Source organism: Paenalcaligenes niemegkensis (assembly GCF_022230885.1).
Lineage (GTDB): Bacteria > Pseudomonadota > Gammaproteobacteria > Burkholderiales > Burkholderiaceae_B > Paenalcaligenes > Paenalcaligenes niemegkensis.
This window is the reverse complement of record NZ_JAKGCT010000004.1, coordinates 915,678-973,348: the sequence shown is the minus strand read 5'-3', so window position 1 is coordinate 973,348 and position 57,671 is coordinate 915,678. Positions and strand designations below refer to the sequence as shown.

General features: G+C 51.8%; 40 protein-coding genes and 15 pseudogenes (2 of these 55 cut by a window edge). 45 read left to right on the top strand and 10 right to left on the bottom strand.

Annotated elements, in window-relative coordinates; translation table 11 throughout:
- The 4 genes from L1889_RS08690 to L1889_RS08675 form a co-directional block, all read left to right on the top strand.
- A protein-coding gene (locus L1889_RS08690; RefSeq protein WP_238664804.1) for an electron transfer flavoprotein subunit alpha/FixB family protein crosses the window boundary here: on the top strand, window positions 1–174 show its 3' end. 756 nt of this gene lie to the left of the window's left edge; the window shows 174 of its 930 coding nt (coding positions 757–930); its start codon lies beyond the left edge, outside the window; it ends in the stop codon at window positions 172–174.
- A 121-nt stretch (window positions 175–295) separates the two neighbouring features.
- Entirely contained in the window at window positions 296–2,116 is a 1,821-nt protein-coding gene (locus tag L1889_RS08685; RefSeq protein ID WP_238664803.1) for an acyl-CoA dehydrogenase, read from the top strand.
- 123 nt (window positions 2,117–2,239) lie between these two features.
- A complete protein-coding gene (locus L1889_RS08680) occupies window positions 2,240–2,881 on the top strand; it encodes a peroxiredoxin (RefSeq protein WP_238664802.1) in 642 nt (213 codons plus the stop codon).
- A gap of 148 nt (window positions 2,882–3,029) precedes the next feature.
- On the top strand, window positions 3,030–3,248 hold the full coding sequence (locus L1889_RS08675; protein WP_238664801.1) for a hypothetical protein: 219 nt from the start codon (window positions 3,030–3,032) through the stop codon (window positions 3,246–3,248).
- 7 nt (window positions 3,249–3,255) lie between these two features.
- Here L1889_RS08675 and L1889_RS08670 read toward each other — a convergent pair whose 3' ends face one another.
- The gene (locus L1889_RS08670; RefSeq protein ID WP_238664800.1) at window positions 3,256–4,032 is read right to left on the bottom strand and encodes a lipoate--protein ligase family protein; all 777 of its coding nucleotides are present in this window, start codon (window positions 4,030–4,032) and stop codon (window positions 3,256–3,258) included.
- 608 nt (window positions 4,033–4,640) lie between these two features.
- Here L1889_RS08670 and rplS point away from each other — a divergent pair.
- Window positions 4,641–5,018: a 50S ribosomal protein L19 gene (gene rplS, locus L1889_RS08665; protein ID WP_308217616.1), complete on the top strand. Its 378-nt coding sequence runs from the start codon at window positions 4,641–4,643 to the stop codon at window positions 5,016–5,018.
- A gap of 69 nt (window positions 5,019–5,087) precedes the next feature.
- Window positions 5,088–5,825 carry an NUDIX hydrolase gene (locus L1889_RS08660; protein WP_238664799.1) on the top strand — a complete coding sequence of 246 codons (738 nt, stop codon included), beginning with the start codon at window positions 5,088–5,090 and terminating at the stop codon, window positions 5,823–5,825.
- Between the two features lie 25 nt (window positions 5,826–5,850).
- Here the strand turns inward: L1889_RS08660 and rsgA are convergent, their stop codons facing one another.
- Both rsgA and L1889_RS08650 read right to left on the bottom strand, forming a co-directional pair.
- Window positions 5,851–6,753 carry a ribosome small subunit-dependent GTPase A gene (gene rsgA, locus L1889_RS08655; RefSeq protein WP_238664798.1) on the bottom strand — a complete coding sequence of 301 codons (903 nt, stop codon included), beginning with the start codon at window positions 6,751–6,753 and terminating at the stop codon, window positions 5,851–5,853.
- Window positions 6,743–7,992: pseudogene (locus L1889_RS08650) on the bottom strand (M48 family metallopeptidase). Before L1889_RS08650 ends, rsgA begins: the two are co-directional and overlap by 11 nt.
- A 51-nt stretch (window positions 7,993–8,043) precedes the next feature.
- Here L1889_RS08650 and orn point away from each other — a divergent pair.
- The 17 genes and pseudogenes from orn (at window position 8,044) to L1889_RS08570 (ending at window position 22,100) form a co-directional block, all read left to right on the top strand.
- Window positions 8,044–8,592 carry an oligoribonuclease gene (orn, locus tag L1889_RS08645; RefSeq protein ID WP_238664797.1) on the top strand — a complete coding sequence of 183 codons (549 nt, stop codon included), beginning with the start codon at window positions 8,044–8,046 and terminating at the stop codon, window positions 8,590–8,592.
- Between the two features lie 161 nt (window positions 8,593–8,753).
- Window positions 8,754–9,752: a 1,2-phenylacetyl-CoA epoxidase subunit PaaA gene (paaA, locus tag L1889_RS08640; protein ID WP_238664796.1), complete on the top strand. Its 999-nt coding sequence runs from the start codon at window positions 8,754–8,756 to the stop codon at window positions 9,750–9,752.
- A gap of 39 nt (window positions 9,753–9,791) precedes the next feature.
- Entirely contained in the window at window positions 9,792–10,076 is a 285-nt protein-coding gene (paaB, locus tag L1889_RS08635) for a 1,2-phenylacetyl-CoA epoxidase subunit PaaB (RefSeq protein WP_238664795.1), read from the top strand.
- An 8-nt stretch (window positions 10,077–10,084) separates the two neighbouring features.
- Entirely contained in the window at window positions 10,085–10,846 is a 762-nt protein-coding gene (gene paaC, locus L1889_RS08630) for a 1,2-phenylacetyl-CoA epoxidase subunit PaaC (protein ID WP_238664794.1), read from the top strand.
- Window positions 10,846–11,352: a 1,2-phenylacetyl-CoA epoxidase subunit PaaD gene (gene paaD / locus L1889_RS08625; protein ID WP_238664793.1), complete on the top strand. Its 507-nt coding sequence runs from the start codon at window positions 10,846–10,848 to the stop codon at window positions 11,350–11,352. Before paaC ends, paaD begins: the two co-directional genes overlap by 1 nt.
- A 1-nt stretch (window position 11,353) precedes the next feature.
- Window positions 11,354–12,435, top strand: a pseudogene (gene paaE / locus L1889_RS08620) (1,2-phenylacetyl-CoA epoxidase subunit PaaE).
- Window positions 12,436–12,529: 94 nt separating this feature from the next.
- Window positions 12,530–14,194 carry a phenylacetic acid degradation protein PaaN gene (gene paaN, locus L1889_RS08615; protein ID WP_238664792.1) on the top strand — a complete coding sequence of 555 codons (1,665 nt, stop codon included), beginning with the start codon at window positions 12,530–12,532 and terminating at the stop codon, window positions 14,192–14,194.
- Between the two features lie 14 nt (window positions 14,195–14,208).
- Complete coding sequence (paaG, locus tag L1889_RS08610; RefSeq protein ID WP_238664791.1) at window positions 14,209–14,997, top strand: 2-(1,2-epoxy-1,2-dihydrophenyl)acetyl-CoA isomerase PaaG; 789 nt, start codon at window positions 14,209–14,211, stop codon at window positions 14,995–14,997.
- Window positions 14,997–15,484 (top strand): annotated as a pseudogene (gene paaI, locus L1889_RS08605) (hydroxyphenylacetyl-CoA thioesterase PaaI). The gene paaG and the pseudogene paaI overlap by 1 nt, the downstream one beginning before the upstream one ends.
- 71 nt (window positions 15,485–15,555) lie before the next feature.
- Window positions 15,556–16,869 carry a phenylacetate--CoA ligase PaaK gene (gene paaK / locus L1889_RS08600; protein WP_238664790.1) on the top strand — a complete coding sequence of 438 codons (1,314 nt, stop codon included), beginning with the start codon at window positions 15,556–15,558 and terminating at the stop codon, window positions 16,867–16,869.
- Between the two features lie 61 nt (window positions 16,870–16,930).
- Window positions 16,931–17,398, top strand: a complete 468-nt coding sequence (acpS, locus tag L1889_RS08595) for a holo-ACP synthase (protein WP_238665891.1) — start codon at window positions 16,931–16,933, stop codon at window positions 17,396–17,398.
- A pseudogene (nagZ, locus tag L1889_RS08585) lies at window positions 17,385–18,439 on the top strand (beta-N-acetylhexosaminidase). Before acpS ends, nagZ begins: the two are co-directional and overlap by 14 nt.
- Window positions 18,402–18,671 (top strand): annotated as a pseudogene (locus L1889_RS19420) (GIY-YIG nuclease family protein); the annotation flags it as partial. The pseudogenes nagZ and L1889_RS19420, both read left to right, overlap by 38 nt.
- 161 nt (window positions 18,672–18,832) lie before the next feature.
- Window positions 18,833–20,006 (top strand): annotated as a pseudogene (uvrC, locus tag L1889_RS19195) (excinuclease ABC subunit UvrC); the annotation flags it as partial.
- An 18-nt stretch (window positions 20,007–20,024) separates the two neighbouring features.
- Complete coding sequence (locus L1889_RS19190) at window positions 20,025–20,222, top strand: helix-hairpin-helix domain-containing protein (protein WP_372871738.1); 198 nt, start codon at window positions 20,025–20,027, stop codon at window positions 20,220–20,222.
- Window positions 20,223–20,251: 29 nt separating this feature from the next.
- Window positions 20,252–20,821, top strand: coding sequence for a CDP-diacylglycerol--glycerol-3-phosphate 3-phosphatidyltransferase (pgsA, locus tag L1889_RS08575; RefSeq protein WP_238664787.1), 570 nt, complete (start codon window positions 20,252–20,254; stop codon window positions 20,819–20,821).
- Window position 20,822: 1 nt separating this feature from the next.
- The gene (locus L1889_RS08570; protein WP_238664786.1) at window positions 20,823–22,100 is read left to right on the top strand and encodes an MFS transporter; all 1,278 of its coding nucleotides are present in this window, start codon (window positions 20,823–20,825) and stop codon (window positions 22,098–22,100) included.
- A gap of 7 nt (window positions 22,101–22,107) precedes the next feature.
- Here L1889_RS08570 and queF read toward each other — a convergent pair.
- Window positions 22,108–22,931: pseudogene (queF, locus tag L1889_RS08565) on the bottom strand (NADPH-dependent 7-cyano-7-deazaguanine reductase QueF).
- A 280-nt stretch (window positions 22,932–23,211) separates the two neighbouring features.
- Here queF and aceA point away from each other — a divergent pair.
- The 10 genes from aceA (at window position 23,212) to L1889_RS08515 (ending at window position 31,377) form a co-directional block, all read left to right on the top strand.
- Window positions 23,212–24,519 carry an isocitrate lyase gene (aceA, locus tag L1889_RS08560; RefSeq protein WP_238664785.1) on the top strand — a complete coding sequence of 436 codons (1,308 nt, stop codon included), beginning with the start codon at window positions 23,212–23,214 and terminating at the stop codon, window positions 24,517–24,519.
- A 178-nt stretch (window positions 24,520–24,697) separates the two neighbouring features.
- The gene (locus L1889_RS08555) at window positions 24,698–25,657 is read left to right on the top strand and encodes a P-type ATPase actuator domain-containing protein (protein ID WP_238664784.1); all 960 of its coding nucleotides are present in this window, start codon (window positions 24,698–24,700) and stop codon (window positions 25,655–25,657) included.
- Between the two features lie 8 nt (window positions 25,658–25,665).
- Entirely contained in the window at window positions 25,666–25,845 is a 180-nt protein-coding gene (gene ccoS / locus L1889_RS08550; protein WP_238664783.1) for a cbb3-type cytochrome oxidase assembly protein CcoS, read from the top strand.
- Between the two features lie 171 nt (window positions 25,846–26,016).
- Entirely contained in the window at window positions 26,017–27,501 is a 1,485-nt protein-coding gene (gene ccoN / locus L1889_RS08545) for a cytochrome-c oxidase, cbb3-type subunit I (RefSeq protein ID WP_238664782.1), read from the top strand.
- 10 nt (window positions 27,502–27,511) lie between these two features.
- Complete coding sequence (gene ccoO / locus L1889_RS08540) at window positions 27,512–28,168, top strand: cytochrome-c oxidase, cbb3-type subunit II (protein ID WP_238664781.1); 657 nt, start codon at window positions 27,512–27,514, stop codon at window positions 28,166–28,168.
- A complete protein-coding gene (locus L1889_RS08535) occupies window positions 28,169–28,348 on the top strand; it encodes a cbb3-type cytochrome oxidase subunit 3 (protein WP_238664780.1) in 180 nt (59 codons plus the stop codon).
- Window positions 28,341–29,249 carry a cytochrome-c oxidase, cbb3-type subunit III gene (gene ccoP / locus L1889_RS08530; protein ID WP_238664779.1) on the top strand — a complete coding sequence of 303 codons (909 nt, stop codon included), beginning with the start codon at window positions 28,341–28,343 and terminating at the stop codon, window positions 29,247–29,249. The genes L1889_RS08535 and ccoP overlap by 8 nt, the downstream gene beginning before the upstream one ends.
- Window positions 29,250–29,285: 36 nt before the next feature.
- A complete protein-coding gene (ccoG, locus tag L1889_RS08525) occupies window positions 29,286–30,797 on the top strand; it encodes a cytochrome c oxidase accessory protein CcoG (protein ID WP_238664778.1) in 1,512 nt (503 codons plus the stop codon).
- Window positions 30,798–30,835: 38 nt separating this feature from the next.
- Window positions 30,836–31,072, top strand: a complete 237-nt coding sequence (locus L1889_RS08520; protein ID WP_238664777.1) for a FixH family protein — start codon at window positions 30,836–30,838, stop codon at window positions 31,070–31,072.
- A gap of 56 nt (window positions 31,073–31,128) precedes the next feature.
- Window positions 31,129–31,377, top strand: a complete 249-nt coding sequence (locus tag L1889_RS08515; protein ID WP_238664776.1) for a hypothetical protein — start codon at window positions 31,129–31,131, stop codon at window positions 31,375–31,377.
- A gap of 114 nt (window positions 31,378–31,491) precedes the next feature.
- Here the strand turns inward: L1889_RS08515 and L1889_RS08510 are convergent.
- Window positions 31,492–32,219, bottom strand: a pseudogene (locus L1889_RS08510) (helix-turn-helix domain-containing protein).
- Window positions 32,220–32,713: 494 nt separating this feature from the next.
- Here L1889_RS08510 and clpB point away from each other — a divergent pair.
- A pseudogene (gene clpB / locus L1889_RS08505) lies at window positions 32,714–35,312 on the top strand (ATP-dependent chaperone ClpB).
- Window positions 35,313–35,482: 170 nt separating this feature from the next.
- Here the strand turns inward: clpB and L1889_RS08500 are convergent.
- Together L1889_RS08500 and glnE are read right to left on the bottom strand one after the other, a co-directional pair.
- Complete coding sequence (locus L1889_RS08500) at window positions 35,483–36,076, bottom strand: epoxyqueuosine reductase QueH (protein WP_372871371.1); 594 nt, start codon at window positions 36,074–36,076, stop codon at window positions 35,483–35,485.
- A gap of 257 nt (window positions 36,077–36,333) precedes the next feature.
- Window positions 36,334–39,085, bottom strand: a pseudogene (gene glnE, locus L1889_RS08495) (bifunctional [glutamate--ammonia ligase]-adenylyl-L-tyrosine phosphorylase/[glutamate--ammonia-ligase] adenylyltransferase).
- 116 nt (window positions 39,086–39,201) lie between these two features.
- On the opposite strand from glnE, the gene L1889_RS08490 reads away from it, so the two are divergent.
- Window positions 39,202–42,087, top strand: a complete 2,886-nt coding sequence (locus tag L1889_RS08490) for a YhdP family phospholipid transporter (RefSeq protein ID WP_444329670.1) — start codon at window positions 39,202–39,204, stop codon at window positions 42,085–42,087.
- Window positions 42,021–42,773, top strand: a complete 753-nt coding sequence (locus L1889_RS08485; RefSeq protein ID WP_238664774.1) for a YhdP family protein — start codon at window positions 42,021–42,023, stop codon at window positions 42,771–42,773. The genes L1889_RS08490 and L1889_RS08485 overlap by 67 nt, the downstream gene beginning before the upstream one ends.
- 45 nt (window positions 42,774–42,818) lie before the next feature.
- Here the strand turns inward: L1889_RS08485 and gdhA are convergent.
- The 3 genes and pseudogenes from gdhA to trxA all read right to left on the bottom strand — a co-directional run bounded on the left by gdhA (window position 42,819) and on the right by trxA (window position 46,103).
- Window positions 42,819–44,158: pseudogene (gene gdhA, locus L1889_RS08480) on the bottom strand (NADP-specific glutamate dehydrogenase).
- A 292-nt stretch (window positions 44,159–44,450) separates the two neighbouring features.
- Window positions 44,451–45,706: pseudogene (rho, locus tag L1889_RS08475) on the bottom strand (transcription termination factor Rho).
- A 70-nt stretch (window positions 45,707–45,776) separates the two neighbouring features.
- Window positions 45,777–46,103 carry a thioredoxin TrxA gene (trxA, locus tag L1889_RS08470; protein WP_238664773.1) on the bottom strand — a complete coding sequence of 109 codons (327 nt, stop codon included), beginning with the start codon at window positions 46,101–46,103 and terminating at the stop codon, window positions 45,777–45,779.
- A gap of 234 nt (window positions 46,104–46,337) precedes the next feature.
- Here trxA and L1889_RS08465 point away from each other — a divergent pair, with 234 nt between their 5' ends.
- The 9 genes and pseudogenes from L1889_RS08465 to L1889_RS08425 all read left to right on the top strand — a co-directional run.
- Window positions 46,338–48,299, top strand: a complete 1,962-nt coding sequence (locus L1889_RS08465) for a DNA topoisomerase IV subunit B (protein ID WP_238664772.1) — start codon at window positions 46,338–46,340, stop codon at window positions 48,297–48,299.
- 36 nt (window positions 48,300–48,335) lie between these two features.
- A pseudogene (gene parC / locus L1889_RS08460) lies at window positions 48,336–50,641 on the top strand (DNA topoisomerase IV subunit A).
- A 74-nt stretch (window positions 50,642–50,715) separates the two neighbouring features.
- Window positions 50,716–51,749: pseudogene (locus tag L1889_RS08455) on the top strand (CDP-6-deoxy-delta-3,4-glucoseen reductase).
- A gap of 66 nt (window positions 51,750–51,815) precedes the next feature.
- Window positions 51,816–53,060: pseudogene (locus L1889_RS08450) on the top strand (D-amino acid dehydrogenase); the annotation flags it as partial.
- A gap of 15 nt (window positions 53,061–53,075) precedes the next feature.
- A complete protein-coding gene (locus L1889_RS08445; RefSeq protein ID WP_238665889.1) occupies window positions 53,076–54,374 on the top strand; it encodes an extracellular solute-binding protein in 1,299 nt (432 codons plus the stop codon).
- An 80-nt stretch (window positions 54,375–54,454) separates the two neighbouring features.
- Window positions 54,455–55,399 (top strand): TcpQ domain-containing protein, encoded by a 945-nt coding sequence (locus L1889_RS08440; RefSeq protein ID WP_238664771.1) that lies wholly within the window; start codon window positions 54,455–54,457, stop codon window positions 55,397–55,399.
- Window positions 55,399–57,003, top strand: coding sequence for a type II secretion system protein GspD (locus L1889_RS08435; RefSeq protein WP_238664770.1), 1,605 nt, complete (start codon window positions 55,399–55,401; stop codon window positions 57,001–57,003). The genes L1889_RS08440 and L1889_RS08435 overlap by 1 nt, the downstream gene beginning before the upstream one ends.
- Window positions 56,987–57,478, top strand: a complete 492-nt coding sequence (locus L1889_RS08430; protein ID WP_238664769.1) for a type 4b pilus protein PilO2 — start codon at window positions 56,987–56,989, stop codon at window positions 57,476–57,478. The genes L1889_RS08435 and L1889_RS08430 overlap by 17 nt, the downstream gene beginning before the upstream one ends.
- A gap of 29 nt (window positions 57,479–57,507) precedes the next feature.
- Window positions 57,508–57,671, top strand: the 5' end (the start) of a protein-coding gene (locus L1889_RS08425) for a hypothetical protein (protein ID WP_238664768.1). The gene runs 517 nt beyond the window's last position; only the first 164 of its 681 coding nucleotides appear in the window; it begins with the start codon at window positions 57,508–57,510; the stop codon falls past the right edge of the window.

The window sequence follows — 57,671 nt, the reverse complement described above, 5'->3', positions numbered from 1 at the left end:
TTGTACCTGGCTTTTGGAGTATCCGGAGCCATTCAGCATTTGGCAGGCATGAAAGACTCCAAAGTGATTGTGGCAATTAACAAAGACCCAGAGGCTCCCATATTTGGGGTTGCCGATTATGGCCTAGTGGCAGATCTGTTCGATGTATTACCCGAACTGACCAACGCTTTATAAGCCAAGAACCTGCGTCGCATCCAGCCACGCAGGTTTTTTAACTCTTGTGAGCAGATCGTTATTGCGCCAAAGCTGCTCTGTGAGGTTGTAGACATTCTTTTTTGCTTTTCTCGGAGGCTGTATGACTTATCGCGTCCCGCGTGAAGATATTGATTTCATCTTACGCAATTTAGCTGACTTGAATTCAGTACTGCAGTTGCCGGCCAATACCGAACTTTCGCAAGATCTGATTGATGCCGTGCTTGATGAGAACGCCCGGTTTGTACAAGAGGTTGTAGCGCCGCTCAATGGCAAAGCCGATGTACAGGGCGCGCATTGGAAAAATGGAGAGGTCGTCACGACCCACGGCTATAAAGAGGCCTTCTCGGCATTTGCCGAAGGGGGGTGGCAGGGCCTGCTGCACGAGCCGGAGCATGGTGGCCAGGGCTTGCCTAAAGTGCTGGGTGCGGTAGTCAGCGAAAACATCAATGCTGCGAGCCTGGCGTTTTCCTTGTGTCCATTACTAACCGATGGCGTAATCGAGGCTTTAGCCACCGTGGGTTCATCCGAGCAACAGAAAAAATATATTCCTCGACTGATAGAAGGGCGCTGGACAGGAACGATGAATCTCACCGAACCCCAGGCCGGATCTGATCTGGCTTTGGTAAGTGCTCGTGCTACACCTCAGGACGATGGCAGTTACCGAATTAAAGGCCAGAAAATATTCATCACCTTTGGCGAACACGATCTGGCCGAAAACATCATTCATTTGGTGCTGGCGCGCACCCCTGACGCTCCCAAGGGGGTAAAAGGTATTTCGCTGTTTTTAGTGCCCAAGTATTTAGCGGATGACGACGGGACGATAGGCAAGCGCAACGATGTGTGGTGCGCCTCTATCGAGCACAAGCTGGGCATACATGGAAGCCCCACAGCTGTCTTGCTTTATGGGGCTGGAAAAGGCGAGGTGGGCGAAGGTGCAGTTGCCTACCTGGTGGGCGAAGAGAATCTTGGCTTGCAGTATATGTTTATCATGATGAATGCTGCGCGCTATGCAGTCGGTATTCAAGGTATTGCGGTGGCTGAACGTGCGTTTCAGCTTGCGAACCACTATGCCCATGATCGATTGCAAGGCCAGGATATCGAAGGTTCTGATGGGCCCGTTGCCATTGCCAGGCATCCCGATGTGGATCGAATGCTGCAAACCATGAAAGGTCTTACCGAAGGGTCACGAGCTGTGGCTTATTGGGCAGCAGTAGCCAACGACATGTCCCGTGGGCATCCTGAGGTCGAGCTGCGTACACAGGCCAAGGCACTTTACGAGTTTCTGGTCCCCGTAGTTAAGGCCTTTTCCACTGAAATGTCTATTGAAGTTACCTCATTAGGTATACAGGTACATGGCGGAATGGGCTACATTGAAGAAACTGGTGCGGCTCAACATTATCGCGACGCTCGTATCCTGACTATTTATGAAGGTACTACCGCGATTCAGGCCAATGACTTTGTCGGCAGGAAGGTATTGCGTGATGGCGGGAAAGTAGCCTACAGCCTTGCCCAAAGCATGCGCGACACTCTTGCTGAACTCAGAAAGCAAGCAGCGGGCGGCTCAGAAGATGCAGCCGGCCTTAAGTTGATCGCAATGCGTCTGGAAGACGCAATCCAGGCCTATGAGCGGGGTATTGCATTTACTCTGACCCATGCAAAACAGCAGCTGCGGGCAATTTTTTATGGCAGTGCTCCTCTGCTGATGCTGACCGGTACGGTACTGGCAGGATGGCAGTTAGCACGAGCAGCATTGGTGTGTACCGGGCCAGATAGTGGGCAATCAGCGCGCTTTGAGAAGCAAAAAGTAGCGACTGCGGTGTTTTATGCAGCGGGAGTACTTCCTCGTGCTGCAGCTTATGCAGATACGATTGAATCTGGCATCAGCCTGGAGCATTATGCTGCACAGCTCCACGTGCAATAAGTAAATAACGACAAGCTATTTGCGTTGGCATCTTCATGCTGGGAGAATATTTACATATTGTTCGGCGTATGGCATGGGTCATACGTTGAACCCCATTAAGGCTAATCATCGTACGGAGCAATCATGGCAACATTACGTTTAGGCGATATCGCCCCCGATTTTGAACAAGAATCTTCAAAGGGAAAAATCAAATTCCACGAATTCCTGGGTGATAGCTGGGGTGTGCTGTTTTCGCATCCTGCCGATTTCACACCGGTATGTACAACTGAACTTGGCTACACCGCAAAGCTGAGCGACGAATTTGCCAGACGTGGCGTCAAAGTTATTGCGGTTTCTGTTGATGATAACGAGTCACATCAGAAATGGATCGAAGACATTAACGATACCCAGGGCACTGCTGTCGACTTTCCAATATTGGCGGATAAAGATCGTAAGGTTGCTGACCTCTACGATATGATTCACCCGAATGCCAGTACAACGGTAACGGTGAGATCTGTTTTTATTATCGATCCGGCCAAAAAAATACGCTTGATTATTACCTATCCCGCCAGCACAGGCCGTAACTTTAACGAGATCCTGCGGGTTATCGATTCCTTGCAGCTGACTGACAGCCACAGTGTGGCAACACCAGTCAACTGGGAAGATGGTCAAGACGTTATTATTGTGCCTTCGCTGACCGACCCTGAGGTTTTAAAGCAGAAGTTTCCTAAAGGCTATACCGAGATACGCTCTTACCTGAGAATTACGCCGCAACCCAATAAATAAGTTGCTCCGGAGTACAAAAAAGCCCCTGAAATCAGTAGATATCAGGGGCTTTTTTGTGGTTTTAATCTGACCTCACTGACACGCATTCTTGTGTAAAAAGCTGTTTTCTTATACAGTGCTGTATAAATAAACAGCATTGGAGAAAGCCATGTCCTTCACTACCTACCGCGAGCAGCAACGTTCACATGTTTCGACGCATTGTCGTTCCGATGCCTTGCTGGCGATGCAGGCAAGCGGAAAAAAACAAACATCAAAAAAGTCGATCCACGCCGTCCAACCGCGAAAAGTTATTGGACATCGTGGTGGTCGTGGTATGGGGGCTTCAATACCAACTGTTATGTGGTTGGGCGCGTTGGGGGGCTTATAAGTCGGTGTTAGGGTACCAAGCCCGTCCATGCTTCAGTATGAAAACGTTCCTTCACTAAGGCATGGGCTTTCTCAAGCGTTTCATCGCCTATTGCTGCTGGCGTTAGCATTGTCAGCTGGGCGAATTCGCTAACCAGTGCATTGATGATATGGTCGCGGCTTAAGCCCGTTTGGCTGCGTAATGGGTCCACTCGTTTTTTCGCGCTGCTTGTTCCTTTGTCTGACAGCTTTTCTTTACTGATACGCAACACCTCCAGCATTTTGTCAGCGTCCATGTCGTAAGCCAGCATGGTGTGATGTAAAACGGCCTTGCCGCGTCTGGCCTGAGCAGCGCCACCAATTTTTCCAGCTTGGCTGCTAATGTCATTTAAGGGCTGGTACCAGGCGTTAATTCCCAGTTTTATCAGTGAGGTTACCACCCAGCTGTCTAGCAGCTTGTACGACTCCTGAAAGCTCATGCCTCTGATTAGCGACAGTGGTGCTGAAATCGAGTAGGTAATGCCGTTACCAGGCTCCAGGAACATCGCTCCGCCGCCACTGATTCGACGCACAACCTGAATGCCATGTGTTGCGGCCCCTATGGGGTCGACTTCGTTTTTTAAAGATTGGAAACGTCCAATGATAACTGCCGATTTCGACCACTCCCACATGCGCAGAGTAGGTGGCCGTATGCCAGCACTGACCTCATCAGTAATGACCTGGTCCAGAGCCATATGCAGGGCAGGGTCTTGGGGGGACTCATGTATGTATTGCCAGTTGTAGTCGTGCCATTGGGTACGCGTCATGCCAATGCTCTCCGTATTACCACGGCAATAGCCTGGGCGTCGAAGCCAAACAGCTCAGCGTCTGCTGGTAAGGCTGCCTGAACCTCAGCGGCAATGGTTTGCTCGCTGCTTTCTGTTGATAATCCGGTTAATGCCTGATTAATAAGATCAATGGTTTGAGGCGGCTCTAAAAGAAGTCGCCGCTCAGCTGTACATCGTCAAGGGTGTGATTGACAATATTGAAGTCTATAACCACTAGTTTCCCACCAGGAACTTTATACTCGCCGTGCATGTTTGCCTTCCTTTTTGTGATCATCGGAGAACGAGTCGATTCTGTATGCCGATAAAACCGTGCAGGCCTGCTGTGTAAATCGACTGTAAATGCCAAATACGGAATTAAGTGTGAAAAAGTTTGGAATGCGTCTTTTTAGCTGCGTTTTTATGGTTTATTGCTGCGATACAGCCAGACTTAGTGTTAGAATGCTTGGTTCATCCTCTGATGGGTAAATACGAACTTTTGCGCTACTGGTATTTTTAGGCCTCAGGCCTTTATCGGTAGCGTCAGGAAGCCAGTGTAGGCATTTGGCCATTTTTAATAAATACCCAGTCAAGATGCTTTGGAGCCAGTTGTGAATTTAATAGATATTTTAGAGCAGGAAGAAATCCAGCGTCTAACTAACGGTCAGCCTCATCCAGACTTCGGTCCAGGTGATACTGTCGTGGTTAATGTAAACGTTGTTGAAGGTGCACGTAAGCGTGTTCAGGCATACGAAGGCGTTGTAATTGGCCGTCGTAACCGTGGTTTGAACTCGTCGTTCATCGTTCGCAAAATTTCTTCAGGCGAAGCAGTTGAGCGTACTTTCCAACTGTATTCTCCCCAGATTGCCACGATTGAAGTAAAACGCCGTGGTGCAGTTCGTCGTGCCAAACTTTACTACTTGCGTGAGCGTTCGGGTAAATCTGCACGTATTAAAGAAAAGTTGGTGCGTAAAAACGTAGCTAAATAATCTTTTAGTAAAATACGTAGTAGTATTAAAGGCACTCTATCAGAGTGCCTTTTTATTTAGTTCACTACTATGTCGTCGCCAATTTTGCCTGCGTCAAAGCGTCAGATCGCATCACAGGGCTTTAATCCCGAAAGTCAGCCTGTCATGGCCCTGGAGTCATTGCCTGCGCTTGAGCATTACGCAATCCAAACTGATTTTATTCGCCAGGCATTCAGTGCCCTCATTGACTGGCAAGTTGAACCTGTTTTTGAGAGCTCCTTTGTGCATAGCTTCGAGCAGTCGCCACAATCAGTGCCCTCGGCTGTATTCATGGGCTTATTGCAGCGCAGTTCAGGGCTTTCAATGCTTTTTACCAAACGGGCACAACATCTTGTTGATCATGCCGGGCAAGTGAGCTTTCCCGGAGGGCGCATCGACGCTGCAGACGCCAACCCTACTGATGCCGCCGTGCGAGAGACCTACGAAGAGGTAGGTATTGCCGCCCAATATATAGAACCTTTGGGGCAGCAACCCATTTTTCTAAGTTCCACCTTATTCGCTATGTGCCCAATTGTGGGGCTGATTCATGAGGGCTACGAAATTCACCCATCGCCCGACGAGGTTGAAGCGGTGTTCGAGGTGCCCCTGACCGTGTTGATGAATCCCCGAAACTTCCACCTGCATAAAGTTTCTTTAGCCGGCGGAAACAGCCGACTATATTTCTCAGTACGCTGGCAAGACCATTTTATCTGGGGAGCAACCGCTGTTATCGTACGAAACTTATACCGGTATTTGGCGGCTGCTCAACAACAGATCTGTACCAAGTAAAGGGTAACGTCCCTGTAACCTTAATCTAGTAACGGCTTTTAGATTCAAACTCGGACAGCAGGCGCTGATACAGGGCGTAGCGTTCCGGATGGATGCTGCCATCCTGCAGGGCAGCCACGACGCCGCAGCCCGGTTCGTGGCGGTGGCTGCAGTTGTAGAAACGGCAGTGCTCAATGGGCTCTTGGAACTCGGGAAAACCATGAACAATGTCGGGTGGCGTCAGATGAGACAGGCCAAAGGCCTGGAAACCCGGGGAATCGATCAGTCGGCCGGTAGAATTGGGGACATGGTACAGACGAGTGCTTGTGGTGGTATGACGGCCTGCGCCCAGGGCTTGCGAGTGTGCTTGTGTATGAGCATTGGCGTCGGGTACCAAGGCATTTAATAAGGTCGATTTTCCCATGGCACTTTGGCCCAGCAGCAATGTGATTTTGTTGTCGAGGTAGGGCAGTAGCTGATCGGTGGCAGCGCTTTTATCCAGTGCACTAAGTTCAATGATTTCCACGCCTAATTTGGCAAGGGTTGAAAGCCGTTCCCGAGCCAGGACTACGCTGGGTAGATCAGCTTTATTCAGAATAATCACCGGCGCAATATTAGCTGTCCAGGCGGCGACAAGGGCTCGTCCGGTAAGATCTTCAGAAAAAGGCGGCTCTGCAGCGACCACAATCATCAACTGATCGATATTGGCTGCGAACTGCTTGGTACGCATTTCGTCAGAGCGGTAAAGCAGGTTGCGCCGTTCGTGAACCCGTTCGATCGCACCCTGGTCAATTCCTTGCATACTAATGTCAACTAAATCGCCTACGCAAATACCGCTGCGTTTGCCACGCGTATAGCATTTGATGACTTCATCTTTGTGTAACTCGACGAAGTAATGACGTCCGTGGGCCGCGACTACGGTCCCTTGCTGTAGCGAGTTAGGCTTCATGTGATTTTAAATGGTGTAAGCGTTCAAGGGCTGGGGGATGGCTATCATAGAAGGCAGAATGCAAAGGGTCGGGTGTAAGGGTAGCGGCATTATCGTTATAAAGCTTAAGCAAGGCACTGCGTAGGGCCTGAGGAGGGCATTGTTCGGCAGCGTAGGAGTCGGCTTCAAACTCATCGCGGCGAGAGAACCAGCTGGTAAGCGGCTTTAACCAGAACGTAAACACAGGTATACACAGAAAAAACAGGACCAGTGTCAAACCGTCGTTTGGCCGTCCTAATTGAGGCAGGACACCTAAATCAGTATAAAACCACGTCTTGGTGGTTAACCAGGCAAGTAGCAGGAAAAAACCAGGGCAACGGCAAAGCTCAGAATCATGCGCTTAAGAATATGCCTATGTTTAAAGTGGCCTAGCTCGTGGGCCAGGACGGCTTCAATTTCGTCGTCATTCAGGCGACTCAGCAAAGTATCAAAGAAGACGATGCGTTTATTACGCCCCAAGCCCGTGAAATAGGCGTTACCGTGAGCGGAGCGCTTTGAACCGTCCATCACAAACAGCCCCTTCAGTTCAAAGCCGCACCGTTTGGCCAGCTCATGGATACGAGTCTGAAGGCTTGGGCGGTCTAAAGGAGTGAATTTGTTAAATAAGGGGGCGACCAAGCTTGGATAGGCCCATAAAACCACAAGATTAAAGCCTACCCAGAATAACCAGGCCAGTAACGGCCACAGTGCAGGGGCAGCGCTCATCAAGCTTAATATCGTGGCAATGAAGATGGCGCCTACGATACCGGCAACCAGGGTGCTCACCACGGTGTCTCGGATGAACAATGCAGGAGTCATACGATTAAAGCCAAATTTCGCTTCCAATTTGAAACGGCGCCAGGCACTAAAGGGCAAACTGAGCGCACCAGAAATAGCAAACACACTAAGTACCAAGGCAAGTTGGCGTAGAATCTCGTGGTCGATGCGTCGCGCAAAAAATAGATCCAGCGCCTGAAGGCCGCCTAACAGGGTTAGGCTAATAAGTACTACGCTGTCAAAAATGCGCTCGAAGCTCGACAGCTGGACTCTGGCAACAGTGTAGTCTGCTGCGCGCTGATGGCTGCTCAGCCCGATGCGCTCGGCGAATTCCAGCGGTACTGCGTCACGATGCTTCAACACATGCCGTACTTGGCGTTTAGCCAGCCAGAAACGGATACAAAGATCGGAAAGCAGAAAAATCAGGAAAATAAGAGTGAACATGTAGGCGTTTAGCTTATGCGAAAGTGGGTTGATTTCAACAAAGGATTATAAATGGCAGTAAATACTCAGCAGCGTTTAGTTTGGCTCGATATGGAGATGACCGGTTTAGACCCGGAAAAAGAGCGGATTATCGAAGTGGCAGTCATCGTTACTGAAGCCGATTTAAGTTTCGTTGCGGAAGGTCCGGTAATCGTGGTCCATCAAAGTGATGCCTTATTAGATGCGATGGATAATTGGAACAAAGGAACTCATAGTCGCAGCGGCTTGATTGAAAAAGTTAAAGCTTCAACGATTACTGAGTCGCAAGCTGAAGACCAGCTTCTGGCATTCCTGAAATTGCATGTCCCCGCAGGGAAATCGCCTTTATGTGGAAATACGGTAGGGCAGGATCGTCGCTTCATGGTTAAGTATATGCCGCGGCTGGAAGAATTCTTCCATTATCGTAATCTTGATGTCAGTACGCTCAAGGAAATGGCGTCACGCTGGAAGCCGGAAGTGGTAACGAGTTTTGTTAAGCAGAGCAAACACGAGGCCCTGGCTGATATTTATGAGTCTATCGAAGAGCTTAAACACTACCGAGAGCACTTTATAAAGCTATAACAGTCATTGCCGGTTCAGGGTTAGTGATTTCCCTAACTCTGTCTCTTCTGTCTCACCCGCTAATATGATACTGTTTATTGATAGTCATCAATATTATTGTATTAGATTGATCGGGGCTAGAGTGTTAGAGGTTTTCCCTTTTTCAGGGACAGGAGATCATCATGTATGCACAACTTGTGGAAACCGGCGTCAGCCGCGTCAAGCATGCAGCAGAGTTGTCTGCGCTAGAGCGCGATTTTCAGCAGCGTATCGATCAGGGCGTGCGTATTGAAGCTAAAGACTGGATGCCGCACGCCTATCGCAAGACTTTAATACGGCAAATATCTCAACATGCGCATTCAGAAATCGTGGGAATGCTTCCAGAAGGCAACTGGATAACCCGGGCTCCAAGCTTAAAACGTAAAGCTATCTTGCTGGCTAAAGTACAGGATGAGGCCGGGCATGGATTGTATTTGTATAGTGCGGCCGAAACGCTAGGGGTTTCGCGCGACGAGGTCGTGGCAGATTTACACTCAGGAAAAGCCAAGTATTCCAGCATCTTTAATTACCCTACCTTAAGTTGGGCAGACATAGGTATGGTCGGGTGGCTGGTTGATGGTTCGGCTATTATCAACCAAATTCCTTTATGTCGTTGTTCTTACGGCCCCTATGCGCGAGCCATGGTTCGTGTCTGCAAAGAAGAGTCTTTTCATCAGCGCCAGGGCTACGACTTGCTGATCCAGATGTGCCTTCACGGTACGCCCGAGCAAAAGCAAATGTGTCAGGACGCGCTGAACCGCTGGTGGTGGCCGGCACTCATGATGTTCGGTCCTCCCGACGCAGATTCGACCAATAGTGAGCAGTCGATGAAATGGCGTATCAAACTTTTTTCCAATGATGAGCTTCGCCAGAAAATGGTGGATCAAACTGTGCCTCAGGCGGAGTTTTTGGGCTTAAGCATTCCAGATCCAGACTTGCGCTGGAACGAGGAGCGGGGCCAGTATGACTTTGGAAATATTGACTGGGATGAATTTTGGGCGGTCATCAACGGCAATGGCCCTTGTAACGAGGAACGCTTGGCGACACGAGTCGCAGCGCACGAGAATGGGGCCTGGTTTCGTGATGCTCTCACGGCGTACTCTGAGAGACAGGCTGCCCGCTCTGTCACAAAAAGCGCCTAGAGCGGGCGATGAAAAAAATGCTTTGAAAGGAGATCAGGGATGAGTCAGAAAGAATGGCCGTTATGGGAAGTGTTTATTCGCAGTCAGCATGGCCTCGCGCACAAGCACGTGGGCAGCTTGCATGCGCCCGATCCGGAAATGGCAATGAATAACGCACGAGACGTATATACGCGGCGCAACGAAGGGGTGAGCATTTGGGTCGTAAAGGCTAACGATATTATTGCCAGCAGCCCGGATGATAAAGGCCCTTTATTCGAGCCCGCCAATAATAAGGTGTACCGCCATCCTACTTTTTTCCCCATGCCAGATGAAATCAAGATGTGAGCCCGTATATGGTAGCGCTATTTAATTATTGTCTGAGGCTAGGGGACACGACACATATTTTGTCCCACAGGCTGGCGGAATGGACTGGCCATGGTCCTGCATTAGAAGAAGAGCTGGCGACGGCCAACACCGCCCTGGATTTGCTGGGGCAGGCAAGAATGTGGTTAAGCCTGGCTGCCGAACTTGAGGCAGCAGAGCGTGACGAGGATGAGCTCGCTTACCTGCGTGACAGCCATGAATATAGAAACTACTTATTGGTAGAGCGTGCCAATGGGCATTATGGTGATACGTTGCTGCGCCAATATTTTTTCGATGTATGGCACTACCATCTGTTGCAGAAGCTGGGTGAGTCAGCTCATGCCGAAGTGAAAGCCATTGCGCAGAAGTCCATTAAAGAAGTTGCCTATCATGTTCGCCGCTCAACCGATCTCGTGGTGCGCTTGGGTGATGGCACTGAAGAGAGCCATGAAAGAATGCAGGCCTGTGTCAAGGCGAACTGGCGTTACCTGGGCGAATTGTTCGTCGACGATGAAATAACCCGGACACTGGCGGCTGACGCGGTTATTCCTTTACATGCTTCGTTATGGACTGACTGCTATGACCATATCCAGGCAACCTTCCAGACAGCCACTCTTGAACTTCCGGAAGAGAGCGACGCCTTTCACCTGGCCTATCGCGGTGGCCCTCAGGGCAGACACACCGAGCTGCTGGGCTATCTTTTGGCCGAGATGCAATATCTGCAACGTAGTTACCCCGGAGCAAAATGGTAATGACCTCTTTACCCTTCCTTTCTGAAGCTGAGCTCCTGGAACTCCTGGAGCAGGTGCCTGATCCAGAGATCCCGGTGGTTTCGGTTGTCGACCTGGGCATAGTCCGGGCGATTTGCTGGGAGGAAGGTGTTTGTGTAGTTAGCATTACACCCACTTATTCCGGCTGTCCCGCCATGTATGAAATAGAACGTGATATCAAGCTGGCTCTGCAAAAAGCGGGTCTTGAGCGCGTCCGTGTTGAAACGGTGCTGTCGCCTGCCTGGACTACAGACTGGATGAGTGAAAAAGCGCGAAAGGCTCTGGGAGAGTATGGCATCGCACCTCCTCAACATCAGGCGGTTGATATTTCTGCTCTTTTACATCGTCATGATGAGCCTGCCGTACCATGCCCCCAGTGTGGCTCGTCTCTTACCCGCATGATCAGCTATTTTGGCTCTACGCCTTGCAAGGCTTTGTATAGTTGCAGTCAGTGCAGCGAACCCTTTGATTATTTCAAGGCTCATTGATATGAGTGATTTCCACTCTTTAACTGTCGCCTCTATTGAGCGCACCACACGTGATGCGGTTATTGTGGCGTTTACGGTTCCGCCCGCGCTCAAGGCTTCCTATCAATTCAGGCCCGGACAGTACTTAACGCTGCGTACACAGATAAACGGGGAATCCTTGCGCCGTTCTTATTCGATTTGTGTGGCGCCACATGACCCCTTGTTGCGTGTGGCAGTAAAGCGGTTGAACGACGGCGTATTCTCCTCATGGGCCAATGAACATCTGAAAGTAGGCGACACCATTGAAGTGATGCCTCCTGATGGCAACTTCACGACAGAGTTCAAGCCGGGGAACCAGCGACATTACGCTGCCTTTGCGGTTGGGAGCGGAATCACGCCTATTTTGTCATTGATTAAAAGCGCCTTGGACATTGAAGCCCAAAGCTCTTTTACACTCTTTTTGGAAACCGTGCCTCCAGCGCCATCATGCTGCGGGAAGAGATCGAAGATTTAAAAAATCGGTACATGAATCGTCTTTCCGTGGTGTATGTGATGAGTCGAGAACTGCAGGAAATTGAGCTGTTTAACGGCAGGCTTGACGGTGACAAGGTTGATCAGCTGCTACGTCTCTGGATGCCTGTTTCGCGTATAGACTTTGCCTTTGTATGTGGTCCTCACGATATGACAGAAGAGGTAGTCAAGACGCTGGGCAAGCATGGCTTATCGAAGGAGCAGATCAAGTTTGAGCTGTTTGGCGCTCCTAAAGGGCCGCGATCATTAACTACCGGCCACGAGGTGCGTCAGGCTGCAGGTCAGCAGCGCTGTCAGTTAACCATCATTCAGGATGGCCGCACCCGCCAGCTCAGCATCGAGAAAAACAAGTTAAGTTTGCTGGAAGCAGCGATTGGACAAGGAATTGAGCTGCCCTATTCGTGTAAGGGAGGGGTCTGCTCCACCTGCAGATGTAAAGTGACCCAGGGCGAGGTAGATATGGATGCCAACTTTGCTCTTGAAGATTATGAGGTCAACATGGGCTTTATTTTAAGTTGTCAGAGCTTTCCGGTCAGCGATGCTGTCACGATTGACTTCGACCAGGAAACCTGACGCCAGATGCTATATAAATTCATGTAGAGCAAAAATGAACAATTTAAAGACGAGTGCCCTGAGCGGCCATGGTTCTTAACGAGGAGTGATTCTGATGGCGACGGATTTTTTCAATGCAAACGAAGCGATATTAACGCAAGCATTAAGCGCGATTGCCGAGCGCGGGTTCTGGACTCCGCATCCGGAGATGCCCAGTCCCCGAGTTTATGGTGAGCAAGCGGCAGAGCAAGGCGTGGCAAGTTTTCAGTCCTATCAGTCCAGTGATTTTCCCCTTAGCCTTGATGGTGCACAGTCGAAGGTGGGGGAGGAAGTCTCGCCATTTGGTCTGAAACTGAAGATCCGTTATCCATCAGTGCCTGCAGCGGCGCTGGTTGAGCAGTCCGGCTTTGCGCTCGAAAGCTGGCGCGAGGCGGGTCCCAAGGCCTGGGTGGGTGTTTGCCTGGAAATTATCAAGCGTTTGAATCAGCGTAGCTTTGATGTGGCCAATGCGGTACAGCACACCAGCGGCCAGGCATTTATGATGGCTTTTCAGGCAGGGGGGCCACATGCACAAGACCGCGGGCTCGAGGCTGTTGCCTATGCGTGGCAAGAAATGTCGCGTGTTCCAGGCCTGACAGAATGGGTGAAGCCTCAGGGCAAGCATGATCCTGTTTCCATGCGGAAAAAATTTACGATAGTGCCTCGCGGGGTAGCGTTGGTGGTGGGGTGTTCCACCTTCCCGACCTGGAATAGCTACCCGGGCCTGTTTGCTTCGCTGGCTACAGGGAACACAGTTATCGTCAAACCGCATCCGGCTGCCATATTGCCGCTGGCCATTACCGTGAAAATAGCCCGCGAAGTGTTGGCAGAGGCCGGGTTTAATCCGAACGTTGTGTTATTGGCTGCGCACGATGCTGATGACGATACAGCGCAAACATTGGCGCTTAATCCCGAGGTCAAAATCATCGACTATACGGGCAGCTCCGAAAATGGTAATTGGCTTGAAGCGAATGCAAGGCAGGCACAGGTCTATACCGAGAAAGCGGGCGTAAATCAAGTCATTATCGATTCGGTCGAGGATATAGGGCTGGTTGCTCGCAATTTGGCGTTTTCCTTTGCGCTGTATTCGGGCCAGATGTGTACCGCACCCCAAAATATTTATATCCCTAAAGACGGAATTTCCACTGCGGAAGGCCCTCTGAGCTTTGATGAGGTCGCGCAGGCATTGGCGGATGCCGTCCAAAAGTTAATCAGCAATCACGAGCGCGCTGTCGAAATTACCGGAGCTATTCAAAATGTGGCTACCGAAGCCCGTATCGATGAAGCCAAGGCCTTAGGGTTAAAGGTTTGGGCAGATAGTGAGAGTCTGATGCATCCCCAGTTTGAGCATGCTCGTATACGTTCGCCGTTGCTGCTTGAGGCCACTGCCGATAATCCGGCAATTATGCGCGAGTGGTTTGGGCCGATTTTCTTTCTGGTGAAGACAGACTCTACCCAGCAAAGTATTGCCTTGGCAGGGAAAACTGTTAAAGAGCAGGGCGCTTTAACACTCTCGGCCTATACCACCAATGATGACATTGCAAAGCAGGTGCAGCGGATGGCCGAACGCGCTGGCGTGTCACTGTCTTTGAATTTGACGGGAGCCGTGTTTATCAATCAGACTGCGGCGTTCAGTGATTATCATGGTACTGGGGCGAATCCGGCAGCAAATGCCGCCTTGTCTGATGCAGCCTATGTTGCTAACCGCTTTCGCGTAGTGCAGACGCGTTGGCACGTATAACGGGCGGGGAAGTCATGAAAGCACCAAGTATTATATTAGAGCTCACTGCCGACGTTGCACGTATCACGTTAAACCGTCCAGATAAGCTCAATAGCTTTACGGCACAAATGCACCTTGAACTTAAGCAGGCTCTGGATAGCATTGAAGCACAAGGCGTGCGTGTATTGCTTATACAGGGGGCCGGCCGTGGGTTTTGTGCTGGTCAGGATCTCTCTGAGCGGCAAATGCGTTCGGGGGCCGAGCCCATTGACTTAGGCGCAACTATTGAAGCGTATTATGCGCCGTTGGTTCGTCGCTTACGAGCTATGCCATGGCCGGTCATTATGGGTGTCAATGGCGTGGCGGCCGGGGCAGGGGCTAACCTGGCGCTGGCTGGCGACCTTGTAATTGCTGCTGAATCAGCCAGCTTTATCCAGCCCTTTTGCCGTCTGGGGCTATTGCCCGATACGGGTGGAACCTACTTTTTGCCACGACTGGTCGGGCCGGCCAGGGCTATGGGTCTGGCGCTGCTGGGGGATAAGCTCAGTGCATCTCAAGCGGCCCAGTGGGGCCTGATTTGGGAATGCGTCGCCGATGCGGAGTTTCATGACCGGCTTGACGCACTGATGCAGCACTTTGCACAAGCGCCTACGAAGGGAATGGCCGCTGCCAAGCAGGCATTGCAGCAAAGCTGGCACCACATCCTGGATCAACAGCTGGATCTTGAGCGGGACGTCATGCGCGATCTGGGCGCGACTGAGGACTACGCTGAAGGGGTCAATGCGTTTCTTGCTAAACGCTCTCCTGTTTTTAAAGGCAGATAATGAGTCATCCCATTGAATTGGATAAGGCAAAATTGCCGGACGATCCCCATGAGCTAGCTCAGCTTGTGGCTGCACAAATGTATGCCAAAGATTCGGCTTCTCAGGGGTGGGCGCCAAGCTTCTGTCTTGCGGACCTGGTTCTGCGCGGATGGTCATGACCGTTCGCGATTTTATGCTGAACGGTCATCGAAGCTGTCACGGGGGCTATATTTTTACCCTTGCCGACAGCACTTTTGCTTTCGCCTGTAACTCACGCAACGCTCCCACGGTGGCATCTGGGTGCACCATTGACTTTCTGGCGCCCGCCTTCGAAGGGGATGTGCTTAATGCCAATGCACGCGAAGTTTCGCTGTCGGGACGTACAGGCGTCTATGACGTAGAAGTTACGAATCAAAGTGGTCAGTGCGTCGCCATTTTCAGAGGTAGATCGTATCGGTTGCGTGGACAGGTTATTGAAACGCTAGCAGGTACAAACACAATTTCTTAGTATTAGACCCTGCAAGGCCCGGTGGAAGGAGACAGTTTCACCATGCGAACAGTGGGGCAGGAGCAAAGCCAATGTCAGTACTCAAGAAAAAGCTCGGTCGGGATGCGATTGAGCACAGTAGTGTAGATGAGTTACGTCAGCTTCAGCTAGAGCGTTTACGGTGGAGCCTGAATCACGCCTACCGCAATGTGGCTCATTATAAAAAAGCATTTGATATGGCGGGGGTGCATCCCGATGAGCTGAATAGTCTCAGCGATCTTGCACGCTTTCCTTTTACGACCAAACAAGACTTGCGGGACAACTATCCCTTTGGAATGCTTGCGGTGCCACGTGAACAGGTGTCGCGTATACATGCGTCAAGCGGTACCACGGGAAAACCCACGGTCGTGGCCTACACTGCGCATGATATTTCGGTTTGGGCCGATTTAATGGCCCGCTCTATGTGGGCTGGTGGTGCCCGACCGGGCGATATCGCGCACATAGCGTATGGGTATGGCTTGTTTACCGGGGGCCTGGGTGCGCATTACGGGGCTGAGCGGCTGGGATGTACGGTGGTGCCAATGTCTGGTGGCCAAACCGAAAAGCAAGTTCAATTAATTCAGGATTTTCGTCCTGATGTGATCATGGTTACCCCTTCCTACTTCTGCAACCTTCTTGATGAGATGGATAGAGTAGGAATCAATCCTCATGACAGTTCACTGCGTATCGGTATTTTTGGAGCAGAGCCATGGACAGATCGAATGCGCAGCGAAATCGAAACCAGAGCGCACATCAATGCCGTGGATATTTATGGTTTATCAGAGCTCATGGGGCCGGGAGTGGCTATGGAATGCGTAGAGTCCAAAGATGGCCCTGTGGTATGGGAGGACCATTTCTTCCCGGAGATCATTGACCCTGTCACTGGCGATCCGGTCTCCGACGGCGAGCCGGGAGAACTTGTATTTACCTCACTTAGCAAAGAAGCTATGCCGATCATTCGCTACCGTACCCGTGATCTTACGAAGCTGCTAGCGCCAACCTCGCGCAGTATGCGTCGTATAGGCAAAATCACCGGTCGTAGCGACGATATGCTGATTATCCGTGGAGTAAATCTCTTTCCTACCCAGGTAGAGGAGCAAGTCCTGCAGATTCCGCAACTTGCTTCACATTACCAGTTGGTAGTGTCGCGTCAGGGCAACATGGACACGCTGCAGGTTCTCGCCGAGCTGCGTCCTGAGTTTGATCTGTTTAGTGATACCGAACGTCAGGCTGTCATTCAGCAGCTGGGTCATGCGATTAAAGTACATATTGGTGTCACCGCCACCATTGATTTGCGCCGTTCGGGTGAGATTGAGCGTACCTTAACAGGTAAAGCGCGCCGCGTGGTCGACCTGCGTCGTCGTTAAGGTGGTGATCCTCGCGGTATGATGGCTGATGTAGAAGTGCACTGTTTTTTGTATAGGGCTAATTTTGTCATTATCTCCATTGCCGTCAGCCGTTGCAGGTATTGGTACCGACATCACGTATGTATCGCGCGTCGCTGCTGTATTCGAACGTCATCCAGAGCGGTTCGTAAAACGTATCTTGGGTGAGCAGGAGCAACAGGTATTCAAAGGTCGCTACGAGCGCGATTCCCGGCGGGGTATGAGGTACCTCGCGACCCGTTTTGCTGCTAAAGAAGCTTTTTCCAAAGCCATTGGCCTGGGTATGCACATGCCGATGGCGTGGTCGCGCATGCAGGTTCTGAACGCAGCAAGCGGCAAACCGCAGGTTGTACTTGCCGAGCCGCTAAAAGGCTGGTTCGAGCAGCGCTTTGGGGCGGCTCATGTGAGCCTGACCGACGAGTCTGATACCGTAATGGCCTTTGTGATTGTAGAATCACCGCTTATTTCAACTTTCCTGTCGAGTTCTGATGACAACGATGCAAAACAATAGTGCCACGGCGCAGATGCCGGGTCCCGTCATGGTAGATGTGCAGGGCACCCAGCTTAGTTCCGCCGAGCGCACCAGGCTGCAACACCCCTTGGTGGGGGGCGTTATTTTATTTGCGCGAAATTTTGAATCGCGGCAGCAACTGACACAGCTTTGTGCCGATATTCATACTGTGCGTAACGAACCCTTGCTGATCGCCGTGGATCATGAGGGGGTAGGGTACAACGTTTCAGAACAGATGGTTTTACGGCATTGCCCTCAATGCGCAAGCTGGGTGTGCTGTGGGAGCGCGACGCTATTAAAGCAGGCAGTGTGGCTGCAGATACCGGCTATGTCCTGGCTGCCGAACTTCGTGCCTGCGGAATAGACCTCAGTTTTACGCCCGTACTGGATCTGGATTGGGGTGTCAGTGAGGTCATTGGTGACAGGGCATTCCATCGAAATCCCAAAGCGGTGGCCACATTGGCAGCCGGCCTGATTCGCGGGCTGCAAAAAGCAGGTATGGCCAGTTGCGGAAAGCATTTTCCTGGCCACGGGGCAGTCGAGGCCGATTCACACCATGAGATTCCTGTTGATAACCGTAGCCTGCAAGAAATACTTGACGCCGATGCGGCGCCGTATGGTTGGCTGGGCTCACTGACCCTGAATAGCGTGATGCCGGCACACGTGATCTATCCTCAGGTGGATGACAAGCCAGCGGGTTTTTCAGAGTACTGGATACAGCGTGTCCTGCGCCGCGCATTGGCCTACGACGGGGTTATCTTCTCGGACGATCTCACAATGGAAGGCGCCACGGTGGCGGGCGATATTCTGGCCCGCGCCGAGGCGGCCCTGACAGCGGGCTGCGACATGGTGCTGGTGTGTAATCGTCCAGATCTGGCTGATGATTTACTGTTGCGGCTGCAGTTCACACTAAGTGATGAATCAGTGCAGCGCATCCGTGGCCTTATGCCTTCTGACCCTGCGTTAAGCTGGGACGACCTACAAGCAGACGAGCATTACCAATATGCCCGAGACCTTCAATCTCAAATCCTTTCTAGCTGACCTTCCAAATCTTCCAGGGGTCTACCGGCATCTGGATGCTCAGGAAGAGGTTTTGTATGTGGGCAAGGCGCGCGACCTGAAAAAGCGCGTCAGTTCGTATTTTCAAAAAAATCTGAGCAGTCCGCGCATTGCCCATATGGTGGCCCGTGTTGCGCGCATTGAAGTAACGGTTACCCCTAGCGAAGCCGAAGCGCTACTGCTGGAAAACAACCTGATCAAGCGTTTACGTCCGCGTTACAACATTTTGTTTCGTGATGACAAGTCATATCCATATTTACGTATCAGTCCGCACGTTGTGCCCCGCATTGCCTATTATCGGGGCAGTACGGGAGCGGGTGGCCAGTTTTTGGACCTTATCCAAATGCGTGGGCGGTACGGGAAACCATACAGATTTTGCAGCGGGTGTTTAAATTACGCACCTGCGAAGATAGTGTGTTTGCCTATCGCTCTCGTCCCTGTTTGCTGCACCAGATCGAACGCTGTTCGGCTCCATGTGTTGAACTTATCTCACAAGAGGCCTATCAGGCCGATGTAACGCGGGCGGTGAGGTTTCTGGATGGGCATGCCAGCGATGTGCTGGACGAAATAGAAGGGCGCATGCTTGAGGCATCCAAAGCCTTGGATTTCGAACAGGCCGCCTTGCTTCGTGATCAGATGAAAGCCTTGTCCACTGTGCTGCAGCAACAGACAATGGAGCATACGGGCACTGACGATCTTGATATCATCACCGTCGTGGCGGCGGCGGGGAAAACCTGTGTCAACCTGGCGATGGTCAGAGGGGGTCGACACTTGGGAGACCGGCCTTTTTTCCGACGCAGGCCCAAGGGGATGTGGAAGAAGAGATCTTGGCGGCGTTTTTAAGCCAGCACTATATAGAGCGCCCCTTGCCCCCCTTCTGGTCTGCTCACACCGACTTAACGATGACAGCGTGCTCGAGATGCTCAAAGCACAAACCGGGGTAGACGCGCGGATAATCTTGCGTCCGCAAGGGGTACGCAAAGCATGGCTGGAGCAGGCGACCAAAAATGCCGAGCTGGCGCTTGCGCGCTTGTTGAGCGAATCCGTCACTCGCGCGGCACGAACGCTAGATCTTGCGCAGTTGCTCGAGCTGGATACCGACGAAAATGCTATTGATGCACTCACCATCGAGTGTTTTGACATTAGCCATACCGCGGGGGAGGCGACTCAAGCCTCATGTGTGGTGTATAGGCATCACGAGATGCAGACCGCTCTTTATCGCCGCTATAACATTGCTGGTATCACTCCTGGTGACGATTATGCCGCCATGAAACAGGTGTTGAATCGTCGTTTTTCTCGCGTTGCAGAAGGGCTTTCAAAGCTGCCGGACGTCGTTTTAATTGATGGTGGAAAGGGACAGATATCCACGGCAAAACAAGTGTTTAGCGAATTGGGACTGGACACACGCGTGCTCATAGGTGTGGCCAAAGGTGATGCGCGTAAAGTGGGGCTGGAAACTTTGATTTTTGCGGACGATCGGCCTAGCATGAGCTTAGGGGTAGAGTCGCCCGCGCTCATGTTAATTGCGGAAGTACGTGACGAAGCGCATCGCTTTGCCATCACCGGTATGCGAGCACGTCGCGCAAAGTCCCGGAATGTGTCACGATTAGAGGACATAGAAGGGGTTGGCGCAAAACGTCGCCAGCGCCTTCTGGCTCGTTTTGGTGGCTTTTCCGGTGTGGTCGATGCGAGTATCGATGACCTGCGTTCGGTAGAAGGCATTTCCGCTGCGCTTGCTGAGCGCATCTATTATGCTTTACGTTAAGTATAGGATTTCCAACTTAGTATCTAATTATGCCCTTTAACCTTCCTATTGCGCTTACCTGGTTGCGGATCATCATGATCCCTCTTGTTCTGGGGCTCTTTTACTTGCCTGAGAGCTGGATGAGCGTGCCTACGCGCGACGCAGTCGCCTGTTTTGCTTTCATAGCGGCTGCGCTGACTGACTGGTTTGACGGATGGCTGGCACGGCGCTGGAAGCAAACCTCTGCTTTCGGGGCTTTTCTGGATCCTGTTGCCGATAAGCTAATGGTGTCTGCCGCTCTTTTGGTGCTGGTTGACATAGGACGAGTGGATACCTTCATTGCTTTCATCATAATTGGCAGGGAAATTACGATTTCGGCACTGCGCGAATGGATGGCCCAGATTGGTGCCAGCGCAAGCGTAGCGGTAAGCTGGCTGGGCAAGTTTAAAACGGCTGCACAGATGATTGCTATCCCTTGCCTTCTATATTGGGAAAGCTATAGAGGCATACCCGTTGGTTTGCTGGGCAAGGGCCTGATTATTGTGGCTGCTATATTAACGGTGTGGTCAATGTGTTATTACCTGCAACGGGCATGGCCAGAAATACGACGAAAGAGCTGAGATGACGACTGTAACCCTTGATTCGAATTACGATACTGCTGAAATAAAAAAGCGTGATTGGCGAATTATTGCCTTGATAGGCGTGGCGCACTCATGCTCACACTTCTTCCAGTTGGTTATTCCTACCTTGTACGTGTTCTTAGCGCACGAGTTTGGGTATGACTTCGTACGTTTGGGCGGCCTGGCCACGGCTTTTTTTGTTGTGTCGGGCATAGGGCAAGCCAGCTCTGGTTTTATCGTCGACCGTATTGGCCCCACCCCAGTACTACACTTTGGCCTATCTTGCTTTGTCGCCTCTGGCATTTTGATCGGCTTAGCTGATGGTTATACTATGCTGCTGCTGGCAGCGGTTATAGGTGGTGCTGGAAACTCGGTCTTCCATCCTGTTGATTACTCAATCATCAACCATCGTATTAGCCCCTTGCGGCTGGGGCACGCCTTTAGCATACACGGACTGACGGGTAATCTAGGGTGGGCTCTAACCCCACTGTTCATCACCGGTATAGGCTTGGCCACCTCATGGCGCGTAGCGGCGTTCTCTGCGGCAGCTCTGGTAGCGGTGGTGCTGCTTCTGACTATTCTGGGGCGCAACTTGCTGTCCGGTAGCCAGGAACAGGCCGATGCTCAAGGCCCCGAGGCTGAAGAATCTTCTGCTGGCGATCTGTCTTCGCAGTCAATTGCACAAACTCTGCTTACGCTGGGCCGGCAGCCTGCCCTATGGGGGGCATTTCTTTTCTTTGCCTCCAGTTCGGTAGCCTTGTCTTCCGTACAAAACTACACTATTCCGATGCTCGGTGACGTCTATGGCATCAGCCGGGTGCTGGCAGGCTCGGCTCTGTCCGGGTATATGGTGACGGCTGCTTTGGGGATGTTAGCTGGTGGTTTTCTGGTGGGCGCCACCGCCAAAACAGAGCGCATAGTGTTCGTGGCCCTTGTTAGCGCAGGGCTGATGTTGGTGTTGCTGGCCTCGGGTGTATTGCCACCTCCGCTTGCGATGGTGATCGTTGGCCTGGCCGGTTTCTGTTCAGGGGTAGCCGCGCCTTCTCGTGACATGCTTATCCGTCGGGTTACACCAAAAGGGGCCACAGGTACGGTTTATGGCCTGGTATATTCAGGGATGGATGTAGGCGCATCGTTGGCACCGCTGGTATTCGGGATTATGCTCGATGCTGGTTATACACGTGGTCCCTGGGTAGGGGCCGCTGTGGCATTTTGCCTGTCGGCGACTTTAGCCGTGTGGGTGGCGTCGCAAGCTACCCGCACAGCTCAGGCAAAGTAGCTATTTTTTATTGGCGTGGTGTTCTCAATGAAGGAACCGTTATCTTATGGCTGCTGCGCCACGGATTAATATCCAGCCCCCTCTGCGGGTATAGCGGGCATGCACAAGCAGTGATTCAGGGGCACAGCGCTCCATGATGTCGCTATATATACGTTCTACGCAATGCTCATGAAACTCAGTGTGCAGCCTGAACGAAACTATGTACTTAAGCAGGCTTTCAGGCGCTATTTTTTTACCGGTGTAGGTAATTTGTACGGTGCCCCAGTCAGGTTGCCCGGTTTGTGGGCAGTTCGATTTCAGAAGATGAGAAACCAGCGTTTCATAAACTGTATCTGCGCTTTCTATGCACCGTAATACAGCAGGTTGTGGGGTGTAATGATCAATTTCCACATCCAGGTCATCGATGTTTTCGCCTTCTATTTGACCCATCATAGGGCCGTCGTATGGGCTTAAGCCGTAAAAGCGAAGCTCCACCGGGGCTTGGGCAGCCGCACTCAGATCAGCCTCCATCAGAAGACGTACTTCTTTTTCACTTTCAAAGCGTACTTCGTTAAACGAATTAAGGTAGAGCTTTAGCGACTTGGATTCGATGAGCATCGGGCTGTTCCAGGGAATCGCTATCTCACCAATCACGGTAACAGGCTTGCCCTTGGAGTTTAGCCAGGAAACCTCATAAGCCGTCCAGACATCTTGACCGAACCACATTTCCGGTACAGTCAATACACTACGGTTTGGAGCACGATCAATAGGAAACAATAATGAAGGATCGTAGGCAGTCGGGTATTGAACTTGGTGGCCAAGTGGCGAGTGTTCTAGGTTTTGATTCGTCATGGCAATGGGCTCATGGTAAGAGTTGAGTTGCAGAATAAGCGTTATTGTCTCACATAGTGAAATGCAGCGGCCACTATGTAAAAAGTTTGTGCTGCAGTGCCACAATTAATTTTTCATAAACAAGAATTTCGTTTCACATCCTAAAACAATATGTGTAACTAGCTGATTTATAGGTGAAAAATAAATAGTCTTATATAAGATATAAGTGTGTTTTTCAGACGCAGTTTACGTAGACTAATACTCATGAATCAAGACTTACTTTTACCCTATGGAGCTAATCATGAGCAGTCGCGAAACTGAAATCCGCAATTTACAAAAACGCTGGGCAGAAGATACCCGCTGGCAAGGAATTAAGCGTAGCTATAGCGCCGAAGAGGTAATCAGGCTACGTGGTTCTTTGGTTGAGGAACACACCCTCGCTCGACGCGGAGCAGAGAAGTTGTGGGAGCTTATCAACGATGAGCCTTTTGTGGGTGCCCTGGGTGCCTTGTCTGGTAATCAGGCGATGCAGCAGGTCAAGGCGGGGCTGAAAGCTATTTACCTTTCAGGATGGCAAGTGGCGGGCGATGCCAACGCCGCTGGTGAAATGTATCCGGATCAGTCCCTGTATCCTATCAATTCGGTTCCCCAGGTTGTACGGCGAATTAATAACGCCCTGGTTCGCTGTGATCAAATCCAATGGTCGGAAGGACTGGACCCTCAAGATGCTGGCTATGTAGATTATTTTGCCCCTATTGTTGCAGACGCCGAGGCTGGTTTTGGTGGAGTGCTCAATGCTTTTGAACTGATGAAGTCCATGATTGTCGCTGGCGCGGCGGGGGTACACTTTGAAGACCAGCTTGCGTCGGTAAAGAAGTGTGGTCACCTGGGCGGAAAAGTGCTGGTACCGACGCGAGAAGCCATCGCTAAGCTGAGTGCCGCCCGCCTGGCTGCTGACGTCCTGGATGTGCCCACTGTCCTCTTGGCTCGTACGGATGCCGACGCGGCAGACCTTATTACGAGTGATGTCGACGAAAACGATCGCGAATTTATTACTGGCGAGCGTACTGTAGAGGGTTTCTACCGCACACGTGCTGGTATAGATCAGGCTATATCTCGTGGCTTGGCCTATGCGCCGTATGCGGATTTGATCTGGTGCGAAACGTCTACTCCTGACCTGGCCTATGCAAGAAAGTTCGCCGAGGCTATTCATCGCCAGTTTCCGGGGAAGCTGCTTTCCTATAACTGCTCACCTTCGTTTAACTGGAAAAAGAACCTCGATGATCAGACCATCGCTACTTTCCAGCGAGAGCTAGGTGCCATGGGGTATAAGTTCCAGTTTATTACTTTGGCTGGTTTCCATGCATTGAATTACGGTATGTTCGACCTGGCTCACGGGTATGCCCGTAACAATATGAGTGCTTTTGTTGAGTTACAGGAAAAGGAATTTGCTGCCGCCGAAAAAGGCTTCACAGCGGTGCGTCATCAACGGGAAGTCGGTACAGGCTATTTTGATGCTGTAACCCAGGCCATCGAGAGCGGACAGTCGTCAACAACGGCGCTGGCAGGCTCGACTGAAGCTGAACAGTTCACGAGTGCAGTCGTTTAGCTGTTCAACCACAGGGTGTAATAGATCAGGCCGTCGCTTATTGCTGTGTTTCTTTCTCTGCTGCGTGCAATGGGGTAGAGCAAAAGCACAACACTTAAGCGACGGCTTCTGCTTTTTCAAACGGAGTATTGATTTAGATCAAGTCGGCATAGGATCCCGTGGCTTATAGTTTTCCCCTATGCGCGCGTATTCAATTTTTTCAATTCCTTCCGACCTTCCAGAAGCACACCGCCAGCAGCGTAAACACATGCTGGCTCGACTTGGGCTGGCGTGGCTTGCCATGATGCAGGTCATGATGTTTGCCTTTCCCGGTTACTTGAGATCCGAGTCCATGGCGCCTGAAAATCTGGTCATGCTCGATAAGGCGATCTACCTGATGAACTGGGCCGGGCTGGTTTTGACTGTGCCAGTTATGATTTATTGCGCTTATCCCATTTGGCGGGGCGCAGCCCAGAGCCTGGGCAAAGGCAAAGTCGGTATGGACATACCTGTTGCGCTGGGTATGGTCGTTGCCTTTGTGCCCAGTGTGATCACCACCTTCAGCGGCCACGGAGACGTCTATTTCGACTCCGTCACCATGTTCGTGGCATTTCTGTTGACAGCGCGCTATTTCGAACTCTGTGCCCGTCAATCAATTCACCGCGGTAAATCTTACGAGCTCATTGAAGACTTCCGTGTTTCTGTTTCCAATAAAGCCAATACTCTTGCATTCTGGTTTGTACTCATCCAGGTGCTGCTTGCATTGGTTTTGGGTGCTGTGTGGTTCTATTATCAGCCCGGGCACGCTATAGCAGTAATGGTTGCCCTTTTTGTCATGAGCTGTCCTTGCGCAATGTCAATGTCCGTACCGACGGCTGTTGCCGCGGCTCATGCCGGTCTCAGTGCTAATCCCACCAGTAGTACTCATGAAATCCTGCAGCTCACTCAGCTGACTGGAAAAATCTCCAGACAAAATCTTTACGGTTCTATTGCCTGGCACCTGTTGATGACTCCCTTGGCCGCTGTTGGTCTGGTGTCCCCATGGGTTGCTGCTGTCTCCATGCTGCTGTCGTCGTTAGTGGTGGCACTTAATTCCTGGCGTATTTACCGTCAGCGGATTGGCGGTGCTGCGCTGATTGCCGCCGGAGCTGCGGTTTAAAACACATCATGCTTGAGTCACTTTTCATCTTATTACCAATTTCTCTGGTTTTTGTATTCCTGATGGGAGTGGCTTTCTGGTGGGCGATTTTTGCCGGGCAATTTGACAATTCTAAATCTGCTGGTGAGTCCATTTTGCTCGATGATGACGACACTCGCAGCAGTTCAGAAGAAGTTAATAAACACTAATAAAAACGTTCGTTCAAGTATTCATTCCATTGCACTTGCCACTGGAGGTCTTTAGCAACGGTTTTGTTTAGGGTAGTCGCGTCTTGATTCAGATCAAGGTGAAAAGTTCAGGCATGGACGATCATGCTTGCTGTAGAAGCTTGGTATTAACGTTAGTTATAGGGGAAGCAAATGGGCACTTCCGATGCAGTCGGAAAACAGGCCGAAGTCTTCAACTACGGAGTCATCAGGCAGTTTTCTGTCATGACAGTAGTCTGGGGAGTGGTTGGCATGGGGGTCGGTGTTCTGATCGCCTTGCAATTGATATGGCCGGGACTTAATTTTGAAACAGCGTGGTTTAGTTATGGCCGGCTACGGCCTTTGCATACTAACCTTGTGATTTTTGCTTTTGGCGGTAACGCGTTATTTGCAACGTCTTACTATGTAGTGCAGCGTACCTGTCAAGTGCGGTTGTATGGCGATAAACTGGCAGCCTTTACCTTTTGGGGATGGCAGTTAACCATGCTGGGGGCGCTTATTACCTTGCCGCTAGGCTATACCAGCAGCAAAGAATACGCCGAACTCGAATGGCCGCTCGATATTCTGATTGCCCTGATATGGGTGACGTATGCAGTCGTGTTCTTTGGCACAATCTTAAAGCGTCGTGTGCGGCACATTTATGTGGCTAACTGGTTTTACGGCTCCTTCATCCTTACCATTGCCGTTCTGCATATCTTCAACAATCTCGAGGTGCCTGCCGGAGCATGGAAGTCGTACTCGCTTTACGCGGGTGTGCAAGATGCAATGGTTCAGTGGTGGTATGGCCATAATGCTGTTGGCTTCTTCCTAACCACGTCCTTTCTGGGCATGATGTATTACTTCGTGCCTAAACAGGCCAACCGTCCTGTTTATTCCTATCGTCTGTCCATTGTGCACTTCTGGGCACTGGCCTTCACATACATGTGGGCGGGTCCCCATCATCTGCTGTACACCTCATTGCCCGACTGGACCCAGTCCCTGGGCATGGCGTTTTCGCTTATTCTGCTGGCTCCTTCCTGGGGTGGCATGATCAACGGCATCATGACCTTGTCAGGCGCTTGGCACAAATTACGTACCGATCCTATCCTGAAATTCCTGGTGACCTCCCTTTCGTTCTATGGTATGTCCACCTTCGAGGGTTCGATGATGGCTATTCGCAGCGTGAATGCCTTGTCGCACTACACAGACTGGACCATCGGTCACGTGCACTCCGGAGCCTTGGGCTGGGTAGCCATGGTTACCTTTGGTTCGCTCTACTACATGATTCCTCGTCTGTACGGGCAGGTCCAAATGGCACGGCCAAAACTGGTTGAAGTGCACTTCTGGCTTGCAACATTAGGGGTAGTACTTTATATCGCAGCCATGTGGATTGCCGGCGTAATGCAAGGGCTGATGTGGCGTGCGACTTCGCCAGACGGAATGCTTAGCTACAGCTTCGTTGAAGGCGTCAAGGCAACCTATCCGTTTTATGCCATACGTGCGCTGGGCGGCTTAATGTTCCTCTCTGGTGTGATCCTGATGAGCTGGAATACTTTCCTGACGGCGTGGGGTAAACCTCGCGTGAATCCGGTTGTTCCTTTAACTAATCCTGACGCAATTGATCCAGCTAACGTTGGCCCGGCCGTCGTTACAGAGTAAGGGGCTAATTATGTCGAATCAAAAAAAGGGTTTCACACACGCAACGATCGAGCGCAACATAGGCTTGCTCATCGTGCTCAGTATCCTCGTGATCTCGGTAGCTGGCCTGGTGCAGATTGTTCCACTGTTCTTCCAGCACTCAACCACTGAGGCAACCGAGGGCGTTACTCCTTACGAGGCACTTAACCTGGTGGGGCGCGATATCTACATTCGCGAAGGCTGTGTAGGCTGCCACTCCCAGCAGGTCCGCATGCTGCAGTCCGAAGTGCAGCGCTATGGCCCTTACTCGCTGGCAGGCGAGGGGGTTTACGACCATCCCTTCCTGTGGGGGTCCAAGCGTACCGGTCCTGATCTGGCTCGCGTAGGTGGGATATACACCGATAACTGGCATCGCATTCACTTGCGTAATCCTCGCGACACTGAACCATCTTCCAACATGCCAGCTTACCCATGGCTGCAGCATGCGTCGGTCGAGAATGTAAATGTCCAGCGTCGCATGAACGCCTTGCGCTCCATCGGTGTGCCTTACACCGACGAGCAGATCGAGGCAGCACCAGAGCAGTTGGTTGGCAAGACTGAAGAAGACGCTTTAATTGCCTACTTGCAAGGTCTGGGTATTCAAGGTCGGTCAGCAGCAGAGCAAGCCGTCGCTGAGGGGAGACACTAAATGGCCTACCTCAATGCGCTTGTCACCTTATTAGGAATGCTGACCTTCATCGGTATTGCAGTCTGGGCGTGGTCTAAGGGCCGCACAGAGGCAAATCGCGATGCATCGCTTCTTCCTTTTGCCTTGCCTGACGAGGGCGAGATCAAGGCGGAAAATAAATCGGGGGGCTCAAATGAGTGATTTTTTTAATGGCGGCTGGAGCGTCTATATCTCTCTTGTTGCCATCCTTGGGGTTGTGTTTTGTTTGTGGCTGCTCTGGACTCAGCGCTCATGGCTGTCTCCCAATAAAGCCGACGAAGAGTCCGCCCATGTCTGGGACGGGAACATTACCGAGCTGAATACGACGGTCCCTCGCTGGTGGACCATCATGTACATTGCTTTGTGTGCTTTCGCAGTGGGTTATCTGATTTTGTACCCCGGGCTGGGAAGTTATAAAGGCGTATTTGGTTTTACTGCAGCCAAGCAGGTTCAAGAGCAGCAGCAGCAGATCAATGAGCGTCTGGCCCCGATCTACGATCGTTTCCGAGAGATGCCCATTGAAGACATTGCGGCTGACGACGAAGCCAGCAGCATTGGTCAGCGATTGTTTCTGAACAATTGCGCTCAATGCCATGGTTCAGATGCCCAGGGCAGCCCAAGCTTTCCCAATCTAACCGATACATCGTGGCTATGGGGCGGAGAGCCGGAGCAGATTCTGCACACTATCACTGAGGGTCGTCGTGGCATTATGCCGCCGCACAGCGCGATGATGTCGCCCGCTGACGCCTCAGACATTGCGCAATACGTCCGCTCACTAAATAACCTGGCCCACGATCCTCTTCGTATATCGGCAGGCAAGCGCGGTTATGACAATGCCTGTGTTGCTTGTCATGGCGTTGATGCCAAAGGTAATCAACTGCTGGGGGCTCCTGACCTGACCGACGGCCATTGGCTCTACGGCAGCTCTGTCGCCGTCATCGTAGAGGGAATTATGAACGGGCGTGATAACGCCATGCCTGCCCAGAAGAATCGCTTAACCGAAGAGCAAATTCGTTTGTTGGCAGCTTGGGTCTGGGGTTTGAGTAATAACTCTTACGATTAGTACGCAGTTTAATTATCAATATTCACGAGGTTCAACATGAGCAGCGACGCTCCTGACAAGCAAAACGATAGTCGCGATACCGAGCAGGTGCCCGAGTGGCGCCCGCCGGTAGCCCCTAAAGCCGCAAAAGGGGCTTCGCCTCATGTTGAACGGGCGATTTCTGAAGTGCGCAGTAAAATTTACCCCCGTGCGGTTACGGGGGTATTCGCCAGATGGCGAATAATCATGGTGTATTTCACGCAGATCATTTTTTACGGTCTGCCATGGTTGCAATGGAACGACAGGCAAGCCGTGCTCTTCGATTTGGGTGCTCGCAAGTTTTATCTGTTCGGAATGGTGATGTGGCCGCAAGATATTATCTATCTTACGGTACTGCTCATACTGTCAGCTTTTTCCCTGTTCTTATTCACGGCACTCGCGGGGCGGCTTTTTTGTGGTTATGCCTGTCCGCAAACGGTGTATACCCAAATTTTCATGTGGGTAGAACATAAGATCGAAGGCGACCGGCTGGCTCGCATCCGCCTTGATGAAGCTCCCTGGAGCCTGAAGAAACTCCGACTTAAAGTGACGAAGCATACTTTATGGGTACTCATCGCTTTTTGGACCGGTTTTAGCTTTATTGGTTACTTTGCGCCTATCCGCGACCTTGGCGTGGCGCTAATGACGCTGTCGCTGGGGCCGTGGCAATGGTTCTGGCTGCTGTTCTATTCTTTTGCTACCTGGGGAAATGCAGGGTTTTTACGCGAAGCGGTCTGTAAATACATGTGTCCGTACGCGCGCTTTCAAAGCGTCATGGTTGACGACGATACTTTCGTCGTCAGTTACGATCACATACGGGGTGAGCCGCGAGGCGGTCGCTCCAGGCGCATCGACCACAAAGAAGCGGGTATGGGTGACTGTGTCAATTGCAGCCTGTGCGTGCAGGTGTGTCCTACCGGAATTGATATTCGTGACGGGCTGCAATATATGTGCATTGGCTGCGGGGCCTGTGTCGATGTCTGTGACCAGGTCATGGATAAAATGGATTACGACAAGGGGCTCATCCGCTACACTTCGGGCCGTGCCATTACCGAACGCCTGACACAGTCAGAGGTGCGCAAGCAAGTTTTCAGACCTCGAGTCCTGGTCTACGTTGCCATTCTTGCTGTCATCACAGGTGTATTCCTGTTTTCGCTGGCGACTCGTCACACCCTCAGAATGGATGTTATTCGTGACCGCGGGGTACTCGGCAGAGAAATTCCCGGCGGTTATATCGAAAACGTGTTTCGCCTGCAGTTAATGAATACCTCTGAGCAGCCCATCCAGGTTGATCTCTCAGTAGAGGGCATTTCTGACATCACCATAAGTACTACCGGCCAGCGGGATAGTCGTGTGTCGGTGCCCGCCGCTTCGAACGAGCTGATTCCGGTGCATGTACAGGTTCCTGTCGATTCAGGTTTGGCAGAAGGCATGCACGATATCAACATTACCGCGACCACAGTGCCTGGGACGGACGAGATTAATTCCGAGTCCGTTACCGAGAGCTCACGATTCTATATACCTCGTTAGCCTTATAGCCTATACAGTACAAACACCAAAGGAAAAATATGCCAGTAGCCGTTAAAAACGAACTAGACGACAGACCTTGGTACAGGGAACCCTGGCCGTGGATACTGATGGCAGGGCCGGCAATTGTTATTGTGGCATGCATCATTACTATTTCACTGGCCCTTAAGGATTATGGCGCTCAGCCTATCAATGACGGGGGCGTCAAGCGTGGCCTGGTTGTGTCGAAGCAGGAGTCCGAAGAAAAAGCTGTGACGTCATCCGACGCGCAGCCGTGATTGTTTTAAGTATGTAGGCTGTACTCATGCTTAAGACTTCAGCTAAGGAGATTTTCATGAGCAGGCGAGTCTGGATGTGGATACTTTGGCCTTCATTCTTGATGGCGGGGGTGACAAGTGGTGTCATCTTCGCCCTTGTCGACCCCATGGATATTGTGGTCTACGGCATACAGCCTACAAGCCGGCAATTAATTTATGCGCTGGGATTTTTCTTTTTCTGGTTTATGCTGGCATTGTCCAGCGGCTTAAGTTACTGGATCGCACCCAAAGCCATAGAAACCGATGAGTTTGGCGAACCCGTTTAGTCTGTTGCCCGTATTGAACAGATGTAATCGCGGGTAGGGCATAGCACACACCTGAGTGGAAGCCAGGGCAGAACCGTGAAAGACTGGCTCTTATCTTTAAAAGCTGGTGGCGGGCTAAGCGCAGTCGGTGCCAGCTAGTGTTTTTAACGCGTTGATGTCCAGTAACAGCACATTGCGCTGCTGAATGCGCAATAGTCCCTCGCGAGCAAATCTGGAAAAAAGTCTGCTGACAGTCTCGAGTGTCAAACCGAGAAAATTACCAATTTCTTCGCGACTCATACGCAATACGAACTCATGCTGCGAGTAGCCTAAAACGCCCAGGCGCTGCGAAAGATTAAGTAAAAAAGCCGCAAGCCGCTGTTCAGAACGCAGCGAGCCAAGATTCATAATCAGTGTGTGAGAGCGATTGATCTCTTTGCTCATCAGACGACGCAATTGCTGTTGCAATACGGGTAGATGGGCCGAAATACTATCTAAGTCGTCCAGGCGCATTACACAGACTTCACTATTTTCAAGCGCTATGGCGTGGGATACATGTCTATTGTTAAGCAGCCCATCCATGCCGATGATCTCGCCTGGCAATAAGAATCCGGTAATTTGCAAGTGCCCGGATGCATCTTCCAGCTGTGTCTTGACGCAACCCGAACGCAAAGCATAAACCGCTTCTACTTTGTCTTCGTGATGAAATAGGGGGCTCCTTTAACGAAACGGATGCGTTCTTTAACAAGTTCATCAAGTTTGACGAGATCTTCGCTGGGCATACCCAAGGGTAGACAGATTTCGTTTAACAAGCACGTTGAACATCGTATGGAGTCTTCGGTAATAGTGATACGTTTTTGCATGGAGAACTGGTTCCCAACATAGTAAATTTAATCTGTTTTGAGGCAGATCAAATCTAATTGTAGCGATAGATTAAGGAAAACCCCTAAATTCACGGACTAATTCACATTTTAGCTGACTTAACAGTGAATTTTCAGGAACATAGTCTTAAATGCCCGACGCAAAAAAATGTGTTGCAGTGTGGCGTCTTGAAACTTATAGCTACAAAAAAAGCGGAGCAGGTCTTTAAGCCGTTGTTCTTGTTACTTTTAATGGCCTCTTCTTGCACCTGCGGGCCTGGTGCTAAATAGATAAGCTCCATAGCAGCTGCCTGATATGTTCCTGCCAGCGTTCTCTCATGTAGAGGGGGCGGCCATAGAGTTTATATGCTCTATGTGGGCGCTTGAAATTTAACGGTTTGGCTTCATCTAATAGGTATTCATTATTATCATAGGTGCGGTCTTTAGCAGTTTTTTCGCTTACGCCTCCGTGCCTTTACTGAGTAGATAAGAGCATTATGCGAATAGACAAATTAACAACCAAGTTTCAGCAGGCATTGGCCGATGCACAAAGTCTTGCTCTGCAGAATAACCATCCCTACCTTGAACCTGTGCACGTGCTGGCGGCTTTGCTGGCGGATGCCGACTCGGGGTGGGCAGCCTGCTCGCCCGCGCAGGGGTGGCTGTACCCAAGTTGCAGGCCGACATAAAAACCGCTATTGCCGGGCTTCCACAAGTTCAGGGCAGCGAAAGCAATTTTCAAATTAGTCGCGAACTGCAAACGGCACTGGCGCAAAGCGAAAAAGAGGCGACCTCACGCGGCGACACCTATATTGCGAGTGAACTCTTTTTGCTGGTGTTGAGCCGCGACAAAGGCCAGGCTGGCCGCTTGCTGCGCGAAGCCGGTTTACAAGAATCTTCTCTGGCAGCGGCTGTTGACGCCGTACGCGGTGGCGCTTCTATTAACGACCCCGAAGGTGATGCCAACCGTGAAGCCTTATCCAAGTACACCACGGACCTCACCGAGCGCGCTCGTTTGGCCAAGCTGGATCCGGTGATCGGACGTGACGATGAGATACGCCGCACCATACAGATATTGCAGCGGCGTACCAAAAACAATCCGGTGCTGATTGGCGAGCCCGGCGTGGGCAAGACGGCTATTGTCGAGGGCCTGGCACAACGAATTATCAACAACGAAGTGCCCGAAAACCTGAAAGGCAAACGGGTACTGGTGCTGGATCTGGCCGCCTTGCTGGCAGGTGCCAAATACAGAGGCGAGTTTGAAGAGCGTTTGAAGGCTGTGCTTAAAGAACTCTCTCAAGATGCCGGTCGCACTATTTTATTCATTGATGAAATCCATACTGTAGTAGGGGCAGGCAAAGCAGAGGGGGCCATGGACGCCGGCAATATGCTTAAGCCAGCTCTGGCTCGGGGTGAGCTGCATTGCATAGGTGCAACTACGCTTGACGAGTACCGTCAGTATATTGAAAAAGATGCAGCTCTTGAGCGTCGTTTTCAGAAAGTGCAGGTCAATGAGCCTGATGTAGAGTCCACCATTGCTATTTTGCGCGGCTTGCAGGAACGCTACGAGCTGCATCATGGCGTGGCCATTACTGATCCCGCTATTGTGGCTGCAGCCGAGCTTTCCCATCGCTATATTACGGATCGCTTTCTGCCGGATAAGGCCATCGATCTGATTGACGAGGCAGCCGCTCGCATACGCATGGAAATCGACTCCAAGCCAGAAGTTATGGACAAGCTTGATCGTCGCATGATTCAGTTGAAAATCGAGCGTGAAGCGGTACGTAAGGAAAGTGATGAAGCATCACAGCGCCGTTTGCAGGTCATTGAAGATGAGCTTCTGCGGCTTGAGCGCGAATATAACGATTACGAAGAGATTTGGAAGGCAGAGAAAGCAGCGGTACAGGGCACACAGTCGATCAAGGAAGAAATTGATCAATTGCGAGCTGATATGGCAGAGCTTCAGCGCAAAGGACAGTTTGATAAGCTGGCCGAGCTGCAGTATGGGCGCCTTCCTGAGCTGGAAGGGCGTTTGAAAACGGCGGAAGAGGCTAAAGACAGCGCAGATGGCGTCAAGCCTAAACTGCTGCGGACCCAGGTGGGGGCAGAGGAAATCGCCGAAGTGGTTTCCAGAGCTACGGGTATTCCAGTCTCACGAATGATGCAGGGCGAGCGCGAGAAGCTCCTGAAGATGGAAAGTCACCTGGCTCAGCGAGTGGTGGGGCAAAGCGAAGCAGTTACGTTGGTAGCTGATGCGATACGCCGTTCACGCGCCGGTCTGTCGGATCCGTCCAGGCCTTATGGTTCTTTCTTGTTTTTAGGTCCTACCGGTGTAGGCAAGACCGAGCTTACTAAAGCGCTGGCCGGATTCTTGTTCGATTCCGAAGATCACTTGATTCGCATCGATATGTCAGAGTTTATGGAGAAGCATTCGGTGGCGAGGTTAATTGGTGCGCCTCCGGGCTACGTGGGTTACGAGCAGGGGGCTACCTGACGGAAGCCGTGCGGCGCAAACCGTATAGCGTGATTCTGCTTGATGAGGTCGAGAAGGCTCACCCCGACGTGTTTAACGTCTTGCTGCAGGTGCTTGATGATGGACGTTTGACGGACGGCCAGGGCAGAACGGTTGATTTCCGAAATACCGTCATTATCATGACGTCTAACCTGGGATCACATCATATCCAGGAGATGAGCGGCGAGCCTTACGAAGCGATCAAGCAGGTGGTGTGGGAAGAAGTGAAGATGGCGTTTCGTCCTGAGTTTTTAAACCGTATCGACGAGGTCGTGGTGTTTCATGCACTCGGGGCCGAGCAGATCCAGGCAATCGCCAAAATCCAACTGCAGCGATTGGCAGAACGCTTGCGCGATCGTGACATGTACCTCGAGGTATCGGATGAAGCGGTGGCCGAACTTGCTGCTGTAGGTTTCGATCCGTTGTTTGGGGCGCGTCCACTGAAACGTGCCATACAGCAAAATATTGAAAATCCGGTAGCTAAACTCATACTGGAAGGTAAATTTGGCGAAAACGATACGGTTCCGGTCGATTGGCAGAACGGCCACTTTGTCTTTGGAGGTGTGCCGCCAGTAGTCCATTAAGCCAATCAGCTTATTTCTGGTTATATAGTGGAGTGTAAAGAGACTTCACGAGAGACGTAGACCAGAAGCCTTAGTTCAAAGGGCCGGATTCTGTATTGCACAGGATCCAGCCCTTTTGTTTTTAGTTTGATGCCTGGCCTAAGGAAAGACGGTAACGGACAGACCGCCTTTTAAGACTGCTTGCTAACGGTTTCTTTCTGCAGAAATTCGTGTTTGGCATCCCAGGAATAAAACTTGACACCGATTTCGATGCGGTCTCGGCCTTTGGCGCGGCGCCATCGGTTGGTATCGCGGAGCGAATAGACGCAGCCACAGTATTCCTGCATATAAAACTCTTCGTCTTTGCTGATTTCAAGCATGCGCTGCGAACCACCGCCTTTACGCCAGTTGTAGGTCCAGTAGTGCAGGTCCGCGTATCGAGCGGCGGCGCGGTCGCCACAGCCGTTAATTTGATCCATGTCTTTCCAGCGGGATATGCCCAGAGAACTGGTAATCGTGTCGAAACCATGTTCGTGAGCATAAAGTGCGGTGCGCTCGAATCGCATGTCAAAGCATTCGGTACAGCGAATTCCTCGTTCCGGCTCATTCTCCATGCCTTTGACGCGATCAAACCAATTGTCGACGTCGTAGTCCGCGTCGATAAACTCGATGCCATGCTTTTCAGCGTAGCGGATATTCTCTTGTTTACGGATTTCGTATTCGCGTACAGGATGAATGTTGGGATTATAGAAATAAATAGCGTAATCGATGCCCGAGGCCGTCATGGCCTCCATCACCTCGCCCGAACAGGGGGCACAGCAAGAGTGCATCAAGACTTTTTCCGGTTTTCAGGCAGCGTCAGCAGGGCACGTTCGCTTTGCTTGGTAGTAGACATAAATAAAATCCTATACTTTCGTCGTACCGCGAGCTAGTTGGGCAGTACGATGGCATGGTGATTCAGCCTGGGGGCTGGCGTTAAGGACGGGGCCTGTTAAGTGCCCACACGTCGGGAGCAAGCTGGTTTTTGACTGGATACGCCATTTTACCCCTCAATGACGGCTTCCCAAAGCTGTCGTACAGCTTTGCGTTCGCCGGTGTGCTGCTCGGGGGGACACGAGCCCATATCTGAGCCTGTAGTCGCAGGCTGTGCTGCTTTCTACGATAGTGTCTATAGGCGGCAATGACCTGGGCGCTCAAGGCCGTATCGATTAGTCCCGCCTCGGCAGCCAGTCCGAGCAAAGCGATGTTTCCCAGGTTGTTAAGTAATACCGGATACTCATGAGCGTGAGCAAGCACTAGGAACTGGGTGATGAACTCAATGTCTACCATGCCGCCGCGATCATGCTTGAGGTCAAAAAGTTCGCTGTGGTTGGGGTGGCCGGCACTGATGCGGTCGCGCATACGCTGAATGTCCAGACGCAGCTGGGTTGTATCCCTGGGAAGCAGGAGTATATGACGGCGCAGTTCTTCGAAGCGGCCTCCGATCGTGACGTCGCCGGCAACGAAGCGGGCACGGGTAATGGCCTGATGCTCCCAGCTCCAGGCACTGCGGCTTTGGTATTGCTCAAAGCCATCAATACTGACGGCTATCAGTCCGGCATCGCCGTCTGGCCGTAGTCGCATGTCGACTTCATATAGCCTCCCCGAAGAGGTAAGGGTGGACAACCACGAAATCATGCGTCGGCCCAGGCGTACGTACTGTTCTACCGCATCCTGATCCGGATCGTCATAAAGAAACACCAGATCCAGATCCGAAGCGTAGCCCAACTCTTTGCCGCCTAGCTTTCCGTATGCAACCACGGCGAACCTGGGGGCTGAAGAGTATTCACCTTACGGTTTCTGGGTTGTGCCAATGGCCAGGTGCGCTTGATGGTTTCATCCAGCATCAGGTCGGCTAATGCAGAAAGAAAATCGGCGAGCTTCTCAACGCTGAGCAGCCCGGATAAGTCTTGTGCTACCAGCTGGAAGGTGACCTGATGTTGCAGGTTACGCATCAAATTCATTTGCTGCTCGATATCAGGCTGCCCATCTGCCAGCAAGCAGGCATCCAGTTCAAGTTGCAACTGGGCTTTAAGTGCCTCGAGATCAGGGTCCTCCATTAGCGATTGCCATTCAATCAGGCTGTCGAGCACCAAAGGATATTGCGCCAGATACTGGGCAGCCCAGGGGCTGGCCGCTACGATATTAGTCAGACGGCTCAGGGTTTCGGGATACTCGGCCAATAAAGCCACATATGCACTGCGTTGAGAGATACTTTCGACTACATTCAGCAGACGCTGCAGTGTCTCTTCGGGCGCCTCACACCTGAAAGCTTCCCTCGCAAGCAAGGGAAGCAGGCGCTCGAGTCGTTCGCGACTCTGGCGGGGAAGACGTCGCAATCGGTGGCTATTCAAGATCAGCTCAAACTGGGCATCGGCATATTGCTGAAATTCAGCCTCTTGTGTTGGTATAAGCTGTGCGCCTTGAGAGCTACTTTTTAGCTGTTCGGAAACAACCTCCTCACCCAGACCGGCAATACGGAAAGCATTTTTGAAGCTTTCGCTAACGAAGAGCCTATGCTGTTGCAGTTCAGTCTCGAAGTCAGCAGACTTCATTCCCATAGCCTGTGCCAGGGAATCACGAAGGCCTTGGCTGGCGGGAAGCAAATGCGTTTGTGCATCTTCTCTGTATTGCAGCATGTGTTCCGTGCGGCGTAAGAAGCGGTAGGCTGCCTTTAACTTGTTTGCCACTGCTTGGTCGAGAACACCCGCGCGTGTCTGGGCGTCTATAGCCATCAGCAGGTTGTTTTGCTGCAGTGAGGGTTGGCGGCCTCCTCGTATGAGCTGGTTGAGCTGTACTACAAACTCAATCTCCCGGATACCGCCGTCACCTAACTTGATGTTGAGCTTGGCGTCGGTAGCATTGCGGGCAAGTGCCTTTTGTTGCCAATCCTGGCGGATCCGTTCACGTAAGTCGCGTAGAGAAGCCAGTGCGTCAAAGTCGAAGTATTTGCGGTACACAAAAGGAGAGCGTAAGTGTTCGAAGGCCTGACATAAGATTTTAGGCTTGCTGTCCTTAAAGTATGCCAGAGGGAGGGGCCGAGCTTTTAACCAGGCATAGCGCTCCCACTCCCGCCCTTGTGAAACCAGATAGTTTTCTACTGCTGACAGACTCCAGGCCAGGGGGCCGGCGTCCCCATCAGGGCGTAAGCGCAGATCGCACCTGAAGACCTGACCGTGTTCGTTTACATCCGAGATAATCGCACTGATCTGGCGTACGAGCCGACTATAGAATTCGTGATAGCTGATTTTGCGGGGGCCGCTGGTTTCACCTTCCTGACTATATAAGGCAATAAGATCTATATCAGAGGAGACGTTGAGTTCATGGCCGCCCCATTTGCCCATGGCCAGTATCAGCAGCTCTAAAGGTCTGGATGTTTCAAAGTCAATGGGTATGCCATGCCTTTCTACCAAATAGGCCATTCCAGCGTTATAGGCGTCGCCTACCGCAATGTCAGCCAGATAGCTCATGGCGGCAACAACCTCGTTGAGGGAAGCGGACTCATTGATATCCCTGACCATCAAGGTGTAGAAGACCCTGGCTCGCAAGACACGCAAGTTTTCTTTGCTCGTGGCAATGCTGCTGTCGGGGCGCAGCGCTTTTAAGCCAGCAAGCCACGTAGCTATGAGTTCGGGAGTGACCGGACGTCGGACATGTTCCTCGAGCTCAGTGGCGAAATCAGGTGATGCCAGCAGCTTACGGCGCAGGGCGCCAGACCAACTTAAGGCAGACTTCAATATAATGGCTTTACTCATCTGCTAATTCTAATAGAAATAATAGGCATTAATGATCTTGAACGTTGGGTTGTAGAGCATGCGTGCTTTTGATTCTGGCTCAAGGAATTAATCCTTTTTAAGGTTCCAATGCCAAGATTGCTCCGGTTTTTGCTCTATACGCTGCTTGGTCTGTATATCTGCGTAGTGCTGGGCGTGTCGGCGCTGCGGTTCTGGGTACTCCCTCGATTAACGATTGGCGAGAACCCCTGCAACAAAAAATGTCGTCGGCCCTGGGGAGTCAGCTTAGCTTTGAACGTATTGAGGCAAGCTGGCGTGGTTTGCATCCCAGTATTGAGTTTAGCGGAGTTGAGTTGCGACCGGAGGAAATGCCTGACGCTTCTTTGCATATTCCCCTGCTCCGCCTTAAGTTGAGCTGGTCCTCGCTGACGGCGAGAACATTTCACTTCAAACATATTGAAATCGAAGGGCTCAGCCTGCCGGTACGCCGCGATGAGCAGGCACGCCTGCATCTTGGTGAGATTGAGCTGAGTCCTGCAGCGGCTTTTGCTGATAATCAACCGGTATTGAATGAGTCGGAATTTGTTCACTGGCTAGTGCAGCAACCGAAGGTGAGCATTCGGGATGCCACCCTTATTTGGGAAGATCAGTTACGTGCCAAGAAGCCTGTCGCTCTGGACAAGATCCAGCTCAGCCTGACTTCGACTCCCCGACGCTATCACGTCGAGTTGCATAGTCAGGACGACCGCGCTGAACAGGCCGGCCTGTTGCTGATTGCTGACTTTGAGCGGTCCGTATCAAGTCCTTTGAACCTGGATCAGGCCCAAGGTAGGGTATATGTGCGTGCCGCGGGTAATGGTACCGCTTTATGGAACTCGTGGCTTCCTGTGCCCGATGACTGGTCCTTTTATCTGGAGCAGGCGGCGCTTTGGCTAGATATCGAACAAGGACGTATTGAGGCTCTGCGTTTTGATACCCTGGCTACTGATGTAGCGTTGTCAGCGGGTGAACAGGTCATAACTGCCCGGCGTCTTGATGCATCAATACAGGGGCCATGGTCAAGCATTGATCACTGGGTGCGTGGTGAAGACCTGGCGGATACCGAATTAAGTCTTGATGCCTACGTGGAAGGGCTACGTCTTGGCGCTGAACCGATTTGGCAGCACGGGCTTGAGGTGGCCCGAGCCGCCCTCAGTGCAAGTTGGGCGGGCGGTGTTTTGCAACTGAGCAAAGCGGCGATAGAGACTGCAGACTTTTCGCTGACGACGCGAGGCACCTGGACCGAAAGTGCTGATTCGGATTTGGGCGAACTGAGCCTGCATGGCGAGCTAAACGCGTTGCACTTAGCCCATCTTTATCGTTATTTTCCTGTACTTATTGATGAGGACGTCACCGACTGGCTGGAGCATAGTCTTGTAAAAGGACAACTGGAGCAGGGGGCTTTTGTTTTGTCGGGAGACCTCAGTGCTTTCCCCTTTAACGCTGAACCTGAAAAGGGCTATTTTTACGTAGGCGGAAATATACGCAACGCCTCTGTTGACTACCTGCCTGCAGAGGCTGGAGAGGTCTCCTGGCCCCCGGTAAGCGGTGCCAATGGTTATTTGTACCTGGAGCGGGCCGGTTTGTATGCCGATTTTGATCAGGGGCAGATAGAGATTGATCCGGCTCGCCCGGTGCAGGCCAGCCGAATCAAGGTGTCGATTCCAGATATGGAATCTGAGGCGACTCTTGTGATTCAGGCGCAAACCGCGGCCTTAGCGTCTGATTATCTTGCTCTTATGACGCGTTCACCGCTGGGAGGCCTTTTAAATCACAGTTTAGACGAGGCAAAGGCACAAGGGCGTTGGCAAGTACCGTTACAGCTAACAGTTCCTTTGCATAATCCCAACGCTATCAGCCTTCAGGGTCATATCGCGATGAGCGAGTCGACGTTGCAGCTTTTTCCTGATTTTCCCTTAATCACGAAGTTAAGTGGTCAGCTTGAATTTGACGAGACGGGTGTGGGCAGCGACGACTTAAAGGGGGAGTGGTTAGGGCAAGCCATTACGTTGCGTGACAAGTTGGCGATAGGGGAAAAAGGCTTGAGTATAGAAGGTACCCTGGATGTTGCGCAGTTGAAGTCCTATGTGCAACAGGAGCTCCTGGAGCGCTTTTCCGGGACCGCAGCCTTCCTGGTGAATATGCGCATTGCTGACGAAGGGCAGTTACTGATTGATAGCTTCTCAACGCTTGAAGGCTTAGCGCTTAGCTTACCCGAACCCTTTATTAAAACAGCGGCCCAACAGTGGCCTTTAAAACTGGCATGGATGCCTGCGGCTAACGGAAATGATTATCGGCTGATGATGAAGCTGGGGGAAACACTGCAGGCCGAATTTATACAGGACAGGGCTTCTGCAGCCAGTGGGTTCCATACCGGAGCCATTACGACCAAAGACGAGTTGCGTTTGCCAGAGGAGGGCTTGCGGGTTGATCTGCGCTATCCCAGGCTGGACCTTGATGATTGGTATGCCTTGATCAGTTCGCTTCGCTCGCGTCAAGATCGTGATCAAGGCTCAGGTTGGCCCTCACTGACTAGCTTACGCCTGCAGAGCGAACAGTCGTTGATGTTGGGCTTGCCTTTCAGCCAATTGACAGTGACTGCGCAAAGGCCTGCCTATAAGCGCTGGCGCGTGGATCTTAGCTCGACCGAAGTCGCAGGCAGTATCCAGTGGGCCGTGGATGCAAACGGCGACATCGACGGCTTGCTGGATGCCCACTTACAGCGGCTGGTCTTGTGGGAGCCAGCGCTGGAATCTGAAATCAAAAAGCACGAGCCTGCAGAGGATGCGGAGGATTTATTCGATGGTGACTTACAACTTCCCGAACTGGCAATTCGGATTGATCACTTGCGTGTAGCGGGATTGAGTCTGGGGAGTTCAACGCTATCGGTGATAGCGTTGCGCATCAAGACAGCTGGGTGCTTAATACCTTGCATCTGGATGCTCCGGGCATTCGCCTGGAAGGACGCGGAACATGGCGTTTAACTGGCCCAGACAGAGGCCTGGGGGTAGACGTCAATATCAGCGTGAATGATTTGGGAGAATATCTACGCTTTGCCGGTAAGCCTGAACTGATGCATTCGGGTAATGGTGATATTACGGCGAAATTGAATTGGCGCCGTCTGCCCTGGAGTATAGACGTGGCGAACCTGGAAGGCGAGATACAGGTCGACTTAAGCAGGGGACGCTTTAATTCCATAAATTCGCGCTCAGCACGATTGCTGGAATTGCTATCACTGCAGTCATTGGGACGCATGGCGAGTCTGGATCTTAATCTCGGTGCTTTAACCCGTGATGGTTTTCCGTATGATCAGTTGTTGGGTACGCTAACACTGCATGATGCCAGACTGTCTACTTATGATTACCGAGTGATCGGCCCGGTAGGCGCTATTGTCATAGAAGGTGATGTAGGGCTAAAGGCTGAAAACGTCAATCTTGATGCGGTTGTCGTGCCCAGGCTGGATGTCAGCGGTGCGGCTATTGCAGCGGGAATTGCTGTGAACCCTTTGCTGGGAGCAGGGGCTTTCCTGGCACAGTGGATTATGCAGTCGCCAATGTCTAAAGCAATGACTGTTCGATACTCGGTAAATGGACAGTGGGACAATTTGAACATTAGCGAAAGCAGTGAGCCCATCAAGACTCAAGAGCAACCGCCAGCCATTGAACCATAGAAAAAGGGGGCGTAACGCCCCCTTTACACATAGGAAATTAGGCTATCAATAAACGCCTTGTTGAAGCATCGCATCGGCCACCTTCACAAAACCGGCAATATTAGCACCGTCTACATAGTTGATAAAACCGTCTGACTCACCGAAGAGCACGCAGTCGTTATGAATACAGCGCATGATGTCATGGAGTTTGGTGTCTACCTGTTCGCGAGTCCAGTGCAAACGTTGCGCATTTTGACTCATTTCCAGGCCTGAGACGGCGACACCACCGGCATTGCTGGCCTTGCCGGGTGCGTACAGAATTTTCGCTTGAAGAAAGTGCTCGACCGCCTCCAGAGAGCAAGGCATATTGGCACCTTCGGCCACACACTTGACACCGTTGCCGAGCAATACCTTCGCATCGTCAGCATCAAGCTCATTCTGCGTTGCGCAAGGCAGGGCAATGTCGACAGCCACATCCCACGGGCGCTTTCCCGCGATGTAATCGATCTGGATCGCGCGGGCATAGTCTTCGACACGGCCTTGCTCATTATTTTTGATTCGCATGAGCAGCTGCAATTTCTCGTGGCTGAAGCCAGCAGGGTCGAAGGCATAGCCGTGTGAGTCTGATATGGTCACGACCTTGGCGCCCATATGCAGGCATTTTTCGATGGCATATTGAGCGACATTGCCCGAGCCTGAAACGGCAACACTTAGGCCGTCCATCGACTGATGGCGACGTTTGAGCATTTCTTCCACGAAATAAACGAGACCATAGCCGGTGGCTTCAGGTCGAATCAGGCTGCCACCGAACGAGGCACCTTTACCAGTAAATACGCCAGCGCTTGAGTTAGACAGCTTTTTCATCATGCCGGTCATGAAGCCGATTTCGCGTCCACCTACGCCTATGTCTCCGGCCGGGACGTCGGTGTCCGGGCCCAGATGACGATACAGTTCAATGGTCAAGGCCTGGCAAAAGCGCATAATTTCGTTGTTAGAACGATTTTTGGGATCGAAGTCGGAACCGCCCTTGGCGCCCCCATAGGCAGCGTAGTCAGCGCGTTTTTGAAGGTTTGCTCAAACGCCAAAAACTTCAGGATGGAAAGATTAACAGAAGGGTGAAACCGCATGCCGCCTTTGTAGGGACCAATTGCACTGCAGTGCTGCACTCTGAAGGCGCGGTTGGTTTCTACGTCGCCTTGATCGTTGATCCATGACACGCGAAATTGGATAGCGCGTTCAGGCTCTACAAGCCGATCAAGCAAGCCGTATTCGGCATAACGTGGATTCTTTTCTATAAAGGGCCACAAACTTCCCATGACCTCGGCTACTGCCTGCATGAATTCAGGCTGGTGAGGATCACGGGCACGGACAGAATCTAGGAACTGTTCTAGGTTCGAGTATTTCATGTGTAGAGGCTCTGTCGTAACACTGAGGAGTTAGATCAAAAAAACCATACGCTCAGCAAGGTTAAAAAAGAAAAGGCTGAGGAAAAGCCGTCATTGAGTAACGGCAACGCGTTTAAAGCAGACGCGAGACAACTGAAAGATTGCCTTGCCTCCTAGACTAAGCTTAGCAATCTGTATAGAAGAAACCACTACGGTAAATGCCCATACCGGAATCGATGAAGCTACGTTTAGCCGGCCTAGCCTAGCGCCAAAAAATAAGCCTCGATATATCGAGGCTTATTTATATTAAAACTTATTTTTTCATCATATCGAAAAATTCTGCATTTGTTTTGGTTGCACGAATTTTATCGAGGATAAATTCCATGGATTCGATCTCGTCCATATCGTGTATGAACTTGCGCAATACCCATACTTTTTGCAGCAGATCGGGTTTGATCAGAAGTTCTTCGCGACGGGTACCGGACTTGTTGAGATTAATGGCAGGATACACACGTTTTTCTGCGAGGCGCCGTTCCAGGTGGATTTCAGAGTTACCCGTGCCTTTGAACTCTTCATAGATGACTTCGTCCATGCGGCTTCCCGTTTCAATCAGCGCTGTTCCGATAATGGTAAGCGAGCCACCTTCTTCAAGGTTACGGGCGGCGCCAAAGAAACGTTTTGGACGCTGTAGCGCATTTGCATCAACTCCCCCGTTAATACTTTGCCGGAAGAGGGGACTACCGTGTTGTAAGCACGTGCCAGCCGGGTAATGGAGTCGAGCAGGATTACGACGTCTTTCTTTAGTTCGACCAGGCGCTTGGCTTTTTCGATCACCATTTCGGCAACCTGAACGTGACGCGTGGCGGGTTCGTCGAAGGTCGAGGCAACGACTTCACCGCGAACGGTACGCTGCATTTCGGTAACTTCTTCGGGGCGCTCGTCGACCAGCAGCACGATCATGGTGGCTTCGGGGTAGTTGGTGGTGATGGCATGAGCAATATGCTGCATCATCACGGTTTTACCCGATTTGGGGCTGGCAACGATCAGGCCGCGCTGCCCTTTGCCAATGGGAGAGAATATATCCAGGATCCGGCCCGTGATGTTCTCTTCGCTTTTGATATCGCGCTCGAGGGTCATGGGCTGATTCGGATGCAAGGGCGTGAGGTTTTCAAACATAATGCGGTGTTTGATGGCCTCGGGCTGCATGCCGTTAACCTTGTCGACTTTTACGAGCGCAAAGTAACGCTCACCGTCTTTAGGGGTACGTACCTCGCCTTCGATAGAATCGCCAGTGTGCAAATTGAAACGCCTGATTTGCGAGGGCGAAATGTAGATATCGTCGGTGCTTGCCAAATATGAGGTTTCGGGAGACCGCAAAAAGCCGAAACCGTCAGGCAAAACTTCGAGCACGCCGTCGCCGAAAATCTGTTCGCCTTTTTTGGCGTGTTTTTTCATGATGGCGAACATGAGTTCTTGCTTGCGAAGGCGGCTCGCGTTGTCGATTTCCAGGCTGGCAGCCATTTCTAGCAACTGCGAAACGTGCAGAGCTTTTAAGTCATTGAGGTGCATGAGAGGAAAAGAAGGGTTTCAGCCAACGGCGGCGAGCCCAGAAGAGGCCCGCGCGAAATTGTTTGTAAGTTTATAGGGATTCGTCGAGAAAGGCGTTAAGTTGCGACCGGTTCAAGGCACCCACTTTCGTTTGGGATACTTCACCATTTTTGAACAGCATCAGGGTGGGAATACCGCGCACACCAAATTTAGCTGCTGTTTCCGGATTTTCATCGACATTAACTTTAGCAATGATAACACGGCCTTTAAATGTTTCAGCAGCTTCATCAAGTAATGGTGCAATCGCTTTACAAGGACCGCACCATGCAGCCCAGTAATCAACCAGTACCGGTAAGCTGGCTTTTAGAACGTCGCCATCAAAGGAGGCGTCGGATACGTGTTTAATAGAATCGCTCATGGGGGATAAGGGATATAAAATTAAGTAGGAGAATCTTATAGAACATGCTTACATTGAGTTCAATGTATTCTATGTTGGGTCTGGGGCGGCAGTGTGTTGTTTTTTGGCGCCACCTGTACCCGTAGAATTATATTCATTGTAGTGGCAGTTGCCTTTCTGCGCGAGTCGTGGTTTGGGTATCTGACTACAATTCGTAAAATACTTGTTTTAACCTGCATTTAGCTAGAGATCACTTTGGCCATTCCTAACTACGACGAAAGCTCCATCCGGGTACTCAAGGGTCTAGAGCCGGTGCGTCAGCGCCCGGGCATGTACACCCGCACCGATCATCCACTTCATATACTTCAAGAGGTCATCGACAACGCTGCCGACGAGGCCTTGGCAGGTCACGCTAACCTACTGAAAGTTTGTCTCCACACCGATGGCAGTATCTCAGTCGAAGATAATGGCCGCGGTATTCCTGTCGGCGAACATCCAGAAGAAAAATCACCCGTGGTCGAGCTTGTGTTCACGCGTTTGCACGCGGGCGGTAAGTTCGACAAAAAAGATGGCGGAGCCTATGCCTTTTCGGGCGGCTTGCATGGCGTTGGTGTGTCGGTTACCAACGCTCTGTCCACGCGGCTCGAAGTCGAAGTCAAGCGTGATGCGGCGACGCACCTGATTGTGTTTTCAGGGGGCGACGTCATTACTCCTTTGCACGAAGTGTCAAAGGTGGGCAGACGCAACACCGGGACTCGGGTTCGCGTATGGCCCGATGCCACGTATTTTGACTCGCCAGCCATTCCCATGGGTGAACTCATTCACGTCTTGCGTAGCAAGGCGGTGTTGCTCAGCGGTGTCACGGTTCAACTGACTAACGAGAAAACCGGTGACAGCCGCGAATGGTGCTATCAGAACGGCTTGCGTGGTTACCTCGAAGAAACACTTGAGCAGCCTGATTACATTGTTCCGTTATTCGAAGGTCAGCAGTATGCCCCCGCCGATGATGATGACTATTCCGAAGGCGAGGGGGCTCATTGGGTAGTCGCCTGGACTGCTGATGGTGCGGTGGTACGTGAGTCTTACGTGAATTTGATTTCAACCTCGGCTGGTGGAACCCACGAAGCCGGATTGCGAGATGGGCTGTTTAACGCTGTCAAAAGCTTTGCGGAATTGCACAGCCTCATACCCAAGGGCGTTCGCTTATTGCCTGAAGATGTATTTGCACGAGCTAGCTTCGTATTGTCTGCGAAGATTCTTGATCCTCAATTTCAGGGTCAAATTAAAGAGCGCCTTAATAGTCGTGATGCCGTACGCATGATCAGTGCTTTTGTAAGGAATGCACTCGAGCTGACGCTTCACGCTAATGTTGACACGGCAAAGAAACTGGCTGATTACGCGATTAAGCATGCGCAGGCACGGGCGCGCTCGGCTCAGCGCGTCGAGAAGCGTAAGAGCTCAGGCGTGGCTGTATTACCAGGTAAGCTTACTGATTGCGAGTCTCAGGATGTCACGCGCACTGAACTATTCCTGGTTGAGGGAGACTCGGCTGGAGGGTCTGCCAAAATGGGGCGTGACAAATCCTACCAGGCCATTTTACCGCTACGGGGTAAAGTGCTGAACTCGTGGGAAGTGCATAAAGACCGGCTATTTGCCAATCAGGAAATTCACGACGTGTCAGTGGCGATTGGCGTTGACCCTCACGGACCAGGCGATACAGTTGACCTTTCTGGGCTGCGTTATGGCCGCATTTGTATTTTGTCGGATGCCGACGTAGATGGCTCTCATATACAGGTGTTATTGCTGACCTTGTTTTTTAAGCACTTCCCCAGGCTGATCGAAGAAGGCAATATTTTTGTAGCACGCCCGCCCTTATTCAGGCTGGATGTCCCGGCAGTGGGCAAGCGTGCCGCCCGTAAAATTTATTGCCTGGATCTGGCCGAGCTTGAGGGAGCACAAGACAAGCTGCGTTCAGAAGGCATTAAAGAGTCCCAGTGGTCTGTTAGCCGCTTTAAGGGCTTGGGCGAGATGAGCGCCGAACAGCTTTGGGATACGACGATGAACCCTGATACACGCCGCCTGTTGCCTGTACGTTACGGAGATCTTGGCTTGAAAGGTACTGAAACCATCTTCGACATGCTGATGGGACGGGGCGAAGCGGCACAACGCCGTACATGGCTTGAGGAAAAAGGCAATTTAGCCGACATTGACGTCTAACGGCCGCGGCCACATTAACGATAAAGATTACGCATTATGGATACCGTACAAAACGGCCTGTTTGCACAAGACGAGAGCGATGAAGGCTTGAGCTTGGGCTTATATGCCGAACAAGCTTATTTGGATTACGCAGTATCAGTGGTTCGGGGACGCGCTCTGCCCGATGTCTCCGATGGACAGAAGCCGGTGCAGCGACGCATTCTCTATGCCATGCAGGCAATGGGTTTAGCGGCAGGAGCGAGGCCGGTAAAGTCTGCCCGGGTCGTGGGGGACGTGCTGGGTAAGTATCATCCGCATGGTGATCAGGCCGCTTATGATGCCATGGTGCGCATGGCCCAGGATTTCAGCCTGCGTTACCCCTTGGTCGATGGCCAGGGTAACTTTGGGTCACGTGATGGGGATAATGCAGCGGCGATGCGCTATACGGAAGCACGCCTGACACCATTCGCCAAATTGCTGCTTGATGAATTAAATGAAGGAACGGTCGATTTTTCGGCGAACTACGACGGCTCCCAGCAAGAGCCCGTATTGTTGCCCGCCCGTCTTCCAGTAGTGCTGTTAAACGGGGCGTCGGGTATCGCCGTAGGGATGGCTACTGAGATCCCGCCGCACAACCTCACGGAAGTCGCCCACGCTTGCGTAACGCTGCTTAAAGATCCGGCCATTACTGATAGCGAGCTCTTCGACATTGTTCCCGGACCGGATTTCCCGGGGGCGGACAAATTATTTCCAGCCGTGAAGAACTGGCTCAAATCTACAGCACGGGACGTGGCAGCATCAAGGTTCGTGCACGCTGGGTTTTTGAGGAAATGGCCAGAGGCCAGTGGCAACTTGTCGTCAACGAGTTGCCGCCGGGCACGTCGACACAAAAGATACTTGAAGAAATCGAAGAGAAAACGAACCCCCGCGTACGTACAGGACGCAAGGCTCTGACCCCGGAGCAGCAGCAAACCCGTGCCTTGTTGCTGGGCTTGCTGGATGCCGTGCGTGACGAGTCGGGGAAAGATGCTCCCATCCGGCTGGTGTTCGAGCCTAAAAGCAGCCGCATTGACCGTCAGGATTTCGTCAATACGCTACTCGCTCACACGGGCATGGAAGGGAACAGCACGCTTAATCTGGTAAGCATCGGTATTGATGGTAGGCCGGGGCAGCGTACCCTTCGGGAAATGCTCAATGAGTGGTTGCAGTTTCGCAGTCATACATTGCGCCGACGCACCCAATTCAGATTAGATAAAGCTTCAGACCGCATTCACATCCTTGAGGGAAGAATGGTGGTTTACCTCGACGTAGATGAGGTCATCCAGACGATCCGCGAAGCAGATGAACCGCGTATTGCCCTGATGGAACGCTTCAGTCTTTCAGAGCGCCAGGCTGAAGATATACTCGAAATGCGTTTGCGTCAGCTCGCTCGTCTGGAAGGCTTTAAAATCGAGCAAGAACTCAGCAAGCAGAGGGCCGAGCAAGCAAAGCTACAGCAGCTGCTTGATAGTAAAGCAGCTTTCAAACGCATGATGATCAAAGAAATCGAAGCTGATGCCAAGACTTATGGCGACGAACGCAGAACCGTTATTGAAGAGGCTGAGCGAGCCGTTCTGGAAGTAAAAGTGCTCGACGAGCCAGTAACCATCATCGTCTCGAACAAAGGCTGGCTGCGCCGCCGTCAGGGGCATGGTCTTGATCTTGAAAGCCTGACCTTCAAGACGGGCGACGGCTTTCAGGCGGCCATTGAATGCCGCAGCACAGAGGATGTCGTGGCTCTAGGCTCCGATGGCCGCGCCTACACAGTGGCCGCCGCGAGCATTCCCTCGGGAAGAGGTGACGGGCAGCCCATCACGGCCATGGCGGATATCAATCCTGCCGCGCCGTTTCGGCATATAGTGGCTGGGTCCGCTAAGCAGCGTTACTTGCTGGGTGTAGACAGTGGTTACGGCTTCATAAGCACGCTAGGAGATATGTCTACGCGTCAACGGGCCGGCAAACAGTTCGTGACGGTGCCTGATGGCGATCGGCTATTACAGCCACTGGCTTTGAAAGAGACGGACACGGCGATTGCGCTCTTAAGTAAAAATGGGCGTTTCATGGTGGTGGACATTCCCGAACTGCGGCAGATGGCAGCAGGTGGCCGGGGCACGATCTTGATGGGCCTGGATCCCGATGATCGCCTTTCTCAATGGGCGGCTATCGGACCAAATGGTATGCAGGTCACTGGGGTTTATCGACGACGGGAAACGACTGAGGTGCTGGGCTTGGCTGAACTCGAGGTTTACCGGGCCAAGCGCGCTCGTAAAGGAAAGACGCTAAATACCCGAGTTATGCATCCTGTAATAGAGCGGGTAGAGTAGCGCTGGGTTTGAACTGATTTTTTTGGTATGGCTGCAGGAGCCTGCCACAACGATTTAATAAGAAGATATTTGCTATGAGTTTTAAGGTTACGGTGCAGCCATCGGGCTTGGAGTTTTCGGTACAAGCGGGGCAAACACTTTTGGACGCTGCCCTGGATGCTAAAATTGTGCTTCCCTATAGTTGTCGGGCAGGCGCGTGCTCTACCTGTAAAGCTAAAGTGATTGAGGGCGATTTCGAAGCCGGAGAGGCTCCAGGGCATATTTTGGATGCTGAGGAACTGGCTGAAGGCTATACGCTGCTTTGCCAGGTCTTTCCTGCTTCAGATATGATTGTAGAGTCGCACCAGGCTCAGGTGGCCAGCGACATTCAGGTTCGGAAACTGCCATCCAGAGTCATTGGTCTGGAGAAGTTAAACGACGATGTGATGGTGGTTAAACTGCAGTTGCCGGCATCCAGCCCTTTGTACTACTACGCGGGTCAGTATCTTGAGTTCATTATGCGTGACGGGCGTCGACGCAGCTATTCAATGGCGACACCCCCAAATGAGCAAAATATTGCTGAGCTGCATATTCGTCATTTGCCTGGTGGTGCTTTTACTGATCATGTCTTTGGTGTGGGAAGCACGCAAATGAAAGAACGTGAGATCTTGCGCGTTGAAGCCCCCTCGGGTCTTTCTTTCTGCGCGAAGATAGCGCTAAGCCTATCGTGATGCTGGCCAGCGGAACGGGTTTTGCTCCCATTAAAGCCATTGTCGAGCATATGCAAAATAAGGGCATAAAGCGTGAGGTGGTTCTGTATTGGGGTGGACGCAGACCCAAAGATTTATACATGCACGAATTAGCTCAGCAGTGGGCCCAAAGCATCCCTGGCTTTAGCTATGTACCGGTAATTTCTGAAGCTACTGCTGATGACAACTGGTTGGGACGTACTGGCTTTGTGCACCATGCTGTCATGCAAGACTTGCCCGATCTTTCTGCCTATGATGTTTATGCATGTGGTGCGCCAGCCATGGTCGAGAGCGCCCGCAAAGATTTTGTCCACGGGTGCCAGCTTGCTGATGAGGCTTACTATGCTGATGCTTTTACTTCCGAAGCCGATCTTGCCTAGAAGCAGAGCGGCCGGGGCAAACGGCTTCAGGCGTGTCCGCCTTGCATTACACGTAGGAATATAAATATGAAAATTGCGGTATTGGGCAGTGGGATTATCGGGGTATCGACGGCGTGGTGGTTGCAGCAAGACGGCCACGAGGTGGTCGTCATTGATCGCCAGCCAGGGCCTGCCCAAGAAACAACGCGCGCGAGCGGCGGACAGGTCTCAGTTTCGTACGCTGAACCCTGGGCGTCTCCGCAAGCTCCCTGGAGACTGGCACGCTGGCTAGTGAAAGATAATGCACCGCTATGGTTCAGGCCCTCGCTAGACCCAAAGCAATGGGCATGGGGGGTACGCTTTCTAACTGAATGCCTGCCTTCCCGTTTCGAACCGAATGTACGGGCGCTGGTGCGGCTGGCTGAATTCAGCCGCTCGACGCTGCAGCATATGCGCGCTGATTTGAACATCGATTATCATTGCGTAGAGCAAGGTATCCTGAACTTTTACCGAGACGCTCGCGGGATGGACGAAGCTCAGGAAATGGCAGATGCAATGCGCGACCTGGGTGTTGAGCGGCGAATTTTGAATGCAGATGAAGTCGTTGCACTTGAACCGTCCCTGGCTACGGTACGAGAAAAAATTGCCGGGGGCGATTACAACGCTGACGATGAATCCGGCGATGCCTATGCCTTTACTTGTGCGCTGGCTGAACGAGCCCGGATGGCAGGTGCTGTTTTTAGATTTTCAACTCAAGTTACCCGCCTACGCGCTGAGGGTGGTGAAATAAAGTTAGTCCAGCTAATTGATACCGACGGCAGTTACAGTGAATTGGCTGTAGATGCGGTAGTGGTTGCCATGGGGGCATACTCGTCGCAGCTGGTCACGCCGCTGGGCATTCCCTGCCATGTGTATCCTGCCAAGGGTTATTCAGCGACTTTTGAGATTACCGACAGCGACAAGGCGCCCCAGGTCAGCTTAAGTGATTCGGCTAACAAAACAGTCTATTCGCGTTTCGGAAACGCCTTGAGGGTAGCGGGCACTGCTGAATTAAGTGGTTTTTCAAGGGCGTTAAACACTAAACGTTGCAATTCAATAGTAAAGCAAACGCAAGAGTTGTTCCCAAGTGGGCTCGATTTTGATAATGTTCAGTTTTGGTCTGGCTTGCGACCTGCAACGCCATCAAATATTCCCCTCATCGGCCAAACCAAAGTTCGTAATCTGTATTTGAATACAGGTCATGGAACCTTGGGATGGACTCTTGGGGTCGGCTCTGGACGGGCTTTGGCTGATATCATTGCCGGGCGCCAACCCGAGGCAGAGTTTCCTTTTTGCGCTGAATCGTTCATGAATAAATCTCGCTATTTATCTGCTCCCCGTGCATTAAGCTTTTACCTTGGTGCCGCTTTTTTATTGAGCGCTAGTTCGGCAGCATGGGCAGCTACCGACGTACAAGTGTGGCACTCGCTTCCTGATTACAATAAAAAAGTTTTCGAGAAGCTGGTCTCTGACTACAACCGGAGTCAAAAAGAAGTTACGGTCAAGCTTCGGGCCTTTGGTGACGAGGCACAGCTTGATCAAGCTCTAACAGCCGCCCAGGCTAAAGATCGTCCTAATTTATTCCAGCTGGGCGAGACCTCTGGCCTTGATGATGTAGCGCAGCGGTCATACGTGCTACCGCTCTACACCTTGACCGCAAAGTCACCCATCAAGACGGGTACCTGGTTTTTACCAGCGGCCAACAACTTCATGCATGATGCCAAGGGGCGCATGCTTGCCTTGCCTTTAATGGCTGAAATCCCCGTGATGTTTTATAACCTTGATGCCTTTAAGAAGGCAGGCATTGTTCCTACAGAGCCCTCTCGCGCCTGGCACGATCTGCAGGCACAGCTGGTTACCTTGGCTAACAACGGATCGCGGCGCTGCCCTTTAACCTCAGATCAGCCGGTGTCTATTAATCTCGAGAATCTGGCTGCTGTAAATAAGCAGTTTTACGCAGGTAGCTCGAAGGCTAAAGCTGGTTTCGATTTCGACGCCTTGTATATCCGGCACCTCTCGACCATGATCAGCTGGGTACGCAGCGAGATCATGGTTGGTCCCGAGTTCGGTCCGCAGTCGGTAACGCGCTTTGCGGCGGGGGAGTGTGCAGTTCTGTTATCCAACTCAGGCAATATTGGCCAGTTAAGCAACGATTCCAAGGTTAATTACTCGCTGGCCGGACTGCCTTACTATCCGGAAGTGGCTGCGCAGCCTGGCAGTCCTTTTGTAAGCGGCTCCGGGCTTTGGGCTACCAAGGGCCATAGTGCTGAACAGGATAAGGCCACCACCCAGTTTATGGCCTGGTTAGCGTCGGCTCCTGCGTCCGCGTCCTGGTATCAGTCCACCGGTTATTTGCCTTTAACCAAGGAAGCTTTTGAGGTCACCGACGCAAAGTACTATAAAGACCTTGGAAACTGGCGCGACCTGGTGGCAATTTATGAGAAAAACCCCGAGAACACGACCAAGGGGTTCAAGGTCCATAATTATCATCAAATCCGGGCCATGTTCAATCAAACGCTGCAGAACGCCCTTGAGGGTAAGCAGCCTGCGGTGACTGCGCTTCGCCTGGCTGCCAGTGAGGCAAATAAGCTGGCAAATACCAAGTAGCGCGACAACTAGCTCCATGCGTACATCCCAGTCTGGCGCCCGTCGCCAGACTGACAGAACATAGCATTCAATGTAATTCATTGAGTGCTATTTTTTTTGGGGCAAAGTATGTGGGTTCGCTGGGGGTACTGGGCGCATGCGCTGCATTAAGCGCATGTGCTGCGCCAAACAACACATCATGGTGGGACGATCTGGGTAGTGTGGCATCCAGTCATGCGTCAAATCGTTTCAATTTTGATTGGCATCTGGTCGGGGATCAGTACATTGCTCCTCTGCACATTTTTAGCTCCGAGAAACAAGTGTGGTTGCAATACGCTGCAGCTCAGGTACCGCCCGTCATAACTGAGCTGGCTTTAAATAATCGCTCACCTTTCAGTCCACGGCAGCATGGCGGTTATTGGGTGATCGATACCGATGCCAAAGCCTTACAGTTTCAAAGTGGTGAGTATCAGGCGTGGGCATATCTGGAAGACGCCAGGCATCTAGCGGAGTCGCAGATCCGCTCGGCGGCAACGCAAAAAGAGGAGGCCCTATCCTTAGCGAAGGTGTCAGTACTGCCCGTTACCATACCGGTGCTCAACGACCATAGCCCTATCGTCGCTCCAACTGAAAGCTCAGCGCTGCCTCTGATTTCCCAGGTTTCTACTTCGCACGCCCCTGCAGAGACTCACATCGAACCTAACGCTGCACGGCCTGACAAGAATATTCCTGAAGCGGTCATTGCTGAAACCTACTACCAGGCCAGCCCTGACGATCAAAATTTACGCCGTGTCTTGCATCGATGGGCCAACGAGAACAACTGGACCTTCGACACCGAGCACTGGGCGGTTGACGTAGATCTTCCCATTACTGCCAGCTTTAGTATCAGCAGCAGTTTTACTGAGGCTGTACAAGCCTTGGTAGCCAGTACTCAATTGGGTTCGCACCCTCTTAAACCGTGTTTCTATTCAAATCAGGTTTTACGTATTATTCGCATAGCCCAGTCCTGCGCTCCTGCCTCTTTTCCAGCAGAGGGAGACGCCTGATGAAACGTGTTTATATCTGCATCACAGGTGCTTTATTAAGTTCATGCGGCGTGCATGAGCGATTAAAAGATCTGGATCAGCAGGCAGGACATGCGGCCACGCACATCAGCACTCAACAGCATCGCTTCTATGAGCATATAGATGAACGACATCGTAAAAGCACTCCTTTTGTTGAGCAGCCGTGGATAGTAGGGCGAGCACAGCCTTTAGCTCGAGATGTCACCTTGCCATTGCCACTTCGCCAAGATATCAATACCACGCTGGTCTTTGGCAATGAACGGCTACGTCTTAGCGAGGTGGCTGAGAGAATCACCCTGGCTACCCAAATTCCTGTACGCATACAGCCCGAGGCTTTACTTCCGGTCACGCATTTTTTGAAAGACAGCACCCGGCATGCGTCGGGCGTATCTTTTCCTCCTGAAGACGTAATGAAAATTCAGCTTAACGGGGTTGCCGAGCCTTTAGCCTCCATACTGGATCGGGTGTGCGCCCAGTTCGATATCTATTGGCGACAACACAACACGGGTATTGAGTTCTACAAGGTGGATTCCCGAGTGTTCGAGTTAAAAGGTCTGTCGTTACGGGCAAGCTCTTATGCGGCGCTCGGGTCTGGCGGCTCGGCAGGGCAAGGCGACGACGGTTTTAACAGTCAGTCCGGAATCCATTTGCAAAGTGACGAACACGAGCTAATGGAGGTCGTGCGCGCGCGTGTTGAGTCCTTGCTGTCAGGGGGCGGCAGGGTTAGCGCATTATCCGGGGCCAGCCCCACCTTGCTGGTGGTCGATACGCCCCAGACCCTTGAGCGGGTCGGGCGTTATTTACAGAGAGAAAACCGTAATTTAAGCCGTCGTGTTCGACTGTTGTTTGAGGAGCTCACGGTAGAGCTTCGGGACGACTCCGAGGCTGCAGTTAATTGGGATGTACTCTTCAATGCCTCTCGATTTTCGGCCTCGATAGCCTCTCCTGCAACTGGACTAAGCAATGCCTTCTCTTCCGGTCTGAGCCTGGCTCAAGGCTCCTTTCAAAACAGTGAGGCCGTAGTAGCTGCGATCAGTACGCTAGGGACAGTTGTGCGTCGAAATACCGTACCGGTGCTTACCCTCAACCATCGGCCCGTTACTCATGCATTGCGTACTACCTTTACCTATATAGATCGCATTGAAAGTACGCCTACGGTTAGCTATACGGGTAATACAGTGCATTCCACCGCGGTTAGCCAACGGGAACAAACGGTGGGATCCCTGCTTACCCTGATCCCTGAAGCTCTGGATGATGGTCAGATCATGCTTTCGGTCGCCTATGACAACACGACCGCCCAGCCGCTGAGCACGATTGAGGTTGGTCGAGGAGATCAGGCACTGAAAGTGCAGCAATTAACCGTCGAAGGGGCGGGCATGGTGCAGCAAGTCGTTCTGGATGCAGGCAGGCCTTTGCTTATTTCCGGCTTTGACCGTTCTGAGCAGAGCGGTGGAGAGCGACGCTTAAATCCTGGCGCTCCCCTGATAACCGGAGGGGCCAGCACACATGCTTCCAGGCATTTACGCACCATTATTCTGCTGACAGCGCAAGTAGAAGAGGGGGCGAGTAATGGGGCGCCAGCCTAACTCTCATATTCAGCCAGACTGTGTTTTGTACGGTGGCTTGCATTGGCAGGTCGTGGTGGGAAGTGGCGGCTTAAAACGCCTCATGGCTCAGGCTCGTTTGCAAGGACGCACGCACAGCGTTATAAGCGGAGCCTCATTTAGAAGTTTTGGTGCGATAACCCAGACGAATATTGAAAAGCGGGGGTTGCTCACTCATCACAGTGCAGCAGCCTGTTTTGCGCGGTTGAGCGCACGCGGCTCTCATGCGGTAGTGGTCAATCTGGGGGCCGCCCGCTTTCTGCTGCTGGCGGTGAGCGATGGGGCTGTATTGGTTAAGGGCGATCAATATTTCAGTGATTCTGAAACGGCCCAAGCGGCTCTGCAAGAGCTAAGTGAAAGCAGTCCGAACCTCAGTGCAAGATACATCGAAGATGGCGAGGAGTTTTGCGTTCGCTTCAGGCACATCGTTCACTGGAGACCCAGCTTCAACCTATAGGCAGGCGCCGGAGATGGCGTTATGTAGCGATGCTTAGTGTTCTTCTGGTGACGTTGTCAGTCTGGATGCTAAGCCTTGGCGTGCCCAAGGGCGTTTCCGCCATAGATGCTGGCCAAGTGATGCCGCTTCCTGAGGTTGCCGGCAGTTCTTATGCCTTGGAGGCTGTATTGGCTGAATGGTATGGCCTTTCACT

What these genes read in the sequence shown, in the direction of transcription:
- L1889_RS08685 (WP_238664803.1), top strand. Translation starts at nt 296, where the DNA reads ATGACTTATCGCGTCCCGCGTGAAGATATTGATTTCATCTTACGCAAT.
- L1889_RS08680 (WP_238664802.1), top strand. Translation starts at nt 2,240, where the DNA reads ATGGCAACATTACGTTTAGGCGATATCGCCCCCGATTTTGAACAAGAA.
- L1889_RS08675 (WP_238664801.1), top strand. Translation starts at nt 3,030, where the DNA reads ATGTCCTTCACTACCTACCGCGAGCAGCAACGTTCACATGTTTCGACG.
- L1889_RS08670 (WP_238664800.1), bottom strand. Translation starts at nt 4,032, where the DNA reads ATGACGCGTACCCAATGGCACGACTACAACTGGCAATACATACATGAG.
- L1889_RS08660 (WP_238664799.1), top strand. Translation starts at nt 5,088, where the DNA reads ATGTCGTCGCCAATTTTGCCTGCGTCAAAGCGTCAGATCGCATCACAG.
- rsgA (WP_238664798.1), bottom strand. Translation starts at nt 6,753, where the DNA reads ATGAAGCCTAACTCGCTACAGCAAGGGACCGTAGTCGCGGCCCACGGA.
- orn (WP_238664797.1), top strand. Translation starts at nt 8,044, where the DNA reads ATGGCAGTAAATACTCAGCAGCGTTTAGTTTGGCTCGATATGGAGATG.
- paaA (WP_238664796.1), top strand. Translation starts at nt 8,754, where the DNA reads ATGTATGCACAACTTGTGGAAACCGGCGTCAGCCGCGTCAAGCATGCA.
- paaB (WP_238664795.1), top strand. Translation starts at nt 9,792, where the DNA reads ATGAGTCAGAAAGAATGGCCGTTATGGGAAGTGTTTATTCGCAGTCAG.
- paaC (WP_238664794.1), top strand. Translation starts at nt 10,085, where the DNA reads ATGGTAGCGCTATTTAATTATTGTCTGAGGCTAGGGGACACGACACAT.
- paaD (WP_238664793.1), top strand. Translation starts at nt 10,846, where the DNA reads ATGACCTCTTTACCCTTCCTTTCTGAAGCTGAGCTCCTGGAACTCCTG.
- paaN (WP_238664792.1), top strand. Translation starts at nt 12,530, where the DNA reads ATGGCGACGGATTTTTTCAATGCAAACGAAGCGATATTAACGCAAGCA.
- paaG (WP_238664791.1), top strand. Translation starts at nt 14,209, where the DNA reads ATGAAAGCACCAAGTATTATATTAGAGCTCACTGCCGACGTTGCACGT.
- paaK (WP_238664790.1), top strand. Translation starts at nt 15,556, where the DNA reads ATGTCAGTACTCAAGAAAAAGCTCGGTCGGGATGCGATTGAGCACAGT.
- L1889_RS19190 (WP_372871738.1), top strand. Translation starts at nt 20,025, where the DNA reads ATGCGAGCACGTCGCGCAAAGTCCCGGAATGTGTCACGATTAGAGGAC.
- pgsA (WP_238664787.1), top strand. Translation starts at nt 20,252, where the DNA reads ATGCCCTTTAACCTTCCTATTGCGCTTACCTGGTTGCGGATCATCATG.
- L1889_RS08570 (WP_238664786.1), top strand. Translation starts at nt 20,823, where the DNA reads ATGACGACTGTAACCCTTGATTCGAATTACGATACTGCTGAAATAAAA.
- aceA (WP_238664785.1), top strand. Translation starts at nt 23,212, where the DNA reads ATGAGCAGTCGCGAAACTGAAATCCGCAATTTACAAAAACGCTGGGCA.
- L1889_RS08555 (WP_238664784.1), top strand. Translation starts at nt 24,698, where the DNA reads ATGCGCGCGTATTCAATTTTTTCAATTCCTTCCGACCTTCCAGAAGCA.
- ccoS (WP_238664783.1), top strand. Translation starts at nt 25,666, where the DNA reads ATGCTTGAGTCACTTTTCATCTTATTACCAATTTCTCTGGTTTTTGTA.
- ccoN (WP_238664782.1), top strand. Translation starts at nt 26,017, where the DNA reads ATGGGCACTTCCGATGCAGTCGGAAAACAGGCCGAAGTCTTCAACTAC.
- ccoO (WP_238664781.1), top strand. Translation starts at nt 27,512, where the DNA reads ATGTCGAATCAAAAAAAGGGTTTCACACACGCAACGATCGAGCGCAAC.
- L1889_RS08535 (WP_238664780.1), top strand. Translation starts at nt 28,169, where the DNA reads ATGGCCTACCTCAATGCGCTTGTCACCTTATTAGGAATGCTGACCTTC.
- ccoP (WP_238664779.1), top strand. Translation starts at nt 28,341, where the DNA reads ATGAGTGATTTTTTTAATGGCGGCTGGAGCGTCTATATCTCTCTTGTT.
- ccoG (WP_238664778.1), top strand. Translation starts at nt 29,286, where the DNA reads ATGAGCAGCGACGCTCCTGACAAGCAAAACGATAGTCGCGATACCGAG.
- L1889_RS08520 (WP_238664777.1), top strand. Translation starts at nt 30,836, where the DNA reads ATGCCAGTAGCCGTTAAAAACGAACTAGACGACAGACCTTGGTACAGG.
- L1889_RS08515 (WP_238664776.1), top strand. Translation starts at nt 31,129, where the DNA reads ATGAGCAGGCGAGTCTGGATGTGGATACTTTGGCCTTCATTCTTGATG.
- L1889_RS08500 (WP_372871371.1), bottom strand. Translation starts at nt 36,076, where the DNA reads ATGACGGCCTCGGGCATCGATTACGCTATTTATTTCTATAATCCCAAC.
- trxA (WP_238664773.1), bottom strand. Translation starts at nt 46,103, where the DNA reads ATGAGCGATTCTATTAAACACGTATCCGACGCCTCCTTTGATGGCGAC.
- L1889_RS08445 (WP_238665889.1), top strand. Translation starts at nt 53,076, where the DNA reads ATGAATAAATCTCGCTATTTATCTGCTCCCCGTGCATTAAGCTTTTAC.
- L1889_RS08435 (WP_238664770.1), top strand. Translation starts at nt 55,399, where the DNA reads ATGAAACGTGTTTATATCTGCATCACAGGTGCTTTATTAAGTTCATGC.
- L1889_RS08430 (WP_238664769.1), top strand. Translation starts at nt 56,987, where the DNA reads ATGGGGCGCCAGCCTAACTCTCATATTCAGCCAGACTGTGTTTTGTAC.